The organism is Streptomyces sp. NPDC033180, assembly GCF_055577645.1.
Window position 1 is genome coordinate 1 of the sequence record NZ_JBVIPU010000003.1, and the last position, 57,671, is coordinate 57,671.

The 57,671-nt window shown below is 70.1% G+C and carries 46 protein-coding genes, 6 tRNA genes and 1 riboswitch (1 of these 53 running past the window's edge); of the genes, 25 read left to right on the forward strand and 27 right to left on the reverse strand.

Annotated features, from left to right (window positions below; translation table 11 throughout):
- Positions 1-467: 467 nt before the first annotated feature.
- Entirely contained in the window at positions 468-1,016 is a 549-nt protein-coding gene (locus ACZ5WE_RS10715; protein WP_367043520.1) for a MarR family winged helix-turn-helix transcriptional regulator, read from the reverse strand.
- A gap of 122 nt (positions 1,017-1,138) precedes the next feature.
- Here ACZ5WE_RS10715 and ACZ5WE_RS10720 point away from each other — a divergent pair, with 122 nt between their 5' ends.
- Complete coding sequence (locus ACZ5WE_RS10720) at positions 1,139-2,425, forward strand: MDR family MFS transporter (protein ID WP_467685216.1); 1,287 nt, start codon at positions 1,139-1,141, stop codon at positions 2,423-2,425.
- A gap of 3 nt (positions 2,426-2,428) precedes the next feature.
- On the opposite strand, the gene ACZ5WE_RS10725 is transcribed toward ACZ5WE_RS10720, so the two are convergent.
- Positions 2,429-4,102, reverse strand: coding sequence for an ATP-binding SpoIIE family protein phosphatase (locus ACZ5WE_RS10725; protein WP_467685218.1), 1,674 nt, complete (start codon positions 4,100-4,102; stop codon positions 2,429-2,431).
- 142 nt (positions 4,103-4,244) lie between these two features.
- The gene (locus ACZ5WE_RS10730) at positions 4,245-5,603 is read right to left on the reverse strand and encodes an NAD(P)/FAD-dependent oxidoreductase (protein WP_467685220.1); all 1,359 of its coding nucleotides are present in this window, start codon (positions 5,601-5,603) and stop codon (positions 4,245-4,247) included.
- 373 nt (positions 5,604-5,976) lie between these two features.
- On the opposite strand from ACZ5WE_RS10730, the gene ACZ5WE_RS10735 reads away from it, so the two are divergent.
- Positions 5,977-6,750: a TetR/AcrR family transcriptional regulator gene (locus ACZ5WE_RS10735; protein WP_467685222.1), complete on the forward strand. Its 774-nt coding sequence runs from the start codon at positions 5,977-5,979 to the stop codon at positions 6,748-6,750.
- A gap of 225 nt (positions 6,751-6,975) precedes the next feature.
- Complete coding sequence (locus ACZ5WE_RS10740; RefSeq protein ID WP_467685224.1) at positions 6,976-8,916, forward strand: sigma-70 family RNA polymerase sigma factor; 1,941 nt, start codon at positions 6,976-6,978, stop codon at positions 8,914-8,916.
- 36 nt (positions 8,917-8,952) lie between these two features.
- On the opposite strand, the gene ACZ5WE_RS10745 is transcribed toward ACZ5WE_RS10740, so the two are convergent.
- Positions 8,953-12,228, reverse strand: a complete 3,276-nt coding sequence (locus ACZ5WE_RS10745) for an AfsR/SARP family transcriptional regulator (RefSeq protein WP_467685226.1) — start codon at positions 12,226-12,228, stop codon at positions 8,953-8,955.
- 88 nt (positions 12,229-12,316) lie between these two features.
- Positions 12,317-14,416, reverse strand: a complete 2,100-nt coding sequence (locus tag ACZ5WE_RS10750; protein WP_467685228.1) for an asparagine synthase-related protein — start codon at positions 14,414-14,416, stop codon at positions 12,317-12,319.
- 700 nt (positions 14,417-15,116) lie between these two features.
- Here ACZ5WE_RS10750 and ACZ5WE_RS10755 point away from each other — a divergent pair.
- The 4 genes from ACZ5WE_RS10755 (at position 15,117) to ACZ5WE_RS10770 (ending at position 20,420) form a co-directional block, all read left to right on the forward strand.
- Positions 15,117-16,583: an MFS transporter gene (locus ACZ5WE_RS10755; protein ID WP_467685230.1), complete on the forward strand. Its 1,467-nt coding sequence runs from the start codon at positions 15,117-15,119 to the stop codon at positions 16,581-16,583.
- Positions 16,584-16,724: 141 nt separating this feature from the next.
- A complete protein-coding gene (lhgO, locus tag ACZ5WE_RS10760; RefSeq protein ID WP_467685232.1) occupies positions 16,725-17,927 on the forward strand; it encodes an L-2-hydroxyglutarate oxidase in 1,203 nt (400 codons plus the stop codon).
- Between the two features lie 251 nt (positions 17,928-18,178).
- Positions 18,179-18,991, forward strand: coding sequence for a tRNA (guanosine(46)-N7)-methyltransferase TrmB (gene trmB, locus ACZ5WE_RS10765; RefSeq protein WP_467685234.1), 813 nt, complete (start codon positions 18,179-18,181; stop codon positions 18,989-18,991).
- Between the two features lie 64 nt (positions 18,992-19,055).
- A complete protein-coding gene (locus ACZ5WE_RS10770) occupies positions 19,056-20,420 on the forward strand; it encodes a PrsW family intramembrane metalloprotease (protein WP_467685236.1) in 1,365 nt (454 codons plus the stop codon).
- Here the strand turns inward: ACZ5WE_RS10770 and ACZ5WE_RS10775 are convergent.
- From ACZ5WE_RS10775 to ACZ5WE_RS10800, 6 genes are all read right to left on the reverse strand, one after another.
- Positions 20,417-21,361 (reverse strand): aldo/keto reductase, encoded by a 945-nt coding sequence (locus tag ACZ5WE_RS10775; protein ID WP_467685238.1) that lies wholly within the window; start codon positions 21,359-21,361, stop codon positions 20,417-20,419. The genes ACZ5WE_RS10770 and ACZ5WE_RS10775 overlap by 4 nt on opposite strands.
- A gap of 162 nt (positions 21,362-21,523) precedes the next feature.
- The gene (locus ACZ5WE_RS10780; RefSeq protein ID WP_467685240.1) at positions 21,524-22,612 is read right to left on the reverse strand and encodes a M23 family metallopeptidase; all 1,089 of its coding nucleotides are present in this window, start codon (positions 22,610-22,612) and stop codon (positions 21,524-21,526) included.
- 11 nt (positions 22,613-22,623) lie between these two features.
- A riboswitch (cyclic di-AMP (ydaO/yuaA leader) is annotated at positions 22,624-22,770 on the reverse strand.
- 221 nt (positions 22,771-22,991) lie between these two features.
- Positions 22,992-24,167, reverse strand: a complete 1,176-nt coding sequence (locus ACZ5WE_RS10785; protein WP_467685242.1) for a PP2C family protein-serine/threonine phosphatase — start codon at positions 24,165-24,167, stop codon at positions 22,992-22,994.
- A 126-nt stretch (positions 24,168-24,293) separates the two neighbouring features.
- A tRNA-Met gene (locus ACZ5WE_RS10790) sits at positions 24,294-24,367 on the reverse strand.
- A gap of 103 nt (positions 24,368-24,470) precedes the next feature.
- Positions 24,471-25,682, reverse strand: coding sequence for an alginate lyase family protein (locus ACZ5WE_RS10795; protein WP_467685244.1), 1,212 nt, complete (start codon positions 25,680-25,682; stop codon positions 24,471-24,473).
- 706 nt (positions 25,683-26,388) lie between these two features.
- Positions 26,389-27,129, reverse strand: a complete 741-nt coding sequence (locus ACZ5WE_RS10800) for a GAF and ANTAR domain-containing protein (RefSeq protein WP_467685246.1) — start codon at positions 27,127-27,129, stop codon at positions 26,389-26,391.
- 374 nt (positions 27,130-27,503) lie between these two features.
- On the opposite strand from ACZ5WE_RS10800, the gene ACZ5WE_RS10805 reads away from it, so the two are divergent.
- From ACZ5WE_RS10805 to ACZ5WE_RS10815, 3 genes are all read left to right on the forward strand, one after another.
- Positions 27,504-28,247, forward strand: coding sequence for an ANTAR domain-containing protein (locus ACZ5WE_RS10805; RefSeq protein WP_467685248.1), 744 nt, complete (start codon positions 27,504-27,506; stop codon positions 28,245-28,247).
- Positions 28,244-28,972, forward strand: a complete 729-nt coding sequence (locus ACZ5WE_RS10810) for an ANTAR domain-containing protein (RefSeq protein WP_467685250.1) — start codon at positions 28,244-28,246, stop codon at positions 28,970-28,972. The genes ACZ5WE_RS10805 and ACZ5WE_RS10810 overlap by 4 nt, the downstream gene beginning before the upstream one ends.
- Before the next feature lie 94 nt (positions 28,973-29,066).
- Entirely contained in the window at positions 29,067-29,759 is a 693-nt protein-coding gene (locus ACZ5WE_RS10815) for a GAF and ANTAR domain-containing protein (protein ID WP_467685252.1), read from the forward strand.
- 447 nt (positions 29,760-30,206) lie between these two features.
- On the opposite strand, the gene ACZ5WE_RS10820 is transcribed toward ACZ5WE_RS10815, so the two are convergent.
- The 4 genes from ACZ5WE_RS10820 to ACZ5WE_RS10835 form a co-directional block, all read right to left on the reverse strand.
- Positions 30,207-30,599, reverse strand: coding sequence for a hypothetical protein (locus ACZ5WE_RS10820; protein ID WP_467685254.1), 393 nt, complete (start codon positions 30,597-30,599; stop codon positions 30,207-30,209).
- Between the two features lie 28 nt (positions 30,600-30,627).
- Positions 30,628-31,815: a hypothetical protein gene (locus tag ACZ5WE_RS10825; RefSeq protein WP_467685256.1), complete on the reverse strand. Its 1,188-nt coding sequence runs from the start codon at positions 31,813-31,815 to the stop codon at positions 30,628-30,630.
- 154 nt (positions 31,816-31,969) lie between these two features.
- Complete coding sequence (locus tag ACZ5WE_RS10830) at positions 31,970-32,266, reverse strand: hypothetical protein (RefSeq protein WP_469157289.1); 297 nt, start codon at positions 32,264-32,266, stop codon at positions 31,970-31,972.
- Between the two features lie 100 nt (positions 32,267-32,366).
- On the reverse strand, positions 32,367-33,698 hold the full coding sequence (locus ACZ5WE_RS10835; protein ID WP_467685260.1) for a tetratricopeptide repeat protein: 1,332 nt from the start codon (positions 33,696-33,698) through the stop codon (positions 32,367-32,369).
- A 135-nt stretch (positions 33,699-33,833) separates the two neighbouring features.
- On the opposite strand from ACZ5WE_RS10835, the gene ACZ5WE_RS10840 reads away from it, so the two are divergent.
- The 5 genes from ACZ5WE_RS10840 to ACZ5WE_RS10860 all read left to right on the forward strand — a co-directional run bounded on the left by ACZ5WE_RS10840 (position 33,834) and on the right by ACZ5WE_RS10860 (position 37,381).
- The gene (locus tag ACZ5WE_RS10840; RefSeq protein WP_467685262.1) at positions 33,834-34,004 is read left to right on the forward strand and encodes a hypothetical protein; all 171 of its coding nucleotides are present in this window, start codon (positions 33,834-33,836) and stop codon (positions 34,002-34,004) included.
- The gene (locus ACZ5WE_RS10845; protein ID WP_467685264.1) at positions 34,001-34,255 is read left to right on the forward strand and encodes a DUF7848 domain-containing protein; all 255 of its coding nucleotides are present in this window, start codon (positions 34,001-34,003) and stop codon (positions 34,253-34,255) included. The genes ACZ5WE_RS10840 and ACZ5WE_RS10845 overlap by 4 nt, the downstream gene beginning before the upstream one ends.
- 714 nt (positions 34,256-34,969) lie before the next feature.
- The gene (locus tag ACZ5WE_RS10850) at positions 34,970-35,092 is read left to right on the forward strand and encodes a hypothetical protein (RefSeq protein ID WP_365824858.1); all 123 of its coding nucleotides are present in this window, start codon (positions 34,970-34,972) and stop codon (positions 35,090-35,092) included.
- Positions 35,093-35,104: 12 nt separating this feature from the next.
- On the forward strand, positions 35,105-36,637 hold the full coding sequence (locus tag ACZ5WE_RS10855; protein ID WP_467685266.1) for an asparagine synthase-related protein: 1,533 nt from the start codon (positions 35,105-35,107) through the stop codon (positions 36,635-36,637).
- Positions 36,638-36,664: 27 nt separating this feature from the next.
- A complete protein-coding gene (locus tag ACZ5WE_RS10860; protein WP_467685268.1) occupies positions 36,665-37,381 on the forward strand; it encodes a class I SAM-dependent methyltransferase in 717 nt (238 codons plus the stop codon).
- A 10-nt stretch (positions 37,382-37,391) separates the two neighbouring features.
- Here the strand turns inward: ACZ5WE_RS10860 and ACZ5WE_RS10865 are convergent, their stop codons facing one another.
- Entirely contained in the window at positions 37,392-37,670 is a 279-nt protein-coding gene (locus ACZ5WE_RS10865) for a GntR family transcriptional regulator (RefSeq protein WP_467685270.1), read from the reverse strand.
- A 344-nt stretch (positions 37,671-38,014) separates the two neighbouring features.
- On the opposite strand from ACZ5WE_RS10865, the gene ACZ5WE_RS10870 reads away from it, so the two are divergent.
- A complete protein-coding gene (locus tag ACZ5WE_RS10870; protein ID WP_467685272.1) occupies positions 38,015-38,215 on the forward strand; it encodes a hypothetical protein in 201 nt (66 codons plus the stop codon).
- Positions 38,216-38,313: 98 nt separating this feature from the next.
- Here the strand turns inward: ACZ5WE_RS10870 and ACZ5WE_RS10875 are convergent.
- The 5 genes from ACZ5WE_RS10875 to ACZ5WE_RS10895 form a co-directional block, all read right to left on the reverse strand.
- A tRNA-Lys gene (locus ACZ5WE_RS10875) sits at positions 38,314-38,389 on the reverse strand.
- 110 nt (positions 38,390-38,499) lie between these two features.
- Positions 38,500-40,077, reverse strand: a complete 1,578-nt coding sequence (locus ACZ5WE_RS10880) for an amino acid permease (protein WP_467685274.1) — start codon at positions 40,075-40,077, stop codon at positions 38,500-38,502.
- Positions 40,078-40,340: 263 nt separating this feature from the next.
- Complete coding sequence (locus tag ACZ5WE_RS10885; protein ID WP_467685276.1) at positions 40,341-42,653, reverse strand: DEAD/DEAH box helicase; 2,313 nt, start codon at positions 42,651-42,653, stop codon at positions 40,341-40,343.
- Positions 42,654-42,943: 290 nt separating this feature from the next.
- Positions 42,944-43,513, reverse strand: coding sequence for a hypothetical protein (locus ACZ5WE_RS10890; protein WP_467685278.1), 570 nt, complete (start codon positions 43,511-43,513; stop codon positions 42,944-42,946).
- Positions 43,514-43,613: 100 nt separating this feature from the next.
- Positions 43,614-43,964, reverse strand: a complete 351-nt coding sequence (locus tag ACZ5WE_RS10895) for a metallopeptidase family protein (protein ID WP_344522166.1) — start codon at positions 43,962-43,964, stop codon at positions 43,614-43,616.
- Between the two features lie 59 nt (positions 43,965-44,023).
- On the opposite strand from ACZ5WE_RS10895, the gene ACZ5WE_RS10900 reads away from it, so the two are divergent.
- The 4 genes from ACZ5WE_RS10900 (at position 44,024) to ACZ5WE_RS10915 (ending at position 45,965) form a co-directional block, all read left to right on the forward strand.
- Positions 44,024-45,601: a metallophosphoesterase family protein gene (locus tag ACZ5WE_RS10900; protein WP_467685280.1), complete on the forward strand. Its 1,578-nt coding sequence runs from the start codon at positions 44,024-44,026 to the stop codon at positions 45,599-45,601.
- 79 nt (positions 45,602-45,680) lie between these two features.
- A tRNA-Glu gene (locus tag ACZ5WE_RS10905) sits at positions 45,681-45,753 on the forward strand.
- 39 nt (positions 45,754-45,792) lie between these two features.
- Positions 45,793-45,867, forward strand: a tRNA-Asp gene (locus ACZ5WE_RS10910).
- Positions 45,868-45,891: 24 nt separating this feature from the next.
- Positions 45,892-45,965, forward strand: a tRNA-Phe gene (locus tag ACZ5WE_RS10915).
- Between the two features lie 53 nt (positions 45,966-46,018).
- Here ACZ5WE_RS10915 and ACZ5WE_RS10920 read toward each other — a convergent pair.
- The 4 genes from ACZ5WE_RS10920 to ACZ5WE_RS10935 are packed head-to-tail and all read right to left on the reverse strand — an operon-like array spanning position 46,019 to position 49,201.
- Positions 46,019-47,122: an ABC-2 transporter permease gene (locus tag ACZ5WE_RS10920; protein ID WP_467685282.1), complete on the reverse strand. Its 1,104-nt coding sequence runs from the start codon at positions 47,120-47,122 to the stop codon at positions 46,019-46,021.
- A 30-nt stretch (positions 47,123-47,152) separates the two neighbouring features.
- On the reverse strand, positions 47,153-48,010 hold the full coding sequence (locus ACZ5WE_RS10925; protein WP_467685284.1) for a cytochrome c biogenesis CcdA family protein: 858 nt from the start codon (positions 48,008-48,010) through the stop codon (positions 47,153-47,155).
- Entirely contained in the window at positions 48,007-48,759 is a 753-nt protein-coding gene (locus ACZ5WE_RS10930; protein ID WP_467685286.1) for a DsbA family protein, read from the reverse strand. Before ACZ5WE_RS10930 ends, ACZ5WE_RS10925 begins: the two co-directional genes overlap by 4 nt.
- A 55-nt stretch (positions 48,760-48,814) precedes the next feature.
- Positions 48,815-49,201 carry a hypothetical protein gene (locus tag ACZ5WE_RS10935; RefSeq protein ID WP_467685288.1) on the reverse strand — a complete coding sequence of 129 codons (387 nt, stop codon included), beginning with the start codon at positions 49,199-49,201 and terminating at the stop codon, positions 48,815-48,817.
- A gap of 84 nt (positions 49,202-49,285) precedes the next feature.
- On the opposite strand from ACZ5WE_RS10935, the gene hrpA reads away from it, so the two are divergent.
- The 3 genes from hrpA to ACZ5WE_RS10950 all read left to right on the forward strand — a co-directional run bounded on the left by hrpA (position 49,286) and on the right by ACZ5WE_RS10950 (position 53,800).
- Positions 49,286-53,239 (forward strand): ATP-dependent RNA helicase HrpA, encoded by a 3,954-nt coding sequence (hrpA, locus tag ACZ5WE_RS10940; RefSeq protein ID WP_467685290.1) that lies wholly within the window; start codon positions 49,286-49,288, stop codon positions 53,237-53,239.
- Positions 53,240-53,334: 95 nt separating this feature from the next.
- Positions 53,335-53,409, forward strand: a tRNA-Asp gene (locus ACZ5WE_RS10945).
- 181 nt (positions 53,410-53,590) lie between these two features.
- Positions 53,591-53,800, forward strand: coding sequence for a DUF6274 family protein (locus ACZ5WE_RS10950; protein WP_467685292.1), 210 nt, complete (start codon positions 53,591-53,593; stop codon positions 53,798-53,800).
- Between the two features lie 516 nt (positions 53,801-54,316).
- Here the strand turns inward: ACZ5WE_RS10950 and bldC are convergent.
- Together bldC and ACZ5WE_RS10960 are read right to left on the reverse strand one after the other, a co-directional pair.
- Complete coding sequence (gene bldC, locus ACZ5WE_RS10955; RefSeq protein ID WP_003949541.1) at positions 54,317-54,523, reverse strand: developmental transcriptional regulator BldC; 207 nt, start codon at positions 54,521-54,523, stop codon at positions 54,317-54,319.
- A 511-nt stretch (positions 54,524-55,034) separates the two neighbouring features.
- Complete coding sequence (locus tag ACZ5WE_RS10960) at positions 55,035-55,913, reverse strand: DUF8083 family protein (RefSeq protein WP_467685293.1); 879 nt, start codon at positions 55,911-55,913, stop codon at positions 55,035-55,037.
- 210 nt (positions 55,914-56,123) lie between these two features.
- On the opposite strand from ACZ5WE_RS10960, the gene ACZ5WE_RS10965 reads away from it, so the two are divergent.
- A complete protein-coding gene (locus ACZ5WE_RS10965; RefSeq protein ID WP_467685295.1) occupies positions 56,124-57,206 on the forward strand; it encodes a Leu/Phe/Val dehydrogenase in 1,083 nt (360 codons plus the stop codon).
- 290 nt (positions 57,207-57,496) lie between these two features.
- Positions 57,497-57,671 carry the 5' portion of a DUF3073 domain-containing protein gene (locus ACZ5WE_RS10970; protein WP_344522176.1) on the forward strand. 83 nt of this gene lie beyond the right edge of the window, so 175 of the gene's 258 nt are visible here — the first part of the coding sequence; the start codon lies at positions 57,497-57,499; its stop codon lies beyond the right edge, outside the window.

Below are 57,671 nucleotides of genomic sequence, written 5' to 3' on the forward strand. Positions count from 1 at the left end.
GGCTTTCCTCCGGGCGCTTCCCTTCGGTGTTTCTTCTTGTTCTTCGTTCTTGCGTTTCCGACTCTATCAGACTCTTTCGTGTCCGATTTCCTCGGTGCCTTTCCGGTTCCCGCTCCGGCCTTTCGGCTTTCGCGTTTCCCTTTCCGGCGGTTCCGACTCTACCAGATCCTTTCGGGCCTGATTCCCAGTCAGCGGGGCTTGTCTTCCCGGCTGTTGGGCCGTTCCGACGTCCCAAACTCTAGCGGTTCTTCCCGGTTACTCATAATCGAGTCCTGGAATTGAATTCGGGCATGCCGAAATCGTTCCCGGTGGGATGTCGTGCAGAGTTTGTTTTGCCGCGTCTCAGCGGCGGGAGGTGCTGTCGCAGAACCGTTACGGCTCCGTGGCAACCCGAAGAACCTTACGGATCCAGTGGGTGACTGTCAAACGCCCGAGGTGGAGCGCTCAGCCCCGGCCCAAGAGGCCCTTCAGTCCAGGTCGGTGAGGCGTCCGCCCGCGTCCGGCTGGGCGTGCTCCACCCTGCGTAGGAGACGAGTCAGTACTTCCCCGAGGGCGCCGCGCTCCTCCTGGGACAGGTCCTGGAGGAGGTCCTCCTCGAAGACCGTGGCCAGGCGCATCGCCTCAAGCCACTTCTCGCGGCCCTCCGCGGTGAGCTCGACGATGACGCGGACGCGGTTGGTCTCGTCGCGGTCCCGGGTCACCAGGCCCTCCGCCACCATGCGGTCGATGCGGTGGGTCATGGCGGCCGGCGTGAGGCCGAGGCCCTTCGCGAGTTCGCCGGGGCCCATTTGGTACGGGGCGCCCGAGAGGACGAGGGCCTTGAGGACCTCCCACTCGGCGTTGCTGATGCCGAGGGTCGCGGTCTGTCGGCCGTAGGCGACGCTCATGCGCCTGTTGAGGCGGCCGAGGGCCGAGACGATCTCCTCGACCTGCGGGTCGAGGTCCTGGAACTCCCGCTGGTAGGCGGCGATCTGCTCTTCGAGAGTCGGCTCACTGGGGCCGGGAGTGTCACCCATGGCCGCAGTATGGCACGCCCTCACTTGGCATCGAAGTTCTTCTGTGTGTATTGTTTAGGCTCTAACTTTAGCTTCGAAGTCTTCACATCTAACTCCTAAGGCAGGTGAAAGTGACCAGGGCGATGGGCGCAGCGATGCGTCGTATTCAGGTCGGCAGCGCGCTCAGCGCGTTCGGCGTCGGGTTCACGGTTCCGTTCCTCTACGTCTACGTGGCGCAGGTGCGGGATCTGGGGGCCAGTACGGCGGGCATCGTGCTCGCCGCCTTTGCCATGGCCGCGCTGATCGTCCTGCCTGTCACCGGGCGGATCATCGACCGCCGCGGCCCGCTCCCCGTACTCATGGGAGCCGCGCTGACCGCATCGGTGGGTGCCCTTGCCCTGGGCTTCGCGAACAGTGAGCCGGCCGCGATCGTTTCGGCCGCCCTTCTTGGTGCCGGTACCGCGGTGATGCAGCCGGCGCTCGCCACGATGATCGTCTGGTGCTCGACGCCCACCACGCGCACGCGTGCCTTCGCGATGCAGTTCTTCCTGCAGAACCTGGGCCTCGGCATCGGTGGTCTCATCGGCGGCCAGATCGTCGACGAGCACGACCCGGGCAGCTTCATCACGCTCTTCTCCATCGAAGCCGTGATGTTCCTGGTGCTCGCCGCGATCGTCGTCACCGTGCGGCTTCCGCACGCGCCGTCCATCCAGGACGCCGTGCCCAAGGACGGGTCCGCTCCGCAGAGCGGTCTGCGGGCGCTCCTTCGGCACAAGGCGATGGTTCAGCTGTGCGTGCTGGGCTTCGTGCTCTTCTTCGCCTGCTACGGGCAGTTCGAGTCGGGTCTCTCCGCGTACGGCGTGGAGGCTGCCGGGATCTCGCCCTCCACGCTCGGTATCGCGCTCGCCGCCAACACGGCAGTGATCGTCATCGCGCAGTTCGCCGTCCTGAAGTTCGTCGAGCGGCGCAAGCGGTCCCGGGTGATCGCGGCCGTCGGTCTGATCTGGGCCGTCGCGTGGATCGCGGCCGGGTACGCGGGGATGGGCCACGGCAGCCAGGCCATGGCGACCGCCGCGTTCATCTCCACGTACGCGCTCTTCGGGCTAGGTGAGGCGATGCTGTCGCCGACCGTCGCCCCGCTGGTCGCCGATCTTGCGCCGGCCGGGATGGTCGGTCAGTACAACTCGGCCTTCGCCCTGGTGAAGCAGCTCGCCCTCGCGGTCGGCCCCGCGGTCGGCGGTCCCATGGGGGCCGCGCTGCACGGGCCGTACATCGTGACGTTCCTGCTGTTCTCGCTCGGCATCACGGTGCTCGCCGTCCGTCTGGGGCGGCAGCTCACTCCGCTGCAGAACCAGCCGTACGTGGCCAAGAGCCGCGTCGTCGCTCAGGGTGCCCCGGAGTCCGCGGAGCCCGTTCCCGCCAACTCCTAGGCGTTACCCGCGCGGCAGTGCGAACTCGCACCAGACCGCCTTGCCGCCGCCCGGTGTGCGTCGCGAGCCCCAGTTCGAGGCGATCGTGGCGACGATGGCGATGCCGCGTCCCGCCTCGTCCGCGGGCTCGGCGCGGCGGCGCCTCGGCAGGTGGTCGTCCCCGTCGGTGACCTCGATGATCAGTCGGCGGTCCGTGCGGCGCAGGCGCAGGCGCATCGGCGGGGTGCCGTGCTGGAGGGAGTTGGCGACCAGTTCGCTGGCCGCGAGGACTCCCAGGTCGTGCAGTTCGGGCGGGAAGCGCCAGCTGGCGAGGACGCCGGTCGCGAAGGCACGCGCGCGTGGCGCCGCTTCCACGCCACCGAGCAGCTCCAGGGCGGCGTTCCTGAACAGCTCCGCGTCCAGGCCCTTGCGTGCGGGGTGCTGGAGGACGAGGACCGCCACGTCGTCGTCGTGGTCGGCCGTCACTCCCAGAGCGCGGATCAGGCGGTCGCACACCACCTGGGGTGTGCCGGTGGCGCCCGCGAGGGCGCGTTCCAGGGAGGCGACGCCTTCGTCGATGTCCTCGCTGCGGCGCTCGACCAGGCCATCCGTGTAGAGGACGGCGGTCGAGCCGGGGCCGAGCGGGACCGAGCCCGATGTGTGCAGCCAGCCGCCGGTGCCAAGGGGCGGGCCGGTGGGCTCCTCCGCGCGGTGGATCGTGCCGCCCTCGTCGCGGACGAGGATCGGCAGGTGCCCGGCGGAGGCGTACACGAGGCTGCCTTCGTTCGGGTCGTGCACCGCGTAGACCATGGTGGCGATCTGACTCGCGTCGATCTCCGCGGCGAGGCCGTCCAGGAGCTGCAGGACCTCGTGCGGGGGCAGGTCGAGGCGGGCGTAGGCACGCACGGCCGTGCGGAGCTGGCCCATGACGGCCGCCGCGCGGACTCCGCGGCCCATGACGTCGCCGATGACCAGGGCGGTGCGGCCACCGCCGAGGGTGATCACGTCGTACCAGTCGCCGCCGACCGCGGCCTCCGTGCCGCCCGGTTGGTACGTGGCGGCGATGCGCAGGTCGTCCGGCTGCTCCAACTCCTGGGGGAGGAGCGAGCGCTGCAGGGTGACCGCCGTCTCGCGCTGGGAGCGCTCGCTGGCCCGCAGCCGCTCGGCGGCCTCCGCGTGGTCGGTGACGTCGGCGGCGAAGACGAGGACCCCGTCGTCCTTGAGCCCCGCGGCGGAGCCGCTCACGGTGAGCGTCACGGGGGTGCACGTGAAGGTGTACGACCGGCCGCTCGCCGCCTTGCGGGACTTGACCGTGCGCGGCTTCGAGCTGCGCAGGACCTGGTCCAGAAGCGGCAGCAGACCGAGCTCGTCCAGCTCGGGCAGCGCGTCGCGGGCGGGCTCCCCCACGGGACGGTCGCCAAAGGCGGTGGCGTACGCGCCGTTGACGTACGCGATGCGGTGGTCGGGGCCGTGCACCAGGGCGACGAGGGCCGGAATGCGGTCCAGCACTTCGCGGGTCGGTAGTTCGTCGACGCCTTCGGCGGCCGGGGTGAGGGTGATGTCCTCCTGGCCTCCCTCGACGCGGGCCGCAGGGACGGAGCTTTCGGCTCGCTGTGGCGGGGAGATCCCCAGGTCGGTGCGCGCCGCGGCGCGGCGCTGCGTTCCGGGGAGCCGGGCGCTCCAGCGCGTGAAGTTCACTGCGGTAGGCCTCGTGATGTCGCTTCTGGATCGGGCGGGGATTTCCGGCGGTCCTGGCCCGCCCATGGTCACACGAACAGTCTGGCCGACCGGACTGACATCCGTCAGACGCCGGTGTGGTGCGGGGAGTTCCTGCCTCCGGTCAGGAGGACTCCTTCGGGCGGCCGCCCCCGGCCGCGAGTTCGAACTCCGCACGCGGATGTTCGAGCGACCCCAGGGAGACGATCTCGCGTTTGAACAGGCCGGACAGGGTCCATTCGGCGAGCACCCGGGACTTGCGGTTGACGGTGGGCACGCGGCTGAGGTGGTAGACGCGGTGCATGAACCAGGCAGGGTAGCCCTTCAGTTTCCGTCCGTAGACATGTGCGACACCTTTGTGCAGCCCCAGGGACGCGACCGAGCCCACGTATCTGTGCGTGTACTCCTTGAGGGGCTGTTCACGCAGGGACGCGGCGATGTTGTCGCCGAGTGTCCTGGCCTGGCGCACCGCGTGCTGGGCGTTGGGGGCGCACTCCTTGCCGGGCTCGTCCGCGGTGACGTCGGGGACGGCTGCCGCGTCTCCCGCGCCCCACGCGTGCGCGGCGCCGTTCACCCTCAGCTGTGCGGTGCAGTCGAGGCGGCCGCGTTCGTTCAGCGGCAGGTCGGTCGCGGCGAGCACCGGGTGCGGTTTGACGCCCGCGGTCCACACGACCGTGCGGGTGGGGAAGCGCGAGCCGTCGCTCAGGACGGCGACCCGGTCCTCGCACGAGTCGAGCCGTGTCTCCAGGCGTACGTCGATGTTGCGGCGCCGCAGCTCACTGACCGTGTACTTGCCCATCTCCTCGCCGACCTCGGGAAGGATCCGCCCGGAGGCCTCGACGAGGATCCACTTCATGTCCTCGGCCTTGACGTTGTGGTAGTACCGCGCGGCATAGCGGGCCATGTCCTCCAGCTCGCCGAGCGCCTCGACGCCCGCGTAACCACCACCCACGAAGACGAAGGTGAGGGCCGCGTCGCGGACCGCGGGGTCGCGCGTGGACGAGGCGATGTCCATCTGTTCGATGACGTGGTTGCGCAGGCCGATGGCCTCTTCGACGGTCTTGAAGCCGACGCCGTGGTCGGCCAGGCCCGGGACGGGCAGGGTGCGCGAGATGGAGCCGGGGGCCAGGACGATTTCGTCGTACGCGATCTCGACGGCGTCCGAGCCCTCGTCCGCGGTGGCGAGCGTGGTGAAGGAGGCCGTGCGCTTGGCGTGGTCGACCGCCTTGACCTCGCCGATGACGATCCGGCATCTGTCGAGGACGCGGCGGAGCGGGACCACGACGTGGCGCGGCGAGATGGAGCCGGCCGCGGCTTCGGGCAGGAACGGCTGATAGGTCATATAGGGATCGGGCGTCACCACCACGATCTCCGCTTCGCCCCGCTTCAGCTCCGGCTTCAGCTTCCGCTGGAGGCGCAGCGCGGTGTACATGCCGACGTATCCGCCGCCCACAACGAGAATGCGCACAGGTTCCTTCACCATCCCATGACGCACCCAGCTCTTGAGTTTGTCCACAGGCTCAGCAATTTGTGTGACCGGCCGTGGTGCGCGACGCGCCGTCGGGGACTTGGCGGGGCGTGGGAAGGGTGCGCAGGTCAGCAGGGGGGAGAGAGGGAAAGCGAGGGGGTGCAATCGGGTCGGAATCGGTGCGTACTCCGATCGGGGGGCGGTCCGTGCGGAACCCGCCTCTTCTGAATTGACTCTGGCTCAACTATGTTCGTGTGTCGTCGGGGTGTCGGGGGATGCGCTCGTCGGGTCCAGTACGGGACCCGGTAATCGGGCTCGCTCCTCACACTCCGGGTGTCAATGGCGGGGAGTGTCTCCGGGGGGAGACGCCATTACCGGGGGAACGTGTATGCATATTCAGGAATCTCACTGGACTTCGACCGCGGCGTCGGCATCGGCCGTCGCCACCAGCGGGAACGGACGCGACATGGGGGACGGACCGCGTTCGACGCCGCTGCGTGTGGACGCACAGCGCAATCTCGAGCATGTCCTTCGCGCGGCCCGCGAGGTCTTCGGCGAGCTGGGGTACGGCGCTCCGATGGAGGACGTGGCCCGGCGCGCACGGGTCGGCGTCGGCACGGTCTACCGCCGCTTCCCCAGCAAGGACGTGCTGGTGCGGCGCATTGCCGAGGAGGAGACCTCCCGGCTGACCGACCAGGCGCGTTCGGCGCTCGGACAGGAGGACGAACCGTGGTCGGCGCTCTCGCGCTTCCTGCGCACGTCCGTCGCGTCGGGCGCGGGGCGGCTGCTGCCGCCGCAGGTGCTGCGGGTGGGCGTCGCCGACGAGGTCGCGGGGGTACGGGGCGACGAGGCGCGCGTGCCGCAGCAGCGGCAGGCGGCTGAGGCCGGCCCCGAACTGCGGCTCGTCGAGCAGCGCTCGGCGTCGGCCGAGGAGTCGGCGGCCGACGACCCGGGGGCGGTCGCGCTCCTGGACGTGGTCGGGCGCCTCGTCGAGCGGGCGCGTGCGGCGGGCGAGCTGCGCGCGGACGTGACCGTGTCGGACGTGCTCCTGGTGATAGCCACGGCGGCGCCCTCGCTGCCGGACGCGGCGCAGCAGGCGGCGGCGTCCTCGCGGCTGCTCGACATCCTGCTCGAGGGGCTGCGTTCGCGCCCCGCGGTCTGACACGGCGCAGCGGTACGAGGCCTGCACAAGTTCGCCACGGAGATGGCTCAACTACCGTCGGAAACACGGGGGTTGAGCCTTCCCCGAATGGGTGAACGGTAGTGCTCGAATACGGGAAATCACCCCGGAAGGGTGGTTGACCGTCATCACCGGCCGTCGTCGCAGAACCGTATGGCACTCTTTCCCGGATGGCCGGGTCCGAGTGTGCAAGCGGGGGCTTCCGCGATGAGTGGTGACGGGCGGGACGAGTCGTCCTCCGCCTTGGGCGAGGACGGCGCGGGGCTGTCTCCCCGGCAGGTGCCGAATCAGGGCGGGCCCACGCCCGGTGGCGTCTCCGGAGGCGCGGATCCGAGCGTTCCGCCGCAGCGGGAAGGCGGCAGGGGCGAAGCCGCGGCACCTCTCCTGCCGATCCCGACCGAGGCCGCGTCCCTCGTGCCCGGCGACGGTCCGCCGGCCGACAGCGACCTGATCGCCCGGATGCGGGCGGGCGACGACACCGCGTACGAGGAGCTGTACCGAAGGCACGCCGAAGCCGTCCGCCGGTACGCCCGCACGTGCTGCCGGGACGCGCACACCGCCGACGACCTCACGGCCGAGGTCTTCGCGCGGATGCTGCAGGCGGTCCGCGGCGGCAGCGGGCCCGAGTACGCGGTGCGCGCCTATCTGCTCACGACGGTACGTCGCGTCGCCGCGGGGTGGACGAAGTCGGCGAAGCGGGAGCAACTGGTCGAGGACTTCGCGGTGTTCGCGGCGCAGGCCTCGCGCAGCTCCGAGGTCTCCGACGACGACACTCTGGACCTGGGCGCGGACGTGCGCGCGATGCACGAGGCCGAGCAGTCCATGGCCATGCAGGCGTTCCGCAGCCTTCCGGAGCGCTGGCAGGCCGTGCTGTGGCACACGGAGGTCGAGGACGAGTCCCCGAGCGACGTCGCCACCCTGTTCGGGCTCGACGCCAACGGCACCCGGGTGCTCGCCAAGCGGGCGCGCGAGGGCCTGAAGGAGGCGTATCTCCAGGCCCACGTGAGCAGCACCCTCACCGAGAACGAGGAATGCGCGCGGTACGCCGACCGCCTCGGTGCCTACGCGCGCGGCAGTCTGCGCACCCGGGCCGAGCGCGGCCTGCGCAAGCACTTGGAGGAGTGCGCCAAGTGCCGCCTGGCCGCGGGCCAGATCAAGGAAGTCGCCAGCGGTATTCCCGGGGTCGTGCCGATCGCGGTCATCGGTTGGTTCGGAGCCGCCGGGTACGCGAAGGTGGCCGCTCTCGTCGGTGGTGGCGCCGCGAGTGCCGCGGGCGCCGGTGCGGCAGCGGCGAGCGGAGGCTCCTCCGGTGGCGCGGCGGGCGGTGCCGCCGCGTCCGAGGGGCTCGGTGCTCCCGCGAAGGGCGGTATCGCGGCGGCCGTGGTCGTCGCCGCTGCGGCTGTTGCCATCGCCCTCACCGCGGGCGGCGGGGACAAGCCCAAGGACCTGCCGAGCGCCGAGAAGCCGCCGCCGGCCGCCGAACCCGTCGAGCCGAGCAAGCCCCCGCCGCCCAAGCCGAAGCCGAAGCAGCCGGTCTCCGAGCCGAAGCCGAAGCCTCCGCCGAAGCCGGCACCCGAGCCGAAGCCGACCCCGACGCCCACTCCGAAGCCCGAGCCGCCGGCCCCGAAGCCGGCCCCGAAGCCGACGCCGACGCCGACTCCCACGCCGTCGGAGCCGAAGCCCGAGCCGCCTCCTCCGCCGCCGCCGCCCGCCCCGGCGGTCTACCAGTGGAGCGAGCTGCAGTACGGCATCGTCGGCGACGGCACCAAGCCCGAGATGCGGCTCGGCGAGAGCAGCTGGGTCTGGCAGCGGTCCGGCCTGTCCATCGCGGACAGGCGGTACGGCCACGGCGTGACCGTCCACGGCCAGTCCTCCGTCACCATCGACCTGAACCGCGCGTGCTCGTCGTACGACGCGGTCGTCGGGGTCGACGACATGACGATGGGCCTCGGCAAGGTGCGGTTCTCGATCTTCGGCGACGGTGCGCGGCTGTGGCGTTCCCCGCTGATCAAGGGCGGGGACGCGGCGGTGCCGGTGCAGGTGAACCTGACCGGGCGCAAGACGATCCGCCTGGTCGTCGAACCACACACGCCGTTCCACTCGGCCGCGCTCGCGGACTGGGCGCAGTCACGCTTCCGCTGTACGTAGCCGCGGTTCGGCTCTGTGCACACACGCACGCGCGGTTCAGCCCAGTTCCACGAGCGCATCGGCGGCGGTGAGTTCGGCTCCCGCCGCGAGCTCGGCCTCGTACCGCCTCGAACCGAGGGCGGCCAGCGACGCCGTCTCGACCCGCTCGACGTCGGCCAGCTCCGGCATCGGGCGCGGATTGCCGCTCCGCAGCCGAGTGCTCAGCGCGAGCAGGCGGACCGCGCGTGGGTGGTCGCCGAGCCTGCTCACCAGGGCGGCTCCACCCTCCACCAGCGCCGCGATGACCAACTCCGCACACCGGCTCTCAAGCGCCACCCGCAGGCCGTCGGCAAGCAGCGGCAGTGCTTGCGCCGGGCCCGACTCGGCGGCCACGACCTTGGCCTCCAGGCCGTGCAGCGCCGCGATGAACTGCGGTGGCGGCGTGCCACGCTCGGCGTCGGCGCGGGCCTCCTCGAACAGGGCGCGGGCCTTGGCGGCTTCGCCGTCGTCAAGCGCCATCTGCGACTGCAGCGTCCGGATGAACGCCCAGGAGTCCGACACCCCGTACCGGTCGGCCTCGACGCCCGCCTCATCGAGGGCCTTCGCCGCCAGCTCGCGGTCGCCGTCGCGGTAGGCGATCTCGGCGAGGCGGGCGATCAGGAAAGGCGTCTCGGCGTAGGCGCCCACTTCATAGGCGAGCCGCAGCGCTTCGTCGTACTCGACGCGTGCCTCCGCGTGCAGACAGCGCGCCATCGCGGCCTCGCCCGCCGCGCTGGACACCTGGGCGCGCATCCAGCGGTCGCCCGCGCGCCCGCTCAGCACACGCAGCTCCGCGAGATCCTCGTCGACACCGGACAGATTGCCCGGGGCGTCGACGGCCTGGTGGGTGCGGAACATCAGGCTGACGCCGATCTCCCAGTCACCGCCGTATCTACGGCAGTTGGCGACCACGTCGTCCAGGCCGGTCCTTGCCGTGTCGGGGCCGTCCAGGAAGTAGGCGGTGAACGGCCAGATGAGCCCGGGGAAGCGGGCCGCCGCCGGCACCGGTTGTGCGAAGGCGTCCCGCAGCCGCCTGACGCACGCGCGGTCGTCCTCACTCGTCAGAGCCTCCGTCGGCCTCGACTCCGCGATCAGGAAGAAGTGCAGCAGCCGCAGGCTCATCCAGGACCAGTGGAGGGGGTCGCCCGTGTCCTCGGGGATGCCATCGGGCCCGTCGGGCGGCATCGGCGGTGCGAGGCGCAGGATGCCGGCGACCCAGTCCGCGCCCTCTCTGCGGTAGTTCCGCATGGACCAGAACCAGCCCACACCCAGGGCGATGGCCAGGGCCTCCTCCCCCTGCCGGGACTCGGTGGCGCGCTGCAGGGCCGCGCGGATGTTGTCCAGCTCGGTCTCCAGGCGCTGGATCCACGGGAGTTGGTCGGCCGAGCGGAGCAAGGGTTCGGCCTCTTCGACCAGCGCGCGGACGTACGCGGTGTGGCGGTCGCCCGCGGCCGTGCGGAGCTCCGGCGTCTCGGCGGCTCGCTCGGACGCGTACTCGTGGATGGTCTCCAGCATGCGGTAGCGCATGTCGCCGCCGGGCGCGGGCTCGGCGATGAGCAGGGACTTGTCCACCAGGGCGCCGATGAGGTCGGCGGCAGGGCCGGTGCAGACCGCCTCCGCCGCCTCGATGTCCCAGCCGCCCGCGAAGACGGACACCTCGCGCAGCACCGTCCGCTCGGGCTCGTCGAGCAGCTCCCAGGACCAGTCGACCACGGCCCGCAGGGTCTGCTGGCGGGGCAGGACCGTGCGGCTGCCGCCGGTGAGGAGGCGGAAGCGGTCGTCGAGACGGTCGGCGATCTGCCGGGGGGAGAGCAGGCGCAGGCGGGCCGCGGCCAGCTCGATGGCGAGCGGGAGGCCGTCGAGACGGCGGCAGATCTCGGCGACGGCCTCGGCGTCCTGCGCCGGGTCGAAGTCCGGGCGCACGGCCGTGGCGCGCTCGGTGAAGAGGCGGTACGCAGGGTCGGGCGGCAGGGGCTCCACGGGGCGGACGAACTCGCCGGGCACGCCGAGGGGTTCGCGGCTGGTGGCGACGACGGTGAGGTCGGGGCAGTGCGTGAGGAGGGTCTGGGCGAGCTCGGCCGCGGCGCCGATGACATGTTCGCAGTTGTCAAGGAGCAGGAGCAGGCTGCGCGGGGCGCAGTACTCGACGAGCAGGGCGGCCGGGTCGTCCTGCGGCACTGTCATCTCACTGGTCATCAGCGCTGTCTCGCGCAGACCGAGCGCACTGACGACGGCTCCCGGGACCGCGTCGGGACGGTCGAGCGGGGCGAGCTCGGCAAGCCAGGCCTGCGGATGCCCGGCGGCGGCTTCCTCGGCGAGGCGGGTCTTGCCGGAGCCGCCCGGCCCGGTGAGGGTGACCAGGCGGGCTCGTCTCATGTCTGAACGGATGGCGGCGAGTTCGGGTTCCCGGCCGACGAAGGAAGTCAGGCGGGGTCGGAGGTTGCCTCTGCGCTCCGGACGGTTCGACCGCTCACCCGGACGGTTCGACCGCTCGCCCGGACGGTTCGACCGCTCACCCGGGCGCTCCGGCCGCTCCGATCGCACCGGCCCGTCGGTGGTGGGCCCCCCGGCCCCGGCCGGGTCGAGCAACTCCGCGTGCAGCGAGCGCAGTTCCGGGCCCGGGTCGGCGCCGAGTGCGTCGGCGAGCGTGCGGCGCGCGTTCTCGTACGCGGCGAGGGCGTCGGCGCCGCGGCCCGCGTCGCGCAGGGCACGGATCAGCAGGGCGTGCAGCGCCTCGTCGTACGGCTGGGCGGTGGTGAGCTCCCTCAGTTCCGGTACGACATCGGAGGCGTGGCCCAGGAGCAGTCGTGCCTGGAGCCGCGCGCGAGTCGCCTCGGCGCGCAGCGCTTCGGGGCGGGCGGCCGCGCTGCGGTCGGGCAGGTCGGCGAGGGCGGGGCCGCGCCACAGGGTGAGTGCCTCACCGAGGCTTCGTTCGGCTGACGCCGGGTCGTGCCGGTCGAGGGCCGCCCTGCCCTCGCGTACGAGGCGTTCGAAGCGGTGCAGGTCGATGTCCTCGGGGGCGGCGGCGAGGCGGTAGCCGCCGGGGTCCGAGGCGATGGCGGTCTTGCCGAGAGCGCGTCGGAGGCGGCCGACGAGGGCCTGGAGGGCGGCGGGGGCGTCGGTGGGGGGCTCGTCCTCGGCCCATACCTCGGCGATGAGGGATTCCACGGGGACGGTGCGGTTGGTGCGGAGCGCGAGGGCCGCGAGGAGGGCGCGGAGCCTTCGGCCCCCTACGGGCAGGGGCGCTCCTTGTTCGTCGTACGCCTCGGTGGCGCCCAGGATTCTGTACCGCACGGGGTCATTCTCCCTGGTGGGGTTGGCTGAGGCGCGAGGGTTTTCCTTCCCTGGGCGAGCCGCTCCAGGTACTCCGGTGGTTCTCGCGCTACCGCCCCGCCCCCAGGGCGCCCCTCTGCGGCACAACGCTCCCCGTAGGGACAGCCCTCTGCCGCGCGGGCGTGCCCGTCCAGCACGTCCCCCGGCGGGACAGCAGGCGGCGCAGCCACAGCTCCGTGGAGACCAGGTCCGCCAGGCCGTCGAGCGGCAGTGGTTCTCCCTCTGCAGCAGCGCGCAGCGCCTTGCGGACCACGCGGGCCTCCACCAGGCCGGCCTGTGCGAGCAGGGGCGTGTCGAAGAGGGACAGGAGGTCGTCCACCGCCACCCGTAGCCCGGTCCGGGCCGCCGCCTGGGACGAAGCGTGGGACGGAGCGCCCCAGCCGGACGGCAGTTCGGCCACCCCGGCGCCTTCGAGGACCGTACGCAGGATCGCCGCGCGCGCCCCAGGCTGGACGCGCAGGGCGACGGGGAGGGCGCGGCAGGCCCGGACCACCTGGTTGTCCAGGAAGGGCGCGTGCAGGCGCTGGAAGCGGACCTCGGCGGCCTGTTCCAGGATGCGCAGGTCGGCCGCGTGCCGGGCGAGCGCCGCGCGGGCGCGGAACTCGCCGGGGCGCTGGCCGGGCCCTGCGCCGGGACGCCCGGTCATGTCCTGGAGGCGAACCGATACTTCAGCGAGGGCCTCACCCGTCAGCCAACGCGCCGCGGGCCCGGGTCTCGCCCACGCGAGAGCGGCGAGTGACGCCCCCACCGCCCCGCCCGGCTCGTCGAAGCGGCGCTGCAGGAGACGGTCGGCGAGCGCATCGACGCCCGCGCGGTAGGACATCCGGGAGAGCTTGCGCGCGGCGCCGTACACGCGCGCGGGGACCATGACGGAGCCAGCGGAACCGTCCGCCTTCGCCAACGCCGCGACGGGGCGCACCAGATGGCGCCTCCTGCGGTCCATCAGGAGGTCGGCGAGGCGGGCCGGATGCGCGTCGAGCACCTGCCGGGCTCCGTGCCCCGTGAAGTGGTCCGCGCTGCCCGAGGAGAGCCGCGTGCGGTGGCGCTGGGCCGTGACGAGGGTGGCGCTCGGCTCGTCCGTCAGAGGGCCGTCCAAGTCCGCGTACGGGAGGGCCTCTTCGCCGGCGGCGACCACCACGTGGTGCAGGCGGGGATTGGCCGCGATGGCACCCGCCCGCTCCAGCTCGGCCTCACGGCCGTTGATCGCGAGGTCGTTGAAGGTGACGGCCAGGAGCCGCTCCCCCGCGCCCGTGCCATGGCCGAGGACCGTGCCGGGCATCCCCGGGAGGCCCGCGGCGAGCAGGGCGAGCGTGCCGGACGCGGGCCCTCCGGAGAGGTCGGCGCCGATGCCGGGCACCGGCATCCCGCGCGCCGCGCGCCGCTCGGCGGGACCCATGCCGGGCACGGGGCCCGGGTCGACCTCCGACGCTCCGGGGACGTGCCGCGGGGCGCCGAGGCGGGCGCGTACCGCCTCCACGAGGGCGTCACGGACGCCGTCCACCGCGGTGGTGGCGTCGGCGGCGGGCGCGGCGACCGCGAGGGACGCCACGTGTTCGTACCCGGCGATCTCCCTGGCGCCCGCGCGCAGGATCAGCGCGTGCCCCGGTGGCACACGGCGCACGCCCTGGTAGGGCGTCGAGTCCTGCAGCGCCTCCGGCACGTCGGGCGCCGCGAGGAGCGCCGCGAGGTGGCCGATGTCCAGGTGGGCCTCGATGAGGTCGGCCAGGGGCAGCGCGGCCGTCGCGAAGGCGGTGCCCGCGGCCCAGGGGGTGTAGAAGACGGGGCGGGCGCCCGCGAGGTCGCCGGCGACCATGACGCGCCGCCCGATCCGGACGACCGCGGTGTAGCTCCCGGACCACGCGGTCAGGTGCCGCAGGGCGCCGCCGCGGGCCGCGAAGAGGCCGACTTTGAGTTCCTCGTCGCTCGCCCCGCAGGTGCCGAGCACCGCGATGCGCGTCTGTTCGTCGGCTTTCACCGTGCGCACCTCGTCGGCACGCCAGTCACCCACCGCCCACAGCGGATCCGGGTCGCCCCACAGGAGTTGGGAGCCCACGGGATGAACGGTCTCGCCGTTCTCACCGGTGGCCCCGGCCGAGCCCACCACCGAAGGCTTCGCGGCAGTGCTGCTCCACCCCACCAACCACCGCATCGTTGCCTCCACAGGCTGTGGACAACCAGTGCATCGAAGAACTGGGGTCCCATGCTGCCACGAAGGAGGCGCGCGGGAGTGGCTACGGGGGTGCTCACGCTCCCGTTGATCTGCCCCCGGGGAGCGGTACTTGAAGGGCACGACCATGCCCTTTTCGTTGCACGGGGGCGCACTGCCCCGGCCTCGGGAGAGGCGATTTTCGGCCAAATCGGCGGATGGCGCTCGCGCGATGGAACCGCAAAAGGCAACACACAGTCCGGGAGGCGGCGTTCGCCCCCCGGACTGGTCCGCCGCCCGCGGGGATGGAGGCGGCGGTGTCCCCCAGCCCACTGACTCCAGCGCAGCGGGCCGACCCACGCACCGTCAATGGAAGCGCTCCCCTTATGGCCGGTGAAGAGCGCACACGCAGGCGCACGGCCACACACCCGGAGCACACCCCGCCACTCCCCCGCTCCCCTACCGACAACAATCTCGCCATACGGAACTGCGCCTCTTAACGCTTGGGATTCGGCGAACTACGCTGTGTGTGCTGATGTTTTCGCGGAGGCATATACCTGGGGGCTCGGCCAAATGCTCTTGCGGCCGAGGGCCCGGGCCACGGTGGTCGTAGTCGCGGACGCCGCTGCCCCTGGGGGAACGCAGCACGAATGCCGCGCGGTCAAGCCATCGCACGGCAGCCGTCTGTGTCGAGGGGTGGCGCATGTCCAGGGAGCAACGCGGGCCGAACGAAAAACTCGGCACCGTTCTCGCCCTCGCGGGAATCAGCAATGCGGGACTCGCCCGCCGGGTCAACGACCTCGGCGCCCAACGCGGGTTGACGCTTCGATACGACAAGACATCGGTGGCCCGGTGGGTGTCCAAGGGCATGGTGCCGCAGGGCGCCGCCCCGCACCTCATCGCCGCGGCCATCGGGCAGAAGCTCGGCCGCCCCGTTCCGCTGCACGAGATCGGGCTCGCGGACGCCGATCCCGCGCCTGAGGTGGGCCTGGCCTTCCCGCGCGACGTGGGCGCCGCGGTGAAGTCGGCGACCGAGCTCTACCGCCTCGATCTGGCGGGCAGGCGCGCGGGCAGCGGCGGCATCTGGCAGTCCCTGGCCGGCTCCTTCGCGGTGAGCGCGTACGCGACGCCGGCCTCGCGCTGGCTGATAACCCCGGCCGACAGCTCGGTCGCCCGCGACGTCATCCTGGATGAGCCCCGCGAGTTGGGGCACCCCGCTGACGGCGCCGACAGCGCGAACAGCGGGCATCCGATGAAGGTCGGCCACAGCGACGTGGTGAAGCTGCGGGAGGCCGCCGAGGACGCCCGACGCTGGGACTCCAAGTACGGGGGCGGCGACTGGCGTTCGTCGATGGTCCCGGAGTGCCTCCGGGTCGAGGCCGCTCCCCTGCTGCTCGGTTCGTACTCGGACGAGGTGGGCCGCTCGCTCTTCGGTGCGTCGGCCGAACTGACCCGCCTGGCCGGGTGGATGGCCTTCGACACCGGCCAGCAGGAGGCCGCCCAGCGCTACTACATCCAGGCCCTGCGCCTGGCCCGCGCGGCGGCCGACGTCCCCTTAGGGGGCTACGTCCTTGCCTCCATGTCCCTCCAGGCGACCTACCGCGGCTTCGGCGACGAGGGCGTCGACCTCGCGCAGGCGGCCCTGGAGCGCAACCGCGGGCTCGCCACCGCGCGCACGATGAGCTTCTTCCGCCTCGTCGAGGCACGCGCACACGCGCGCGCCAATGACGCGCCGGCGGCGGGAGCGGCACTCCGGGCGGCCGAGGGCTGGCTGGAGCGGGCCAGGGACGGCGACAACGACCCCTCATGGCTCGGTTTCTACGGATACGACCGCTTCGCGGCGGACGCCGCCGAGTGCTACCGCGACCTGAAGGCGCCCCGCCAGGTGCGGCGCTTCACGGAGCAGGCGCTCAAGCGGCCTACGGAGGAGTTCGTCCGCTCGCACGGCCTGCGGCTCGTGGTGTCGGCGGTCGCCGAGCTGGAGTCGGGGAACCTGGACGCGGCCTGCGAGCAGGGCACGCGCGCCCTGGAGGTCGCCGGACGCATCTCGTCCGCGCGGACCACGGAGTACGTGAAGGACCTGCTGCACCGCCTGGAGCCGTACGGGGACGAGCCACGGGTGGTGGAGCTGCGGGAGCGGGCCAGGCCACTGCTCGTGGCCCCCGCGTAGTCCGCCCCCCATGCACCGCGGGAACCCGTGCACCGCCGGATCGGCAACAGCATTTACGCCCCCTGTAACCCTGTGGTCCTCACCGGGTTTGAGGGCGTTGTCAGTGGCGCAGTGCACTATCGGGGTGGGAGGTGATGCGGGATGGTCCGGGCGGTGGCGTACGACTGCGATGTGCTGGTGATCGGCGGCGGGATCGTCGGTCTGTCGACGGCGTATGCGATCACGCGTGCCGCGCCGGGGACGCGGGTCACCGTCCTGGAGAAGGAGTCCGGCCCCGCCAGGCACCAGACGGGACGCAACAGCGGGGTGATCCACAGCGGGATCTACTACCGCCCCGGCTCCCTGAAGGCGCGGTACGCGGTGCGAGGCGCCGCCGAGATGGTCAAGTTCTGCGCGGAGTACGGCATCTCGCACGAGGTCACGGGCAAGCTGATCGTCGCCACGGAGCGCTCCGAGCTGACCCGCCTGCACGCACTCGTCCAGCGCGGCAGGGAGAACGGCATTCCGGTGCGGGAGCTCGGCCCCGCCCAGATCGCGGAGTACGAACCGGAGGTGCGGGGGCTCGCCGCGATCCAGGTCGGCACGACGGGGATCTGTGACTACGGCTCGGTGGCGGAGCGCCTCGCGGACGCCTCCGGGGCCGATGTCCGGTACGGGGCGCAGGTCGCCCGCATCGACCGGCGCGAGTCGCTCGGGGTGGCCGTCCGCACGGCCGACGGCTCGGTGGTGCGGGGAAAGGTCCTGGTCAACTGCGCGGGGCTGCAGTGCGACCGGGTGGCGATGCTGGCCGGTGACGACCCCGGGATGCGGATCGTGCCCTTCCGGGGGGAGTACTTCGACCTGGCGCGGCCCGAGCTTGTGCGGGGCCTGGTGTATCCGGTGCCGGACCCGGCCTTCCCCTTCCTGGGGGTGCATCTGACGCGGGGCATCGGCGGCGGGGTCCACGTGGGTCCGAACGCGGTGCCGGCGCTGGCCCGCGAGGGGTATGGCTGGGGTGTGGTGCGGCCACTGGAGGTGGCGGGGACGCTGGGCTGGCCGGGGGCCTGGCGGATGGCCTCGCGGCACTGGCGGTATGGGGCGGGGGAGCTGCGGCGCTCCTTCTCCAAGGAGGCGTTCACCTCGGCGGTGCGGAGGCTGCTGCCCGCCGTGACCTCGGATGATCTTGTGCCGGTGGCGGCGGGGGTGCGGGCGCAGGCCGTCTTGCGTGACGGGACGCTGGTGGACGACTTCCTCATCCGGGAGGGGGCACGGGCGGTGCACGTCCTGAACGCGCCCTCGCCTGCGGCGACGGCTTCTCTCCCTATCGGGCGGGCCGTGGCCCGGCGGGTGCTGGCGCTGCTGTAAGGCGGTCCCTGCGGGGCTTTCCCCGATCCCACCCCTTCCCGAACCATGGGGCTCCGCCCCCTGGGCCCCCGACAAGATGGCCTCAAACGCCGGCCGGGCTGACTGGGTTCAGCCCGCCCGGCGTTTGAGGACGGACTCGGCGGAGCCGGTGATGACGGCAACCAAGGCTCTCGCGCCAGAGCGACCCGCGGCGGAGCCGCAAACGTCACAGTCGGGAAGGGGTGGGGCTGGGGACTAAAATCACCCCCACTGTGCCTGAGTCGAACACCTCCCCCGAGCGCCCCCAAGCCCCCCGCCCGAAGGGCGAGCCCCGCTTCCCCGACGGCCCCGCCCCGGACCCCGCGGGCTCACACTTCGAGCGGCGGATCCGCAGCTTCCAGCCCCGCAGGAGCCGGGTGACCACAGGGCAGGCGGACGCCCTCCAGCGGCTGTGGCCCAAGTGGGGCCTGGACATCGACGGGCAGCGCACGCTCGACCTCGCCGAGCTCTTCGGCGCCGAACTCCCCGTCGTACTGGAGATCGGCTTCGGCATGGGCGAGGCCACCGCCCAGATGGCAGCGGACGACCCGGACACCGGCATCCTCGCCGTGGACGTGCACACCCCGGGCCAGGGAAACCTCCTCGGCCTCGCCGAGCGGAACGACCTCACCAACATCCGCGTCGCGAACGGCGACGCCGTCATCCTGCTCCGCGAAATGCTCACGCCCGCCTCCCTCGACGGCCTCCGCGTCTACTTCCCCGACCCCTGGCCCAAGGCCCGCCACCACAAGCGCCGCATCATCCAGCCCGACTTCCTCGACCTCGCCGCGCCCCGCCTCAGGCCCGGCGCCGTGCTGCACTGCGCGACCGACTGGGAGCCGTACGCCGAGCAGATGCTGGAGGTGCTCACCGCGCATCCCGCGTTCGAGAACACCCAGGCCGACGGCGGGTACGCGCCCCGCCCCTCGTTCCGGCCCCTCACCCGGTTCGAGGGCCAGGGTCTGGACAAGGGGCACATCGTCCACGACCTGCTGTTCCGCCGGACATCCGGCCAGAAGGAACCCGATACCAGCCACGAGGTCTGAGACAACGGCCACGCGGCCCGAGACACCGTCGCGGCCCACCCCCGTCCCTCGTTAGGGTCAACGGGTGGCCACCCCTTCTCCGCACCCGCACCCGATGCCCCCCGCAGGGCCCGCCGGGCTGCGGCACGCGCGCTGGTGGCAGCGGCGGGCGATACGCGCGGCCGCCCTGGTCACGCTGCTCGCCCTGTCGGGCCTGGTGATCCTGGCCCTGGTCAGGGAACAGACCGGCACCGAGGGCTTCCTGGTCGGGCTCGGCCTCGCGACGCTGCCCGTGCCGCTCCTGGTGGCCGCCTTCCGCTGGCTGCAGCGGGTCCAGCCGGGCCCCTGGCGGAATCTGCTGTTCGCCTTCGCCTGGGGAGCTTGTGCCGCCGCCCTCATAGCCATCGTCGCGAACAGCTTCGCGACCCGCTGGATAGCCACCGCCACGGCCGACCCCACCAGCGCCGACAACCTCGGCGCGACGGTCATAGCCCCGATCGTCGAGGAGAGCGCGAAAGCCGTGGCCGTACTGCTCGTCTTCCTCTTCCGCAGACGCGAGTTCACCGGCATCGTCGACGGCGTCGTGATCGCCGGGGTGACCGCCACCGGCTTCGCCTTCACCGAGAACATCCTCTACCTCGGCAGCGCCTTCGGCACCGACCAGCTCAACGGCGGCACCGGCCTCGCGTCCGTGACGGCGGCGACCTTCTTCGTGCGCGTCGTGATGTCCCCCTTCGCCCACCCGCTCTTCACCGTCCTCACCGGCATCGGCTTCGGCATCGCCGCCCTCAGCGCCGACCGGCAGAACTGGCGGCGCGTCCTGCTCCCGCTCGGCGGACTGCTCCTCGCGATGGGCCTGCACGCCCTGTGGAACGGCTCGGCCGGCTTCGGGGACTACGGCTTCTTCGCCGTGTACGCGACGTTCATGCTGCCCGCGTTCGGACTGCTCACCTGGCTGGTGATCTGGATCAGGCAGCGCGGCCTGCGCATCGTGCGCGCCGAACTGCCTGCGTACGCGATCGCGGGCTGGCTCACCGCGCCCGAGCCGTTCGCGCTCTCCACGATGCGCGCCCGCACGCTGGCCCGCGACTACGCCTCGTACACCCAGGGCAAGGCCGCGGCGCGCACGGTCGCCCAGTACGAGACGTACGCGACGTCTCTCGCACTCCTGCGCCACCGGGGGCGCCGGGGCCGCGCGGGCGCCGACTTCGTCGTACGGGAGCGGGAGTTGCTGCACGCGCTGTGGGAGCGCCGCGAGGCCGCGCGGCCCGCCCTGGCCTACGCGGCGCAGGCGGCGGCACCGGTGCTCGTACCGATGCCGCCGCCCTACGGGTACCGGCAGCCGTACCCGCACCCCCAGCCGCAGCCCTATCCGCAGCAGCACCCTTACGGGTATCCCTACGCCCAGCCGGCGATGCCCTACCCGGCGTACAACCCCTACCGCGGTTAGGCGGAAGCCGCCGTCAGGGCCGACACCTCGGCCTCCGTCAGTTCGAGCTCCCCCACCGCGAGCAGCGCGGGCAGCTGCTCGACCGTACGGGCCGACGCGATCGGCGCCGCCACCGTCGGCTGCGCCGCGAGCCACGCGAGGGCCACGGTCGCGAGCTCGGCGCCGCGTGCCTGGGCGACCTCGTCAAGGGCGGCGAGCACACGCAGGCCACGGTCGGTGTCCAGGTGCTTGCCCGCGCCCTCGGCCCGCGCGCTTTCGACCTGCGCACCCGGGCGGTACTTGCCGGTCAGGAAGCCCGAGGCGAGCGCGTAGTACGGGACGGCGGCCAGGCCGGAGCGCGAGGCGACCTGCTCCAGCGGGCCCTCGTAGGTGGCGCGCGAGACGAGGTTGTAGTGCGGCTGAAGGACCGAGTAGCGCGCGAGGCCCTCGCGGTCGGAGAAGTCGAGGAACTCCTGGAGCCGCTCGGGGGTGACGTTCGAGGCGGCGATGGCACGCACCTTGCCGGATGTCACCAGCTCGTCGAGGGCGCCGATGATCTCCTCGACGGAGACGGTCGGGTCGTCGTAGTGCGTGTAGAAGAGGTCGATGTAGTCGGTGCGCAGGCGGCGCAGCGACTCCTCGACACCGGACTTGATGGTGTTCGCGGACAGGCCGCTGAAGTCGGCGTGTGCGCCGACCTTGGTGGCGAGCACGACGTCGGAGCGGTTGCCGCGCGCGGCGAGCCAGTTGCCGATGACCGTCTCGGACTCGCCGCCCTTGTTGCCGGGCACCCAGGCCGAGTAGACGTCGGCGGTGTCGATGAAGTTGCCGCCCGCGGCGGTGTAGGCGTCGAGCACGGAGAAGGACTGCGCCTCGTCGGCCGTCCAGCCGAAGACGTTGCCGCCCAGGGCGAGCGGGAAGACCTCGAGGTCGGACGAACCAAGCTTGCGGAGAGAAGTCATACGGGGCTCAACGCCCTTACGGACCGCAGCATTCCGTAGAGCGGGATGCTGATTCCATCCGCGTACGGACATCGGCCATCGGGCAGCGGACAGCGGGCATGCCCAACCGGCAGCCCTGGCGTCGGGGGGTTGTCGCCAGGACCGCCGGGGTTCTGGGTCACCTCAGAGGGACTGGCCCTTGCCGCGCAGCCACGCCGCAGGGTCGACCCCGGTGGAGTCGCCGCCCGGGTGGACCTCCAGGTGGAGGTGGGCCCCGGTGACGTTGCCGGTCGCGCCGACACGGCCGATGGTCTCGCCGGTGGTGACCTTCTGGCCCGCGCTGACGTTCATCGAGGACTGGTGGCAGAACCACAGCTCGGTGCCGTCGTCGAGTTCGAGGATCGTGCGGTAGCCGTACGCCCCCGCCCAGCCGGCCTCCTTGATGGTGCCGGAGTGGATGGCCTTGATGGGCGTGCCCGTCGGGGCCGCGAAGTCCAGGCCCGTGTGGTAGCCGGAGGACCACATGGAGCCGGGCTGACCGAAGGTACCGGTGAGCGTGTACGACGCGACGGGAAGGGTGTAGCTCTTCGCGAGCTTGGCCAGGCGCTCCGCCTCGGCCTTGCGCTTGGCCTCCGCCTCGGCCTTCTTCTTCGCGGCGGCCTTCTCGGCGGCGATCTTCTTCTCGGCCGCGGACTGCTTGGCGGCGGCCTGTTCGGCGGCCTGCTTGACGGCCGCTTCTTCGGCCGCCTTCTGGACCGCGTCGTCCGCCTGGTCCTGCTGGTTCTCGGCCTGCTCCATGATGCGGGCGCGCAGTGCCTCGCCCGCGTCCGTGGTGCCCTGCTCGGCGTCGGTGGTGCTGACACCGGCGGCGCTCAGGGGCGCGGCGGCCACCGTCACGCCGTTGTCCGCGGCGGCGGAGTCGTTCGAGTCGTCGGATATCAAGGACCCCACGCCCGGAAGCGACTTGGCCTCCGGCAGCTGGTCCGTGACGGCCGACAGGTCCGGCATCTCGATGGCCACCGGGGGCTTGCCGCCCTGCGCGGTGGCGATGCCGCCCGCGCCGACGGCGGCGATGACGCCTACGCCCAGAACCGTGGAGCTGCGGGCGAGCCCGCCGCCACCCCGCTTGTGCACGCGGTGCCTGCCGCGGACGGGACGGATGGACTCCTCGGTGGGATTCCATTCCTCCCAGGAAGATTCATCGTCGTACCCACCGAAATCGTCGTCGTTCGGTACGTACACGCCTTGGGGGGCAGGGCGGTTGGACGCCACTGGGGCGCACTCCTTTCCTTCCTTCTCGCCTACCGGGTTAGCTGACGGGTTCGGAGCAGGAAGGTCTCCTACGAACATCTGGCACGGATGCACAGATGCCCGATTCACCCCAATTAGTGGTTCCCCGGCTCCCTTTCGGGATTAGGCGCGTGCGCGCGGAGCCGACTCGAGTGACGGCTGGGACGACCGCGCTGCGTTATCGAACGTTAATAGACAGCGGGGTCGTATTCCAAGCTGTTCCGACTGATCGTTAACGACTTTGGCCCGTACTTATCGGGACACCGGGGTCTGGAACGGGGCGAGTTGACCCCACTTCTTCACACACCGGAGCTTCACATCGCCTTGACAGTACGTCAGTTGTTATGCGGAGTGGGGTCTTTCAGTCACGGCCGGTGACATCGGCCGCCGCACCGACGCCGGCATCGCCCGTCACCGACGGCCGCCGCACCGCGAGCAGCGCCATGTCGTCGGTCCCCCGGCCCCCGGTGTGCCGCCGCACTTCCTCGACGAGCGTCGCCAGGAGCGCGTCGGGGCCGTGGGGCCCTGGGAAGATCCGGCCGCCGAGCCGGGCGGCCGGGTTGTAGAACTCGCCCCGGATGTCACGCGCCTCGGAGAGCCCGTCGGTGTAGAGCAGCAGCATCGCCCCCGGCGGGAACTCCGCCTCGTCCGCGCGGTCCGGCCAGGCGCCCAGTTCACCCATCCCGAGCGGCAGCGCGGGCTCGGTGGCGGACAGGACGCACAGCCGACCGTCGCCGCGCAGGAGCAGCGGCCCCGGGTGCCCACGGTTGATCAGACGCACCGGACCGTCACCGTGCGGGATCTCCGCGAGGACAGCGGTGGTGAACCCCTCGAAGGCGTCGAGCCCGTCGCGCCGCGTGCCCTCGCGCGCAAGGGCACGCTCCAGGCGCTGCGCCACGGCCTCCAGCGTGACCTCCTGCTCAGCGGCCTCCCGGAACGCCCCGATCACGACGGCGACGGCCGCCACCGCGCCCATCCCCTTCCCCCGGACGTCGCCGACGATGACGCGTACGCCGTGCGGAGTGTCCTGCACGGCGTACAGGTCACCGCCGATGAACGCGTCGGCCTCCGCGGCCTCGTACCGCGCCGCGACATCGAGACCCCCGATCCGGGGGTCCGGCTGCGGCAGTACGGCGCGCTGGGCGGCCTCGGCGATGGAGCGGGCGGAGGCGAGCTGTTCGTCGCTGCGGCGTACGACGCGGTTGATGAGGACGGCGAGGACGACGACGGTCACCACCGTGATCAGTTCGGTGACGGCTTCCACGTCGGTGGTGGTGGCGTTCTTGAAATGCAGGGCGAGCACGGCGGCGCAGGAACCGACACCGATGAGAGCGGTGCTGATCAGCGAGTAGAAGGGCGCGGCGACGAGCGGGGCGGCGGTGAAGAGGGGCACGGCGGTGAACCGGGGAGGGGTCGACGCGTCGTAGACGATCCCGACGACGATGAGCAGCAGGGGGAGAGCCCGCACGAGCGCCCGCTCGTGCCGCACATCGGGCCCCTTGCCGCCGCCCCCGCCGCTTCCTCCTCGCTGCCCCACTCACTCAGGGTTCCCGCAGCGGCGGCGCGGGGCGACCGGTGTGGGCCGACCGGGTTACCGGCCCGGTGAAGGCGGAAAACACCGAAGGCCCGGATCCATTTCTGGATCCGGGCCTTCGGTCTTTAGTAGCGGGGACAGGATTTGAACCTGCGACCTCTGGGTTATGAGCCCAGCGAGCTACCGAGCTGCTCCACCCCGCGCCGTTGAATGCAACTCTACGCCATCAGGGGGAGTGAAAGCGAACCGGTTGAGAACCACCGGCGAACGGAGACCCCCGAAGCCCCGAAAGGCCTCCGCCCCCGCTCAGGCGTTCTCCGCGTGCGTCAGCGTCTCCCAGGCCACGAACAGGTCGTCCGTCCCCTCGGACCGCTGCCGGAGCGTGAGCCTCTCCGTTTCCGGCAGGTCCAGCTGCAGCCGCTCCCGCAGGTGGTTGAGGCCGACCTCGGTGTCGGGCCCCATGTCACGCCGCACCTTCCCGCCGCACAGCCAGTCCGGCGCCTTGGCGCCCAGCTGGTACCTGGAGTGGAATTCCAGCGCGGCCCGCAGCCGCTCCTTGACCTCGCCGTACAGATCGACGCCCTGATGCCAGGCGGTCTCGGCGATGTGCGCGGTGGCGGCGAGCGAATAACTGGCGTGCTTGAAGTTCCGGCAGGTCTCCTGGGAGAGCCCGTCGGCGAAGGTCTTCTGCCCGAACCAGTATTTCCGGAGCTTCTCCGGGGTGTTGATGGCGCTGCCCTCGGGCGAGACGGGAAGCGGGCCGTCCGACTCCAGGTAGAAGTAGGCGGGAACGCGCGACCTGAAGTGCGTCACCGCCTTCTCGAAGGACTCGTGGTCGTCGAGGAAGACCGCCATGCTGATGGTCGCGTCGGCCATCAGAAGGTCCCAGTTGCCGTTGAAGTCGGCCGCGCCCTCGCGCACTTGGGGCAGATAGGCGTTGCGCAGCATCCGCTCGAAGCGCAGCAGCTCGCCGTCGGTCCAGCCGTCGTAGGTGTAGCGCACGGCTTCGGCGGCGCGTGCCCACGAGGAGGCGGCCCAGGCCGTCTGGAGGCCCGCGTTGGCCTCCGTGTGCCGGGTGATCACCCGCGCCCAGGCGTCCATGATCTGCACGGCCTTCTCGGCGTGCACACGGTCGCCGGTGACGTTGAAGAGCAGGGCCTGGGTGTACGCGGCGATGGCGTCCTCGCGCTCTTCGACGCAGCCCCGGCCCGCGCGGGTGCCGGCAGGGCACTCGACGACGGCGTACGGCTTGGCCGTGTAGTCATCGGCGCCGTACCTGCTGTCCCGCATCCGCTCGAACGCCGTCAGCCAGGGCTGCTCGCGCGCCGCGACATGGGCGCGCACGCGGTCCAGCTGTGCCTTGCTGACGAGGACTCCAGGGTGCGCGAAGGCCAATTCGGCGGGGCGTGCCCGCTCGGTGGCCGTGCCTGTCCCGCTCCCGGCCCCACCGCAGGCCGCCGTGACGCCGAGAAGCATCGGCACGAGCACCATCGCGAGAGCCCGCCGTACGGAACCCATGCTGTACCTCCGGATCGGCCACCTGGCAGGCTCAGCGTCGCTCGGGGCTCACCGGGGCGCAAACCGAAAGCCCAGCCGGAAACCTCTCCGAGCTGGGCTTTCTCTGGAGACCGCGTGGGACTCGAACCCACAACCAATGGATTCACAGTCCTGAACGCACCGGGCCGATCGGCCTCAGCGAAAGACGAGGCGGGCCCGGCGTCTCATACGCCGCAGGCTCACTCTGCTGCGGGAAGATGCCCACGGAACCGGTCCAGTGGCGGCCTGCGGTGGGAGAATTGAGACAGACCGGCCGGTGAGGCCGGGCTTGGGAATCGCCGCCGGTGTGCGCCGGCGATCCCCAAGCGTGAGGATGTGCGGGGCTCCCTGCCGCCGCATCCTCGCAGGCCCACCCCGGAGTTGAGGGTGCGGGATCACCCCCACAGGCCGGGAGGGCGGAGGCTGGAGCCGTGTTGTCGGCGATGCGGCTCCAGCCGGGCCTCGGTGTTGTTCCGGCTCGGGGGCTGGGAGCCTGATGGGATCACGCGGTCGGTGACTGCACGTGAATCCTGCGTCCGGGATCAGGATAAGGCTCCGTGGGCAGCCGCGATAGGGGCCGTTTCAGGCAGCCCGCCCAACGCCTGTCGGTGGACGGACCAGTTGCCCTTCTGCCTTGAGGCGCGCTCTTCGACGACCGCGCGCTCGTTCTCGCGATCAGGAAACCCCGTCAGCTCTCTCCAGTGCCGGAGGCGGGCGGATCGAAACGTGTGACGTGGTCGTCGACGATGGCACGGGCCAGGCCGGTCAAGGGCGTCGCCTGGGTGTGGGCATGGGCGCGCAGCAGGGCGAGGGCCTGGCCGGTCGTGAGGGAGTGGCGGTAGCTGATCATGCCGATGGCCTGGTGGACCACGGCGTTTGCGGGCAGGAGCCAGGCGTGGACGAGCTCGTCCTCAGTCGGCACGGGTGTAGCGAGGAGCAGGAGGTCTGCGGCGTCGGCGTGGTCCTGGGCGACTTGCAGGTCGGCGTCGGAGATCGGGCCGGGCCGGTGGCGGTAGAGGGTGAGGACGAGGCCGGCCTGCCGGGACGGGTCGGCGCCGTTGAGGATCGGCAGAGCGTAGGCGGCGCGGATGTAGTGCGCCTTCGCCTGCTGGGCAAGAACAGGCCAGTGCCGGGTTGCGGCCGGGTCGTCGAGATCGTCGACCAGGACCTGAGCGCGCTGGCTCAGGGCCTGTACACACGGGCCTTCTCCGAGACTGATCTGCAGCTCCTCGCCCTTGCGGGCCAGCGGCCCGACCGCGCAGAGCGAAACCCGCTGCGCCAGGGCGGCATCGACAGCCAGTGTGAGCCCCACGGAGTACGCGCTGTGCAGGGCCCTCCGGCACGCCTCGCCGATGCGCAATCCGGGTTCGGCGTCATCACCGGTGTAGCGGGCGGCGAGGGCCACGGCCTCCCGCCGGGCGGCCGTCATCGAAGACTCGGTGCGCGAGCAGGCAGGCAGGCGATGTTGAAGTGCGCGGTCATGGTGGCGTCCGAACTCCGGCATTCACCGCCGACGCTGCCCGGATCGGAAGCCAATGTCAGGGTGAGGTGGGCGAGCGGTGTCGCCTGCGGGCAGCCTGTGTCTCCACCGTACGCCTCGCCTCGCGTTCAACGGCGTCCACACGGTCGCTTGCGCGCTCCCTCCAGAAGCTTGTGGAGGCACTCGGCCGGCTCGCCGACCTCGGCACCAATACGTCGAGAAGACCCTCCGCAGCCAAAAAGCTCCCTAGACTGGAGGCGTCGTCAGTGCGTCCTCCGCGCCGCGGAGGCCCCCTCCTGAGGCAGTCACGGGAGGTGAGAGCAGTGGGCACCGAAAGTGACCTGCCACACGTGTTGCGGGCCCTGCGCCCCTCCCACGGAGAGCCGGGCCTGATCGGCGCCGACCCGAAACTGTGTGCCCAGGCCCTGCTCGTGGACGGCATCGCCGTCTCCGCGACGATCGACGGCGGCCTGAGTGAACTGCTGTGGTCCACGCCAGGCGCCAGCGTCCGGCTGGAAGACCTGCAGTTCACGGTGGGACAGGGACCGGCACTCGAAGTGGCCGCCATGTGCAGGCCCGTCCTGGTGGCAGACGTGGCATGCCTGCCGATGGACCGGTGGCCCGCTCTGCTGCCCGAGGTCACGGAGCTGGGTGTCGGCGCGATCTTCTGCTTTCCGCTGGCCATCGGGTCTGCCTGTCTGGGCACGATGACCCTGCAGCGCTCGGCACCTGGCCCGCTGCCGGACGCCACGTCGACCGACGTCTGGCTCGTGGCCAACGCTTTGATCGCCGTCCTGCTGGACAGCGATCCGCAACAAGAGGCCCTTGCCAGCGCTGCTGACTCCTCGGACTTCTACCGGGCCGCCGTCCACCAGGCCAGCGGAATGATCAGCGTCCAGGCCGGGGTCTCGCTCGCCCAAGCTCTCCTGCGGCTGCGCGCCCACGCCTACCGGCACGGGCAGCCCTTGCTGGAGGTAGCCGAGGACGTAGTAGCCAGGCGGCTGGCCTTCCACAATGATGAAAACGGGCCGGACAATCCTGCCGGTGAAGGGACTGAAGGGCCATGACCCGCGAAGAACAACTACTGGCAGCCATGGTCGATGCCGTGGACACCCTCGTCGACGACTTCGACCTGATCGACTTCCTGCACAAGCTGTGCGACCGCTGCAACGAGCTGCTCGACGTCTCCGCCGTCGGAGTCATGCTCGCCGACCCCAACGGCGGTCTGCAACTGATCGCCGCATCGGACGAGCACACCCGGCTGCTGGAACTCTTCGCCCTCCAGGCCGACCAGGGGCCCTGCGTGGAGTGCCACCGCGATGGCACCGCCCGCTTCAACATCTCCCTGAAGTCCCCTGCGGAGACTGCCTCCTTCCCGCTCTTCGCCGAGCGTGCCCGCCAGGCGGGATTCGCCACCAGCCACGCCCTGCCGATGCGCCTGCGCCGGAAGGCCGTGGGCGCGATGAACCTCTTCGACTCCCGTGACCAGAAACTCAGCGACGGTGACGCGCGGGTGGCGCAAGCACTGGCGGACGTGGCCACCATCGCCATCCTGCAACACCGCACCGTCGTCCACGCCAACATCGAGCGCGCCCAGCTACGGGCCGCGCTCTCCAGCCGCATCGTCATCGAGCAGGCCAAGGGCATCCTGGCCGAACGCTGGCAGGCCACCCTCGACGAGGCATTCGATGCCCTGCGCCACCACGCCCGCGCCCACCAGCAGAGCCTGGCCGAGCTCTGCAGGCAACTCATCGACGGCTCCATCGACTCCTCTGCCGTGCAACGCCCCTGACCAACCCTGACCGCGCACCCGGCCAGGTACCCGCCCCAGCCCCCGGCGGAAGGACGTGTCTCTCCCGCCGCCTGCCTCGCCATAGGGACACCTCGTGAACCAGGACCACCACGCCGCGGCCTGGCAGCGCATCAGCACCGCTGCCCACACCGGTGGCGTCACGCTCACTGTCGCCTGCACGGCCTGCGCCGACGACGTGGAAGCCGACTTCGCCGGAGCCACCCTCGTCGTCGCCGGAGAACTACGCCTGCTGGCCACCGCCACCGACGAGCGCGCCCGTAGCGTGGAAGACGCCCAGCTGATCACCGGCGAAGGACCATGCACCGACGCCTACACCCGCCGCGCCCCCGTCGACACCGCGGACATGCACCAAGCGGCCGACCGCTGGCCCGCCTATGCCCCCGTGGCCGGCGAACACGGCGTCCGCAGCGTTCTGGCGCTCCCCCTGACGATCGGCGCCCTCGCCATCGGCGCCATGGATCTCTACCGCCTCGAGCCCATCCCGTTCAGCCCCGCCCAGAAGGAGCGGGCCAGTGCCTACGCCCGCATTCTGGCCCTGCTCGCCCTCGAAGAGCACCCCCACCTGCTCGCCAGCCATTCCCGGCCCACCCAGCGCGGACCACAGGGCTACCCCCCTACCGTCCACATGGCCGCCGGTGTCCTCGCAGCCAAGGACGGGCTCACCCCCGAAGACGCCCTGGCCCGCCTGCGCGCCCACGCCTTCAGCCACAACCAGCCCCTGCTGCACACGGCGGAACAGGTCATCAACACCCACCAACTCGACTAGGGATGCGTGCGCAGATGACTACCGATGCTGTCGTACGGTCCACGACACAGCGCCCGAGCCGGCCGAAGCCGACTCGGGCGCTGCGTAGCAGGTCAGAGGGGGTTTCCCCTCCCCCGCTCTCGGTAGACCGTGTGGGACTCGAACCCACAACCAATGGATTAAAAGTCTCCGGAGAGCCCGAAACGATCACTGTCAGGCCATCCCGGATCATGCCGCCGAGTGCCGCATTACAGAGAAAACACCAGGTCAGAATCTGTTCTAGCGTGCTGGCCCATGCCGTCTGATCCGCGCTCGCACGGCCCGTTCCGAAGCATCCGGGCCAGCAGCGGGCCAGCAAAAAGGCCCCGCCACCTGCGATGACGGAACCTGTTCGCCGACCACGCTACGCCGCTGGCTCCTCCGGGGCACGCCTCCGGCACGCGGCACGGCCGCCGCCGCACGCTCGGTCTAGCCCTGCTCGTACTCCTCGAACAGCTCCATGTACGTGTCTGACGTCAGCGCGATGGTGGAGTGACGCAGCTTCTTCTTGGCGTCGTGCAAGTCGCCGCCGCCTGCCTTCACGAGCCCCGCCGCGCTGTGACGGGTGTCCCGGAGGTTGACCGGCGGGAGATCCGCCGTTCTCACGATCCTGTCGAACTCCCGGCTCACGACGTCCGGGTGAAGCCAACTACCGTCCTCGGCGGTGAACACCTTCCCCGTGTCCACCCAGTCGGGCACCTTCTTACCCGCTTCCCGCTCCTCACCACGACGCAAGCCGTGGTGAGTGATCAGGTGGTAGAGGGCGTACAGCCGGTGCCCCTCGGCCGCATCCAGGAACTGGCAGGTACGCGAACTAGACATATCCAGGTTCAGATGATTCCACCCTGAGTTACACACTGGGGCCATCCGCGTCTGGGTCGCCATCAGGAAGTTGGCGATATTCAGGGTCCGCCCCTAGAGCCAAAGCAGAATTTGGCCCCGCATCGTCTGGCAAACCCTGAACCACAGCAATCAGGTTCGTGATGGAATCAGGTAATCTTTTTGGATTGAACATCAGCGCACCTTGAATCCCCTGCAAAGCCGTCTTCAGGCGACTGTCATTAGCATTCCCCGCCGTTTCGATCAGATGGCTCAAATGGGCGTGGATTGTTTCGTTTTGAGGCAGCTCATAGACGTGCGCCTTTCGGGATGCCATGGCCACCAAGACATAAATTAGCTCATCAACTCCAGAATCTATCCGCCTCCTCAGACGGTCGTCCCCCCAAACCACGTAACGAGCCATCCAGTCAGACAACGTTACGAGCCAGTCACGCGCCTGCCGCCGAGCCTCGATCATTTCTTCCGATACCGCGGCAACGAAGTCACGAGACCCGTCGGCCACAGCAGTGATTCCGGCCCCCACGACCCCCAGCGTCAGGGAGTCGAGCACGTTGTTGTGAAATCCCACATATGAAACCAAAGAGGAAGCGGCGCCACCGGAAATGCTGCGGATCACGAGTTGCAGTACTCGGTGGTGCTGGCGCATTCGAGGCTCTGATTGGTCATGATGGATTTCATTGACCATTTCATCACGGAGACTGTTCTGCTCTTCCACTAGAGCAGAATCCAGTAGCAGCCCATGCGTGGCTGCAGCAACACGTATCGCGAACTCGTGCGACGGGTATTCGCCACCCTCGAACTCGGCATACTGCAGCGCCTCGCGCCCCTCAGGGGTATCCGCGACTTTCCTCGACCAGTCATACAGCCGACGATAAAAGCTGCTCCGCCATCTACCCCGATGTTCGGGATACCTCACTCCGTGAGTAACACTTTCGCGAAACCAACGACGGAATCGGCTAACACGCCCCCCGAGCGGCTCCATTGGAAGCGGCGTACGAGACATCACGTCGCACAGCGTCAGGGCAGCTTCATTAAGTCGAGTTGAGACGATGTCTATATTTGGCCACATCAAGGCCCGCACTACCGCTTGGTACCGCAGGTACGCAAACCAGCGCCGCTGGCTGATGATCCGCTTGCCGCGCTTAGCGCCTTGGTAGGTGCCCGCAGCGCCTCGCAATGCCCCGCCTACCTCTGCCACGGCTTCGATGCTACCCATCCGCTCACACCGACAAGCTCATTTGCAGAACAGTGGGGCCCTACTTCAGCAAGGAAGAGATATCGCCTTTATTGTGCCAATTACCATTTAAGTAGCATAAAGCTCCTGCCCAGATTAACCGAACTCTCTGATTCGATCACAGAAAGAGCGTGCCTTGCCCATTGATCCGGGCATGGTCGACCCCTTCGCCGAGCGCACGCGCGACCCGCACGCCGAGGCCGAGGGGCGGCTGCTGCGCATGATCGCCCGGCAACTCGCTGAGGGTCGACGCTCCAGGGTGGGCCGAGGGAAAGCGCGCCACCGTCCAGTCGTTGCGCCGCCCCTCACGGGGCGTGGTCGACGAGTTGGGCCGCACCGGCCGCAAGCAGGAGGTGGCGGGGATGGCGGGGAGCATTGCGCCGACCGCGTCCACACCGGAGATCCCGCCCTGCACGACCGACTCACCGAGCTCTAGAACGCCCCACGCTCAGCCGCGTAAGCGATTACTCGGGCCGATGGCCCCGTCACCCCACCGGGGCCTGCGGTGCATGACATCAGGCGAGCAGCCGCTCAGGGGTCACCAGGCGTGCCCGCTCGTACAGGGCGCGGGCGTGATGGTTCTTGAGGTACGGGCGAATGCGCCGGTACATCGTGTTCATGCGGGTGTCGCACTGCCCGGATTCCACGTGCGGGTAAATCTCCACGACCTTGCCCCACGTGTCGCATGCCGCTTCGAGGTGTCCGAGTTCGAGTTGGCGCTCAGCCTGGATGGACAGGAAGCGGACGCGGTTGCGGCGGAAGGTGTGATGCCGGAGGTTGTCCGACTCCTGTAGCGACTCGATCGACCCCTTCACGTCGCCGAGTTCGTACCGGATCTGCCCGACGTGGTACAGGAGCGACGACGGGTTGTACGAGGCGAAAGTCGTAGCGCGGGACTCGGCTTTCTCCATGGCTGTCTCGGCTTCCCGCAGGTACAGCAGCGCGTTGTTCCGGTCACCAATCTGCGCGGACGCGTGGGCCTGTTGCCCGGCGAGGAAGGCGCGCATCCGGGGGCCCGCTTGTGGTGATGCTGCTGCGGCGGAGTCGGCGAGGCGCATGGCTGTCTGTCCGTGGCCGAGGTCGACCGCCTGAACGCTCATGCCCCGCAACGTGGTGCAGTAGGTGAGGTGGTCCTTTGCGGCTCCGGCCAGTTCCAACGCCTTGAGGTAGTAGCCCTGTGCGAGGCCGTGCAAGCCCTCATCCACGGCCATGTAGCCCGTGAGGTAGCAGAGATCGGAAGCGGCGGATTTCATCGCGTCCCGCACGTGCTCGGGCCCGTCGGCCAGGAGCGCGGGCGCGACCGTGTTGACGAGAAATGCGGCGGCCATGGGGCGCGCGTAGCGACCGCCGAACTCGTCGTCCAAGTCAGAAACGCGCTCGGTCATGGCGATGACCATGTCGACGTCGCTCATGCCGATGCGTTGAGTTCGGCCCATCGTGACCGCTTCGGCACGTCCGATCACGTCCGGCCATCCGGGGATGGTGAGCGCGACAGAGAAGAGACTGGCCCCGAGAACGCTCCGTCGGGACGGGTCCATGTCCTGCCTCCCAAGCTCGATCAGCCCTTCCACCGTAAGCGGCGGTCGTTGCTCTTGATCGGCTGGAGTTGGGAAACCCGCCTCTGCATGGGTCACGGGGCGTCGCAGGCGGCGCGCGAACGCCTCGACGACGAATCGGCGCACGGCCGCGCTGCGGGGCGTCGTTCCGCCTAACCAGTGGTGGACCGCCGAGCCGTTGTACTTGAGCGGTGTCCCATCTTCTGCCCCAACCCGGTTCACGGCACGGGCGCACTGACTCAGGGTCCAGCCGCTTTCTGCGAACAGGCGTTGCAGGGGCTCATTCGGCATAGCTGATCAACTCCCCGCGCCCGTAGGCGCTTTAAACGCTCTAAAGCCGCCGCTCTGCGCCAACGGTACCGCCGCGCGTAGCCGTGCGGTTGCTTAGAGCCAGGAGAGATCGCCGCCAAGGTACAAGGAATCCGCATGGTCACGGAGGACGAAGCGACACGGCTCGAATCCGGGGTCGGCGACGAGAGACACCCGGATGCGGAACGACAGCCGGCCAAGGCAGATCAGCCGATGAGCGAGGCTCACCCGGACCTGTGGGCCAAGGTCGAGTCGGCCAACGCGCGAAGCTGCGGAGTGCTGTCATGACGCGCCGAACCCTGGGGCGCTGGACCATCAGGCCGCACCGTGACGTTGATGCGCCGCCCACGACGTATGCCTTCCGGTGTCTCACACGGGACGAGGACGGCAAGCCTTGCGGGGCGGAGTCGCAGGAGTCCGAGAACTTCGCTGTGGCGTGCGACTGGACGTTCGACCACATGCGAGAACGCCCCAACCACATCAGGTACGCGGAGGTCCTCCAACGGCCGTGGGTGATGTGGAGAGGTGGCGCAGCGTGATCGCGCTCCCGTCGGGCGTCTTGCACCCCGACGTAACCGGCACACCTGCCCCGGCCAGGACCGACGACGGCAACCACTGGATCACCGGGTCTTGCTGGGGCTGGTGCGGGAGGAGCGAGGCCCGAGTCTTGTGGTTGGGCCCCGCGCAGACGACTGGGCACGTCATCGCTGATCTCTATTTCTGCGGGCCGTGCGTCGATCGGCTGCACCACCGCATCGTGCTGAACGCGCGCGGAGCGGTGCCGCCGTCACGGCCGCTTCCCGCCGATCGCCTGCCGCAGCGCACCGGACCACGCCACCGAGCCCCTCGGCGCCGTTGGGTGTAACCCCCATAGCCCCGTCCTGGTCGTGTTGTCCCCACGGGCGACCAGGGCGGGCCCAGCAAGACCCGTGATCTCCCCGCTACCGATCGGGCTGGCGAGGGCAACTGACCCCCCGACCGGTGGCGGGCTACCACGCCCGATGCCAGACCGACGGAGGACGAGCCATGTGCGGTGACCGGCACACGGACACCCAAAGCAAGACCGATGCGCGCGAGCCCGCCCCCGCGGTGGAGCCGTGGGGCGTGCCTCGCCAAGGGGCAGTGCTGCCCCCGCGGCAGCACTGCCACCGATAAGCCCCCGTCCGGCTGCCTGCTGTGACGGTCGACAGCCGGACGGGCCACCTCCGCGGCAACCGCCGCGGGGTCTGCTTCAACCCTAGGAGAGCAACGCCATGAACGTTGACGACCTGTTCACCGGAGACCTGATCACCGGGGTTCCCGCGATGGACGCCGCGCTGATGGACAAGATGCCCGGCGGCGGCGACAACAACGGCGATCACTGCTCCACCAAGTGATCCGTCCCTGATGTGCGGCGGGGCGAGGATGATCCGGCCTCGCCCGGCCGTGCCCGTGAGAGAGGCAACCACGTGCTTTCGCTACGTCTCCGCCTGGCGGACCTTGAGACACCGAACTGGCAATGGGAAGACGGCCGCTGGGCCTGCGGGGAAAGCTGGATCGCGCCTGCGAACGTGTCGGCTCTCGTCGCCGTACTCAACAACGACGATCCGCAGCGAGTGACCCTCACGGTGCGGGAGTTCAAGGGTGACGAGGCAGAATTCGCGGCGGTCGTGATGAAGCCTGGCGAGGTCCGGCTTTCAGCGGGCCTGTTCGGCACTGCTCCGCTGTATCTCGTGGTGGTCGGCGACGTGCTGCACGCGTCGTGGGACATCGCAGACTTGCACGAGCACCTACGGCCCGACCGGCTCGTACCGCGCGCCGTAGCCCGAGCGCTGACCAGGCGGCACCGGTACACCGCCGACACCCTGTTTGAAGGGGTGCACCGACTCACTGAGCGCGCATCGGCCGTGTTCACCTCGTCGGGGCTCACCGTGATCTATCCGGAGCCTGCCGAGCATGTCTTGGAGCCCAGGCCCCTGCGCCGCGGAGTGGACCCGTTGGTTGTGTTCGACGCACTGCTGAACGAGGCCGTAGAGGAAGCCCCGGTGGCGACCGGATGCGTAGGCGTCGAACTCTCAGGCGGAGCGGACTCGGGCAACGTCGCCCTGTCCGTAGGTTCTGCCGGGTACGGCCATACCTACTGCTTCGGACTGCTCATGGGCGGAGCCATTGGCGCCCAGCAGCGCGAGCGGCGGCGGGCGCTGGTCGACCATCTCGGCTTCCGGGACACGGCTGTTCCTGCCATGCAGCATCCGCCGTTCGTGCCCGGTGGGGTGCGTGCCCTCGGCACACCCCATGACCCCGCGGGGGCGTTCTACCAAGAGGCGTTCGATGTGGTGCGTCGACAGGTGGCGGCGCGGGGCTGCGAGGTCATCTTTACCGGGACCGGTGGGGACGAGATCAACGCCTGTCACTCCCGGAGAGCAGCCGAACTCCCCGCACCCGAGCCGGTTCCCTGGCTCACGAGCCAGGGAAGGGAAGCGGTCGCCGACGTGGACGGCAACCTAGCCCCGATCCCGGTTCTGCCCCTGCCGGCCCTTATGGCGAGCGGGTTGCACAACCCTGGATATTTGCGCATTGGTGTCTGGCCCGTGAACCCGCTGGTGCACCCCCGCATCGTGCGGTTCATGGAACAGCTCCCCACAGAGCACAAGCGGGGTAAGGCCCTGTTCCGCGAGCGGCTACGGCGGGCGGGCCTACCCGAGGCCGTCGCCTCGCCCGCGGAGCCCGAGAACTTCCTGGCAGTCATGGAAGCCGGGTTGCGCACGTACGGACTCCCCATCCTGGATGGAATGTTGCGGGAATCCCTACTCGTCGACCTCGGCTACGTTGACCCCAAGGCGCTCGCTCTGGCCCGAGAGCAGGCCGAACGCGCGCCTAGAGTGCCCGATCTGCTCTGCGACACACTCGCCCTGGAAATCGGGCTGCGGGCCCTCGCATGACCAGCCCCGACGCGGAAGCCGAGCGCCATGGAAGCTACGAACGTCTTCTACCGGGACCCCGCGCTCTACGACGCCGTGCAGGCGGACAGCGGTACCGCCGAGACATGCCAAGCGCTGATCGACCAGCACCGGCCGGACGCTGCCACGTTGGTGGACTTCGGATGCGGCACCGGGCGAGACCTGGAGATCCTTGCGAAACGGTTCGAGTGCATCGGCGTGGACCTACAGGAACGCATGGTCGCTCATGCGCGCCGAGCCCGCCCCGGCCTCGACATCCGGACCGGCGACATGCGCGCGTACCGGCTCGGGCGCCGTGTGGACGCTGTGACGTGCCTCGGCAACTCACTGGCGTACGAGCACGACAACAGCGCGGTGCAGGAGGTGTTCGCCACGTTCGCGGCGCACGCGCGCCCCGACGCGGTCCTCGTGCTCTGCTCTCCCGTGTCGCCGATCATCCAGGCCGAGCCCACAACCGCCACCGTCGAGACCCCAGACACACGAGCCACGGTCACCGTTCGGTACGAGTGGGATCTACGGACGCAGATCAACACCATGCACAGGCTGTGGACATTCGAGTCCGGCGATGAAGCTCGGGACGTGATCCGGCGCCGGGTCCTGTTTCCACGCGAGTTGGAGCACTACGCGACAGGAGCAGGGTTCGAGGTGGTCGACATGGCGGACGAGTCCGGGCCAGGAACGCTCACCGGACCGACCGCGTACACCGTGGCGCGCTACCGGCCATGACCACAGGGCGCTATTCGCTCCTGTCGCCCTCGGCCTCGCCTGGCACCTGAACGTACGTGCCGCGCTGCGGGACAACGAAGAGCAGATCTTCGGTGACCAGGGCAGCAATCGCACGGCGCACGGTCGGGCGGGACAACTCGAACTCCTCACACAACCTTGCTTCGGACGCGATGGGCCGCCGCGGTTTCCAGTCGCCCCGAGCGATACGCGCGCGCAGGATGCCCGCGAGCTGCTCGAACGGGGGCTCGGGGGCGTCGCGCTCGATCACGTCATCAGGGCCGTACTCCATGGCTAGGACGCAAGCGGCACTCTGACGACACCACCTTATCGTTCGCGCCCTTTGTTGGGCGCTCTCGGTCCTCTTCCCGTGGACCGACCGAACCGCGCCCGGCCGCCACACCGCCGCCTATCTCGCCACCCTGCCCACCGCCACACCCCCCCCGTAAGTCCGTGGGCGAATCCGTGGAGCGGCCCGAGCGCCGAGGAAGTCCGCGCGATCTTCCGCGCCGAAGAGACATTGCGGCTCACGCCTGTGCGCCGGGAACGGTTCTTCGCAACCGCGTTCGCCGAGTGCGGCATCGAGTACCCGTACCGCTATCCCGGCGACCAGTTCGCCGCCCTGGGGGTGCAGGCATGACCCCCGAGCGCTTCTTCCCGCCCCTGCCCGCCGTACAGGTGGCGCTCTGTATCCGCTGCCACCGCAACACCGCCGCCCCGATCCCTGTCCGATGGATCGAGAGCACCAGCGGCCCCGGAACGACGCTCTACGCCTGCCCGGACTGTGCGCCCAGTCTGGGCGCTGGGCCGACTCCGGACGACGCGCAGACCGCTTGACCGCAATCACTCGGGCCAGCAGCGGGCCAGCAAACGATCACTAGGAACACCTCAGCCCCTGACTTCCGGCTTTCGCCGCAGGTCAGGGGCTGATTGTTTGGTAGACCGTGTGGGACTCGAACCCACAACCAATGGATTAAAAGTCCACTGCTCTGCCAATTGAGCTAACGGTCCGTGCGGACGCACCCCCCGAGCATAGCCGCAGAGGGCAAGGCATCCGATCGGGTATCGCCTCCTTGGCCCGTCGCGCGTTCCGCGGCGGGCCGGGGACGGCCGTCGCGCGCTCAGGGATCGGCCGGTTTCGGCGCCCCGCTCCGGGCCGCCTCGCGTGCCGCCGTGCGCTCGTGGTCCGGGTTGAGGAACCAGTGCCTGGCCGAGGCGAACCACCAGGTCGCGGCGAATCCGAGCACGACAAGGACCGCGATCGGGGCGTAGTTGAAGGTCTCCCAGCTGACCGGCGAGACCTGCGGCAGCATGAAAAGCACCGTGATCACACCGACCCAGGCCACCGCGACGATGCCGATCGGGCGTGACCAGCGGCCCAAGTGCCAGGGCCCGCGCTCGAATTGCTCGCCCTTGCGCAGCCGCAGGAGGGTCGGGATGACGTAGGCGATGTAGAGGCCGATGACGGCGATGGACGTCACCGCCGCGTACGCCGTGACGTTGATCAGGTAGGGCAGGCCGAGGACGAGCGCGCCCAGGGCCGCGAGCCAGACCGCGGCGACGGGCGTGCGCGTACGCGGGTTGACCGAGTGCCAGATGTGCGACAACGGCAGCGCTCCGTCCCGCGAGAAGGCGTAGATCATGCGGGAGTTGGCGGTCACGGACGCCATACCGCAGAAGAGCTGCGCACCGATGACGACCAGCAGGAGCAGCTTGCCCGCACTCACCCCGAGCGCGTCGAGCAGAATCTGGGCGGGCGGCGCCCCGGTCGCCGACTCGCGGGCCCCGTCGTACGACTGGATGGCGAACGTGAAGCCGAGGAGCAGTACGAAGCCGGCGATCCAGGACGTCCAGATGGACCGCACGATGCCCTTCGGACCGGCGGTCGACGCGTCATGGGTCTCCTCGGTCATGTGGGCGGAGGCGTCGTACCCGGTGAAGGTGTACTGGGCCATCAGCAGCCCGATGAGCGCCACGTACAGCCCGCTCCCCCACCCGGTGTTGTTGACGAACTCGGTGAAGACGAAGGACGCCGACTGATGCGAGTCCGGCGAGAAGGCGAGCGCCCCGACGATCACCGCCACCCCGACCACATGCCACCAGACACTGACGCTGTTCAGCAGCCCGACGATGCGCACGCCGAAGGTGTTGAGCAGGCCGTGCAGCACGAGGATCGCGGCGAAGAGCAGGATCGTGCGCCCTTCGGTCACCTGGAAGTCGAACTGCAGATTGAGATACGCGCCGAGGAACGAGGCCGCGCCGAAGTCGATCCCCGCGGTGACGGCGACCTGCCCGAGCACGTTGAACCACCCCGTGAACCACGCCCACGCGGCCGCGGTCCGCGGGGGAGCGAGCCGGTGCGCCCAGAAATAGAGCCCGGCGGAGGTCGGATAGGCGGAACAGATCTCCGCCATGGCCAGCCCCACGAACAACGTCATGAGCCCGACCGCGACCCACCCCCAGGTGATCAGGGCCGGCCCGCCGGTGTTCATGCCGAACAGATACATGGTGAGGCAGCCGGACAGAACCGAGATGATCGTGAAGGAGACCGCGTAGTTGGAGAACGCGGACATACGACGCGCCAGAACCTGCGTGTACCCGAGCTGGGCGAGGCGCTCCTCGTCCGACCCGGAGCCGGCCGTGGACCCGGCTGATGGTGGCTGCTTCCGCTCGCTGGGGTCTCTGGGGTCACTTGTCATGCCCCCAGCGATTCCCTCGCCGGGGGCACGGCATGCGTCGCCGTTGGCCAAAAAGCGCTCAACTCACTGGCCTCAACTCACCGGCCAGGAGAGGGCCTTGTAGCTGCTCCAACCGGTCGCGATCTTCGTCCGCGTGGTGAACGAGCCCGTTCCCTTGCCGTCGTTCCGGTAGAGGTAGCAGCGCCCACCGACACGGAACGCCGAAGGGCCCGCACGACGGATACGTCGTGCGGGCCCTTCGTTCAGGCAGGAGCGGCTAAAGATCAGCCGTTGCGCTTCCAGCGCGGCTTGTCGTCGCGGCGACCGAAGGAGCCGGTGCCCGTGCCGGTGCCCGACGTGCCCGAGTTGCGGTTGTACGACGGGCGGTCGTGGCCACCGGAGCGGAAGCCACCGGAGCCGCCCGAGGGGCGGTCGCCCTGGCGGTCGCGGTTGAACGGACGGTCGCTGCCGCGGTGGCCGCCGGAGGGGCGGTCGTCGCGGCGGAAGCCGGAGCCACCGCGGTCGTTGCGGTCGCGGTTGAAGCCGCCGCCGCCCTCGCGACGCTCGCCGCCACGGAAGCCGCCCGAGGGACGGTCGTTGCCGCGGTCGCGGTTGAAGCCGCCGCCACCCTCACGACGCTCGCCACCACGGAACCCACCGCGGTCGCCGCCCGAGGGACGGTCGTCACGGCGGAAGCCGGAGCCACCGCCACGGCTGTCGTTGCCGCGGTCGCGGTTGAAGCCGCCACCCTCACGACGGTCGCCGCCACGGAAGCCGCCCGACGAACGGTCGTCACGACGCTCGAAGGAACGGCCGCCACGGTCGTTGCCACGGTCGCGGTTGAAGCCGCCGCCACCCTCACGACGCTCACCACCACGGAAGCCGCCCGACGAACGGTCGTCACGACGCTCGAAGGAACGGCCGCCACGGTCGTCACGGCGCTCACGCTCGTAGTTGCCGCGCTCGTCACGCTGCGGACGGCCCTCGCGGGCGGCGGGGGCAGCGGACTGCTCCGGCACGGAGACAGCGGCCTCGACCTCGGCCTCGGCGGCGGCGGTGGCCTCGGCGACCGCGGTCTCCGGGTCGTCGCCACGCTCGCGGGCGGCACGCGCGGTGAGACGCGAGGCCTCCTCGCGCAGCTCCGTCGCGCGACGGGTCGCGCGCTCCAGCTCCTTGGTGAGGTCCTTGACCTCACGCTCGGCCTGGGTCGCCGCGTTGCCCGCGGAGTCGGCCTGCACCTCGGTCATCGAACGGGCGCCGGTGATCTCGGCGACCTCCGGGTCGAAGGTGCCGCCGCCGTTGATGATGTGGCGCGTGGCGTCGACGCCGGCGTCCTCCATCAGGCGGAAGATCTGGCGGCGCTGGTGCGGCAGCGAGAGGGACACGACCGTGCCGGAGCGGCCCGCGCGAGCGGTACGGCCGGAGCGGTGCAGGTAGTCCTTGTGGTCGCCGGCCGGGTCCACGTTCAGGACCAGGTCGATGCCGTCGACGTGGATGCCGCGGGCGGCGACGTCGGTCGCGACGAGCGCGTTGACGTAGCCCTTCTTGAAGTCCTCAAGAACGCGCGTACGAGCACCCTGCGTCATGCCGCCGTGCAGCGCGTCGGCCTTCACACCGGACTCGCAGAGCTGCTCGGCGATGCGGTCCGCGCCCAGCTGGGTGCGGACGAAGATGATCGTGCGGCCCTTGCGCGAGGCGATGGCGGCCGTGACGGGCGCCTTGTCGCGGGGCTTCACGATCAGGATGTGGTGGGTCATGGTCGTGACGTTGCCCTGGGCGCTGTCGACCTCGTGCGTGACCGGGTTGTTCAGGTAGCGCTTGACCAGCGTGGAGATCTCGTTCTCCATCGTGGCCGAGAAGAGCATCCGCTGGCCGCCGGACGGAACCTGGTCGAGCAGCTCGGTGACCTCGGGCAGGAAGCCCAGGTCCGACATCTGGTCGGCCTCGTCGAGCACCGCGATCTGGGTGTTCTCAAGGGAGCAGGCGCCGCGGCTGATGATGTCGCGCAGACGGCCCGGCGTGGCGACGAGGATGTCGACGCCGCGCTCGAGAGCGTAGATCTGGTTGCCCATGGACGTACCGCCGCAGACGACCTTCATCTTCAGGCCGAGCACGTCGCCGTACGGCTGGAGCGCGTCCGCGACCTGCATCGCGAGCTCACGCGTCGGGGTCAGGATGACGCCGCGGGGCTTCTTCTTCTCGGTGCGGCCCTCGGAGGCCAGCGTCGCCAGCATCGGCAGGCCGAAGGAGAGGGTCTTGCCGGAGCCGGTGCGGCCACGGCCGAGGATGTCCTTGCCGGCCAGGGCGTCCGGGATGGTCGCGGCCTGGATCGGGAAGGGGGCGGTCACGCCGTTCTGGGCGAGCTTGCGGACGATGCCCTCGGGCAGACCGAGGTCACCGAAGGTGGGGCCGGCCGGAGCTTCTTCGGCGGCTGCGTCGGCTTCGTCGGCCGCCTCGGTCTCGACGACCTGCTCGGCGGCTTCCACGACGTCGGCGGCCTGGACGGTCTCGACGACCTCGGCGACGGCCTCAGCCGTCAGCTCGTCGGTCGTCTCGTTCTCGGGCAGGACGGCGTGGTCAGAATGAGAAATGGACATGCGAAATGCGAAACCTTCCGGAGTCTCGGCACGCGCCCGTCAACTCCGTGATTTCGCAATGGACCGCCTCTATGCGGTCAGCCACGGCAAGGGAGAGTACGCGCCACGCGGCGCTCTTCTTTTTCGGCGCCGGGCAAATGGGATCAAACGATCTACCACCATACGCACCCACCCCCCCAGAAGGCAAACCGCACCCTCCGGGGTGCCTTGGATTCCACCCCTCACAGCTCGTCTCACCTGCGACGAAGTGGGTTTTCGGACAGGGGAGTCGATCCCTGCCCAACCCCGCCCTAAGCGGGCCCCGCCTCCGGTGAAGGCTCCCGCGACCTGAGCCCCTCCGACCGCTCCCCCAGCTGAGCGTCCTGCTTCGGCGGCTCGTGCGCCGACGACGAGGGCTCCGGAGTGGGCTCGGGCGTCGGCGTGGGGGTCGGCTTCGGAGGGTCGGGCGTCGGCGTGGGGCGCGGCGGGTCCGGCTTCGTACGCGTGGGCGTGGGCCGCCCGTCCTTCGTCGGCGGGGCGGGGTCGCCGCCACCGCCGGACGCGGAGGCGGAAGCCCGGGCGGCGCCGGAGCCGGACTCGCCCTGCTGGTCCGCGCCCCCCTTGCCCTTGCTCTTCCCCTTGCCCTTCTTGCCGCGCTTGCCGCCCTTCGCGTCGTCACGGTCGCCACCGCTGCCACCGGCCGAACCGGCACCCGGCGTGTCACTCCCGCCCTCCGGGGCGGCCGCCGCGCTGCGGTCGCCGGCGGACCGCGCGGGCCCCGGCTCACCGCCCCCGTCGTCGCCGATGCTCATGCAGCCCGCGGTCGCCACGACGGCCACTGCCGCCGCGGCCCACCGGACAGGAACGTACAACTGGCGCACGGCCGAGCACCTCCGAGGCGCTGAGAAGCGGGGACGCCCTACCCAACTCCCTTGCCCCGCAAGAGGACACGGACCGGCACATGGACCGTGGCGCCGGCCGTCAGCCGTACCCCAGGGCGTGCAGGCGCTCGTCGTCGATCCCGAAGTGATGTGCGACTTCGTGCACCACGGTGATCTCGGTCTCCGCGACCACGTCCTCACGTGACTCGCACATGCGCAGCGTCGGCCCCCGGTAGATGGTGATCCGGTCGGGCAGCACACCCGCGTACCACTCCCCCCGGTCCGTGAGGGGAGTGCCCTCGTAGAGCCCGAGCAGCTCCGGGTCCGCGGCCGGCGGTTCGTCCTCCACGAACACCGCCACGTTGTCCATCAATCGCGTCAACTCGGGAGGAATCCGGTCAAGCGCCTCGGCGACCAGTTCCTCGAACTCTTCCCGCGTCATCTCCAGCACACCCCCATTGTCAGCCACCGCCCCGCATAACGGCCCCTCCCCATGGGCATACGGCCCCAATGGTCCGGCTTCGCGACTTCCGTGCGCCCGCCGCCCTCGTACGTGCGCCCGCCGCCCTCGTACGCCACTACCGATCCCGCCACCCCCGTCCGGTCGGCGAGCTCATCCACCCTCCGCACCCCTACGGCCGCGCACTGGGCCTGGTCGCGGTCGTGCTGTTCGGCGCCTGGCTCGGCCTGCTGATCGTCGGCAGCGTGCACGCGCCGGTGGGTCCGATGGACACCCGGATGACGCTGCGCCCCTCGCTCACCGGCGGCACGAAGATCGACGTCTCCCCGCTGGGCGCCCTCGAACTGCGCTCGCACATCGCACCCATCCGCCTGGACGTGGACGTGGACCGCCTCGACCCGGTGCGCTCCCAGGCCCTGGTCGACCACCCGGAGCGGATCTCCGGCCTCCAGGACGAGGTGGCGAAGGACGTCGGGCACGGCACGCTCGACCTGGCCGTACGCTCCTGCGCCGCCGTCGTCGCGGGCGCCACGGCGCTGGGCCTCGCGGTCTACCGGCGCCCGCGCCGGGCCCTCGCGGCGGGCGGCCTTGCCCTCGCGCTCCTCGCGGCGTCGGGCGCGGCGGCGTACGCGACGTGGAACCCGAAGTCCGTCCTGGAGCCGAAATTCTCCGGCCTCCTCAGCAGCGCGCCCTCGGTGGTCGGCAACGCCCGCAGCATCGTGAGCGAGTTCGACGTCTACCAACAGGAGTTGGCACGTCTGGTCACCAACGTGACGAAGCTGTACGACGTGACGTCGACGCTCCCCGCGTACCAGCCGGACCCGTCCACGATCCGCGTCCTGCACGTCTCGGACATCCACCTGAATCCGGCGAGCTGGAAGATCATCTCCTCGCTGGTCGAGCAGTACGACATCAACGTCATCGTCGACTCCGGCGACACGATGGACCACGGAAGCGCCGCCGAGAACGCCTTCCTGGACCCGATCGAGGACCTGGGCGCCCCGTACGTCTGGGTCAGGGGCAACCACGACTCCCACACGACCCAGCGCTACCTCCAGCGCATGAAGAACGTCCACGTCCTGGACGAGGGCAGGGCCGTGTCGGTCGCGGGCCTGCGGTTCGCCGGCACGGGCGATCCGCAGTACACCCCGGACCGCTCGGTCGCGGCGGAGGGCGAGCCCGTCGAGGAGATGGCGGGCATCCGCCTCGCCTCGGCCCTGCGCGACCAGCAGAGCGCGGGCACTCCCGTGGACATCGCCGTCGCGCACAACCCCGATGCGGCGCGCGAGACGGACGGCGAGGTGCCGCTCGTCCTCGCGGGCCACGTCCACCGTTCGGAGATGGAGGTCATGGACCGCGGGACCCGGCTGCGCGTCGAGGGCTCGACGGGCGGCAGCGGGCTGCGGGCGGTGGAGGGCAAGTACCCCGACCCGGTCGAGACGTCGGTCCTCTACCTGGACCGCGACACCCGGCGCCTCCAGGCCTGGGACGAGATCGAACTGGGCGGCCTCGGCCTGACGAAGGCGGAGGTCAGCCGCCATCTGCCGAAGGAGAACCAGCCCGGGGCGACCCCCTCGCCGCTCCCGCCGAACCGCTCCCCGGGGAGCGGTTCCCCGGCCCCCCGATAACCGTTTTGGCGATAGCTCCCCGCATCCCATATGCTTCTCACGTCCCCGACGCGCTGCAAAGCGCCCAGGTGGGCCCTTAGCCCTCATCGTCTAGTGGCCCAGGACGCCGCCCTTTCAAGGCGGTAGCACGGGTTCGAATCCCGTTGGGGGCACGCAACACCTTGTGCGAGACTGGTGCTCGCACAATGCTTGGTCCTGTGGAGCAGTTTGGAGTGCTCGCCACCCTGTCAAGGTGGAGGCCGCGGGTTCAAATCCCGTCAGGACCGCTTGCGATTCCACGCGGATCGCGTGGCTGGGTAGCTCAGTTGGTACGAGCGATCGCCTGAAAAGCGATAGGTCGCCGGTTCGATCCCGGCCCCAGCCACCTCTTCGAAAGCCCCGTCCGGTGGACGGGGCTTTCGCCGTTCCCCAAGGGGCTCACCCCGCCGGGGCCGCCGCATGGGCCGCGGGCTTCTCGCGGCCTCCCGGGTGCCGGTGGCGCCACACCCAGAACACCGCGGACGCCAGCACCGCCCAGCCCGCGAGGACCAGGAACGGGAACGCGTGCTGGTGGGCGCCGAAGTACACCGCCGTGTGCTGCGCGTTCACCGACGCCCCCGGTGGCAGCCACCGCCCGATGTGGCCGAGGACCGACGGAAGCAGGGGCCAGGACACCGCGCCGCCCGACGACGGGTTGCCGAGCAGGACCATCAGGCCCCACGTCGGGATCATCGCCCAGCGTCCGAACAGGGTGTTGAACATCGTGAAGACCATGCCCGACGCGAACATCGTCAGCGCCAGGATCAGCCACGACTCGACGAACGGCAGATCCACCGCCCCCAGCCACCAGTCCACCACCGCCGCGATGACGAACCCGCCGAGCAGCGCGTAGAGGACGGTGAAAGCGATCCGCTCCGCCGGATTCAGCCCCCGCGCGTGCACGCTCAGCTGGATCGCCCCGACGAAGCCGATGATCACCGCGGCCAGCGAGATGTAGAAGATCGCGAGGCCCCGCGGGTCGCCCTCCTGGAGGGGCTTGATGTCCTTCACGGTCACCGGCACCCCCACCTTCTTGCCCACCTTCGGCGCCGTCTCCGCCAGGACCTGCGCGACCGACGCCCCTGACGCGCCCGAGACGTCGAACGTCACCTTGTCCCCGGACCTGGCGGCGAGGATCGCGAAGACCTTCTGCTCCTCCACGCCGTTGCGCGCCGCGGCCACGCTGTCGTACTCGTGCAGCTCCAGCGACGCGTTCAGCGCCTTCTCCATGCCGTCGAGGAACGCCTTGCCCCGCGTGGCCTCCTGGGCGCCGACCACCGCGGTGGGGATGCGGTGCGGGGTCGGGTTCGCCATGGAGAAGGTGTACGAGCCCGCGAAGAGCCCCGCGGCCGCCGCCAGGATGAACACCAGGACGACCGCGGGCAGGAAGGGCGAGTCCTTGAACGCCACCCACCGCTCACGCCCGCTGGGCGCCCTTCCGTGGGCCCCATGGGCGCCGTGAGCGCCGTGCCGGTGTTCTTCGCGGTCAGCCGGTTCAGACATACGAACCAGGCTAAAACACCTAAAACGGACTCACCCCTGCTCGGCCTCGACCGGCCCACTCTCCCCACCGGACCTCTTCCGCCACGCCCGCACCGCGAACCCGACGCCCACCAGCACCACCACACCGACCAGCAGCACCGAATCCGGCACGGCCCGGCCCACGCCCCCGGCCCACCGCTCCACCGCGAACGAATCGTCCACGTCGAGCAGACCGGGCAGCGCGGTGGTCCCGTCGTACGCCAGGAAGAGGGCGCCCAGGGCCACGAAGAAGAGGCCCGACAGGAGCGAGGTCGTGTGCAGCTCGAAGCGGCCGACGCGGAAGGCACGTCCCCGAAGCCACTTCCGCCGCCCCAGATCGAACCGCTCCCAGAGCAGCGCGAGGACGAACAGCGGGACGGCCATCCCCAGCGCGTAGACGGCGAGCAGCAGGCCCCCGTAGACGGGACTTCCGCTCACCGCCGCCACGGTCAGGACGCTGCCGAGGATCGGACCCGCGCAGAAACCCGCGAGTCCGTAGACCGCTCCCAGCGCGTAGACGGACACCGCCGTCGTCGGCCGGATGCGGCCCGACAGCTCGGCCATCTTGCGCGAGGCGAATCCCATGCCCACGACCTGCAGCACGCCGAGCGCGATGATCAGCCACCCGGCCACGAGCACCAGCTGGTCCCGGTGCCCGAAGAAGAAGCGGCCGGCGACCGAACCCGCCGCGCCCAGCGGCACGAGGGTCGTCGCGAGACCGGCGTAGAAGATGCCGGTGCGCGCGAGCAGCCGTGAGGTCGAGTCGATCGAGTACGCGAAGAAGGCGGGAAGGAGCAGCGCGCTGCAGGGGCTGATCAGGGCGAGGAGACCGCCGAGGAACGCCGCGAAGTACCCGACATCGGCGGTCACTTCTTCCCCGCCTTGCTGTCGGCGGCGGCCGCCTGCTCGATCGCCTGGTCGAAGACCTCGTCCGGCTGCGCCCCGGAGATGGGCCGCCCGTTGACCAGGAAGGACGGGGTCGACGTGGCGCCCAGGCCGTACGCCTCCTCCTGGTCCTTCTTCACCGCTGCCTTGGCCGCGGCGCTGCCCGCGTCGTCCGAGAAGCGGCCGATGTCCTTGACACCGGCCTGCTTCGCGAGCTCCTTCAGGCGGTCGCCGCCGAAGCCCTTCTCCTTGGCGCCGTCGGCGTACGCCGCCGCGTGGAACTCCCAGAAGCGTCCCTGCTGCCCGGCGGCCCAGGCGCCGCGCGCGGCGGACTCGGAGTCCGCGCCGAAGATGGGGAAGTTGCGCCACTCGATGCGCAGGGTGCCGTCCTCGACGTACTTCTTCACGAGGCCCGGCTCGGTGTCGCGGGCGAACTTCCCGCAGTAGCCGCACTTGAAGTCGGCGTACTCGATGAGCACGACCGGCGCGTCCTTGCGCCCCTGGGCAAGGGGGTCCTTGGCGTCGCGCCGGGCGAGCTTGGCCAGCTCGGGATAGACCCCGGCCTGCGGGTCGGCGGAGACGTCCGCGGCCGACTCCTCCTTCGCTGTGACGGAGGAGGGCTCGTCCGGCTTGGTGGCGCTGTAGGAGGCGGCACCCAGCAGCAGGGCCGCGACGGCCACGCCCGCTCCGATGGCGATGTTCTTCTTCTTTTTGCTGTTGTCGCTCTTGGGCATCAGGGAGTTCTCTCTCGTTCCTGTACGTCGTTGAAGGGGCCCCGGGCGGGGGCCTCTACACGCGCAGGATCGAGAGATCTACCGGAGATGGCGGCGCGAGTGGCGGCGGCCCGCGCTCCGGTGTCAGGGCGGGCACCGTCTGGCCGATCCCCCAGGCGCCGGACGCCGCGTGGGCCTGATGCAGGGCGGGCAGCAACTCGTACGCCGAACTGGAGCGCGGCGGGGCCGCGGGGACCTGACCGGCGTCCTGCTGACCGCCCTTGCCGCAGCCGGGCGCCCCGGCGGACGCATCGGCGGACGCATCGGCGGACGCATCGACCTGCAGCGACACGGTGGGCTTCGCGGCGGGTTCGGCTGCCATCGCGGGCGCGCAGAACGCCCCGAGCACGACGAGCAGCACCCCGAGGAGAGGGCACCACGACAGACGCGCACGGGACAACATGCCCGGAATCGTACGTGCCCGGGCGCCCCGCCAGAGAAATCGGTTCGCCACCTCCGAGCGGCGGGTGAGATCCTGGACGCCGTTATGTCTACGCAGCCTGCCCTCACCCTCGACACCCTCGCCCCGCGCCTGTCCGAGCTGTCGCTGCGCGACGAGCACCGGATCGGCCGCCGCCTCGAGGGTGCACGCCGGATCCGCAAGCCCGATGCCCGAGCCGCCGTCCTCGCCGAGATCGCGTCGGACGTCGACAAGGCCGCGGCGCGGATGGCCGAGCGGGGCAGCCGTCTGCCCAAGATCACGTATCCGCAGGAACTCCCGGTCAGCCAGAAGAAGGACGACATCGCCGCGGCGATCCGCGATCACCAGGTCGTGATCGTCGCGGGCGAGACGGGCTCCGGCAAGACGACGCAGATCCCCAAGATCTGTATGGAGCTCGGCCGTGGCGTCCGCGGCATGATCGGGCACACCCAGCCCCGCCGTATCGCGGCCCGCACGGTCGCCGAGCGCGTGGCCGACGAGCTGAACACCCCGCTCGGCGAGGCCGTCGGCTGGAAGGTCCGCTTCACCGACCAGGTCAACCCGGACGCCACGTTCGTGAAGCTGATGACGGACGGCATCCTGCTGGCCGAGATCCAGACGGACCGCGAGCTGCGCGCGTACGACACGATCATCATCGACGAGGCCCACGAGCGGTCACTCAACATCGACTTCCTGCTCGGCTATCTCGCCCGGCTGCTGCCCGAGCGCCCGGACCTGAAGGTCGTCATCACCTCGGCGACCATCGACCCGGAGCGGTTCTCCAGACACTTCGGGGATGCCCCGATCGTCGAGGTCAGCGGCCGTACGTATCCCGTCGAGGTCCGCTATCGCCCGCTCCTCGAGGAGGACTCCGAGGACAGCGACCGCGACCAGATCACCGCGATCACGGACGCCGTCGAGGAACTCCAGGGCGAGGGCAAGGGCGACATCCTCGTCTTCCTCTCCGGGGAGCGCGAGATCCGGGACACGGCGGACGCGCTGAACAAGAAGAACTACCGCTTCACCGAGGTCCTCCCCCTCTACGCGCGCCTCTCGCACGCCGAGCAGCACCGTGTCTTCCAGCAGCACACGGGCCGCAGGATCGTTCTCGCCACGAACGTCGCCGAGACCTCCCTGACCGTCCCGGGCATCAAGTACGTGATCGACCCGGGCACGGCCCGCATCTCCCGCTACAGCCACCGTACGAAGGTGCAGCGGCTGCCCATCGAGGCGATCAGCCAGGCAAGCGCCAACCAGCGCAAGGGCCGCTGCGGGCGTACGTCGGACGGCATCTGCATCCGCCTGTACTCGGAGGACGACTTCGTCGCACGCCCCGAGTTCACCGACGCGGAGATCCTCCGTACGAACCTGGCGAGCGTCATCCTGCAGATGACCGCGGCCGGCCTCGGCGACATCGAGAAGTTCCCCTTCATCGACCCGCCGGACCACCGCAACATCCGCGACGGCGTCCAGCTCCTCCAGGAACTGGGCGCGCTCGACCCGACGCAGAAGGACCCCAAGAAGCGTCTCACCCAGGAGGGCCGCAAACTGGCCCAGCTGCCGGTGGACCCGCGCCTGGCCCGCATGGTCCTTGAGGCCGACAAGAACGGCTGCGTACGCGAGGTCATGGTGATCGCCGCGGCGCTCTCCATCCAGGACCCGCGCGAGCGCCCCGCCGAGAAGCAGACGCAGGCCGACCAGCAGCACGCCCGCTTCAAGGACGAGACGTCCGACTTCCTGGCCTTCCTCAACATGTGGCGGTACGTCCGCGAGCAGCAGAAGGAGCGCGGCTCGTCCTCGTTCCGCCGGATGTGCAAGGCGGAGTACCTCAACTTCCTGCGCATCCGCGAGTGGCAGGACATCTACACGCAGCTGCGCACGGTCGCCAAGCAGATGGGCATCCACCTCAACGAGGACGACGCCCCCGAGCAGCAGGTGCACATCTCCCTGCTCGCCGGGCTGCTCTCCCACATCGGGATGAAGGACGTGAAGGAGGGCGCGAAGAACGAGTATCTGGGCGCCCGTTCGGCGAAGTTCGCCGTCTTCCCCGGGTCGGCCCTCTTCAAGAAGCCCCCGCGTTTCATCATGTCCGCGGAGCTGGTGGAGACCTCGCGCCTGTGGGCCCGGGTCAACGCGAGGATCGAGCCCGAGTGGGTCGAGCCGCTCGCCCAGCATCTGCTCAAGCGCACGTACAGCGAGCCGCACTGGGAGAAGGACGCGGCGGCCGTGATGGCGTACGAGAAGGTGACGCTGTACGGCGTCCCGATCATCGCCCAGCGCAAGGTGAACTACGGCCGCATCGACGCCGAGGTCTCCCGCGACCTGTTCATCCGCAACGCGCTCGTCGAGGGCGACTGGCGCACGCACCACAAGTTCTTCGCCGCCAACCGCAGGCTCCTCACCGAGGTGGAGGAGCTGGAGCACCGCGCGAGGCGCCGCGACATCCTCGTCGACGACGAGACGCTCTTCGACTTCTACGACCAGCGGGTGCCCGAGGACGTGGTCTCCGGGGCGCACTTCGACTCCTGGTGGAAGAAGAAGCAGCGCGAGGAGCCCGAACTGCTCGACTTCGAGCGCTCGATGCTCATCAACGAGCGCGCGGGCGACGTCTCGAAGGACGACTACCCCGACACGTGGCGCCAGGGGCCGCTCAAGTTCAAGGTGACGTACCAGTTCGAGCCGGGCGCGGACGCGGACGGCGTCACGGTCCACGTGCCGCTCCAGGTCCTGAACCAGGTCACCGCTGACGGCTTCGACTGGCAGATCCCCGGACTGCGCGAGGAGGTCGTGATCGAGCTGATCCGCTCCCTGCCCAAGCCGATCCGCCGGCACTACGTCCCCGCGCCGAACTACGCGAAGGCGTTCCTGGAGCGGGCGGTGCCCCTTCAGGAGCCGCTGCACGTGACGCTCGCGCGCGAGCTCCAGCGGATGGTCGGCGTACCCGTATCGCCGGACGACTTCGATCTCACGCGCGTACCGGACCACCTGAAGATCACCTTCCGGATCACCGACGAGCGGCGCAAGAAGCTCTCCGAGGACAAGGACCTGGAGGCCCTGAAGCTCCAGCTCCGCCCCAGGGCCCGCAAGGCCCTCTCCCAGGCCGCCGCCGCGACCGCCGAGCGGACGGGCGGCTCCGCCGTCGAGCGCGCGGGCCTCACGGACTGGTCCATCGGCTCCCTCAGCCGCGTCTTCGAGACGCGTCGCGCGGGCCAACCGGTGAAGGCGTACCCGGCGCTTGTGGACGACGGCCCCGAGGCGAACACCGTCTCCGTACGCCTCTTCGACACCGAGGCCGAGCAGCAGGAGGCGATGTGGAAGGGAACGCGCCGCCTGATCCTGCGCAACATCCCGGTGAATCCGGCCAAGTTCGCCTCGGACAAGCTGACCAACGCCCAGAAGATCGCCCTGTCCGCGAATCCGCACGGCTCCATCCAGGCGCTCTTCGCGGACTGCGCGATGGCGGCGGCCGACAAACTGATCGGCGACTTCGGCGGTCCCGCCTGGGACGAGGAGTCCTACCGCAAGCTGTACGAGAAGGTGCGCGCCGAGATCGTCGACACGACGGTCCGCACGGTGAGCCAGGTCCAGCAGGTCCTCGCCGCCTGGCAGGCCTGCGAGCGCCGCCTGAAGTCGACGAAGAGCCCGACGCTCCTGGCCAACCTCACGGACGTACGCGCGCAGTTGGACGCCCTCATCGGCCCCGGCTTCGTCACGGCCACCGGGATCCGCCGCCTTGCGGACCTGATGCGCTACATGGTGGCCGCCGACCGCCGGCTCCAGCAGATGCCGACGAACGTGCAGCGGGACACCTCGCGCATGGAGAAGGTCCACGAGATGCGGGACGAGTACGCCTGGCTCCTGGAACAGCTCCCGCGGGGCCGCCCCGTCCCCCAGGAGGTCCTGGACATCCGATGGATGCTGGAGGAGCTGCGGGTCAGCTACTTCGCGCACGCGCTCGGCACGGCGTACCCCGTCTCGGACAAGCGGATCGTGAAGGCGATCGACGCGGCCGCACCGTGATCGCCTATACACCCTGGGTGAGTTCGACCGCCGGGCCTGCGCTGCTGTAGAGTCCTGTCTCGCAGCGCAACGCAGTACTGAGCGCCGCAACGCAAGGTCCTGTGGAGCAGTTTGGAGTGCTCGCCACCCTGTCAAGGTGGAGGCCGCGGGTTCAAATCCCGTCAGGACCGCAGCAGAAGAAGGGCCGCACTCGTCGAACGAGTGCGGCCCTTCTCGCGTACGCCGGCCACGGGCCGCATCCCTCTGGGACGCGGCCCGTTGTCGTTCCCCGCATCTTGACTGCGTCACATTCCGCCGGTACCCAGACAACTAGGGAACGGGGCGGCACCGCTCCCCAGCGGGAGGTGGCGTATGACGGCTTCGGCGGCGTCCGCACGGCACGAGATACGCGCTCTGCTGCGTGCCCACCTCTCCGCGGCGACCAGCTATCGCCACGCGACCCGGCACTGCCCGATCTGCCACCGCCTTGAGCGGCTCGCCCTGGAGGCCTCGTCCGCCACCCAGGGCGGCTGTGAGGGCGGCTGCGAGACGGCCGAGGACGAAAGTCCCCCCAACGCGTGACCAAAGCCGCCCCGCGACCCACCTCCGTGGTGGGAGGCTGAACTCCTGGGCGGGGAACGCGATTCCGGCGGCTCCTCTAGCCCAGAAGCCGCAAGCGCAACAAGAGTCACGGCGTGTGATGGGTGTCACCGAAGGAGTTTTGGAAACCTCGGAACTTACACCCGTCCTACAACAGGTCAATTTAATATGTGCAATTGCACCACCCGGAGGGGGCTCCCCCCAGCACCCGAGCGGCCTCCCCCCAGTCGGCCCAGCGGCAGCGCAACGGCACTCCTCAGAGACCAACAAGCCCGCCCACAGCGGCGCTCACCAGCGCCTCCAGGGCGCACAAAAAAGATCGCGCTGGACCCGGCGGAGTCCAGCGCGATCGAAACGACTCACCCATGAGGCTCAGGCATGGGACCCGTTGGGGCGGGACCCGCGTCGCGTGTAGCTATGAGGTCGGACGTTGCGGACGGGTTGGGGGACCCGGCAGCGGTCGTACTCTTCGTCCGAGTACTGCGGTTTTGCGGTAGATCAGGCCTCGCTGCGCTGCTGCGGGATACCCGCGAGCAGTGCGCGGACCTCGGCCTCGCGGTAACGGCGATGCCCGCCGAGCGTGCGAATCGACGTGAGCTTGCCAGCCTTGGCCCAGCGCGTCACCGTCTTCGGGTCGACGCGGAACATCGTGGCAACCTCAGCCGGGGTCAGCAGCGGCTCGGCATCAGGGGTGCGAGCGGTCATGAGCGGCCTCCTCGGAGAACCGAACCTTCTCGGTTCATTCCTCTAAATTCTGCACCTTGACCCGCGTTGCCCGAAATGGCGGACGCGAGTCGAGTCGGTTATAGGACGAACGGCTTGTCCTCGGCACTACAACTACACCATCCGTCCAGCCACGTCGGCCAAACCGATGGAATTGCCCTCCCAGGTGTCTATCAGCGACGGAAGCCGATGGACCATGCCATAGCGGACAGTCACGCCACAGTGACGATCAGTCACAGAGCGATCAGGAGTCAACAGACCCCCCATAGCGTGCAATGCCGAGCATTCCGCCCACACATGGACGGAAGGAGCCCTCCCCGGGCTCCTTGTCCTATTTTGGCACGAGGGGGGGCGATGGGCGCAAGGGCCCCGTAAGTGCGGTCCGTCACGCTTGACACAAAAGCCCGGATCGGGACCTACGTCCCGTGTAGGTGCCACGTAGGGGTGGCCCACGAACGCCTGGCTGACACCGAGTTCGAGAACGGGCCGAGGCTCAGTTCGAGAACTGGCGGTCCCGGACCGCCCTCCATCGCTCCATGAGCCTCGCATACGCCTCGCCGGCACCCTCGCCGTCGCCGTTGCGCAGCGCCTCGATTCCTTCCGCCACGTCAGCCGCCGAGTGGTCCTCGTCGAGCTGCTCCTCGGACAGGGCGTGCACGAGCCCGCCGTAGTCGAGCTCGACCAGGGAGCGCGGATGGAACTCCTCCAGCCACCGGCCCACGTCCATGAGCCCCTCGACGAGCGGTCCGTCGTCGAGGGTGTCCCGCAGCGTCCTGAGCCCGCGGGCCACCCGGCGCCGCGCCTGCACCATCGGCGTGCGGTAGCGCAGGACGGGCGCGCAGGCCGCCGTCCCGACTTCCTCGGCGCCCTCGCCCCGCTTCTCGTACCCCTTCTCGAACTGCCGCTCCTCGTCCGAGACGAGCACGAACCAGTTCAGCGGCACCTGCCACGTCGACGTACGGATCCAGGGACGCGCGTCGGGATTCCGGGCGAGCCACTGTTCGTAGTCCGCGGCCGTCTGGCGGCGCACCACCGGCGGCAGGACCGCGTCGAGGACGGGCGTCGGCAGCCGCCCCGGCAGCTCCCCCAGGGCCTGCCAGCCGCGCAGCCGGGTGCGCCAGGGGCAGACGCACACCACTCCGTCGGCCTCCACCACGAACGCGTCGCTGCTCTCGTGCACCGGCACCGGGACAGGCGGCGTGGGCAGCAAGTCGGCCAGGGACCGCCTCAGTTCGTCCTGGTACGAGGGGCGGTCGGTGCGCCGCGCGTAACGCGCCCAGTGGCCGCGCTCAGGCTCCGGGAAGGCGGCGAGAGGCTCATAAACGCGCAAGTAGGACGCGTACGGGACGACCAACGAAGACACCTTGGGCACGGCTGCTCCCTCCCCCGCGTACCGGCTGGAAAACACTGCAAATCGTGCCATGGCCGAACTCCGCCGTACCGCTCGCTGCGCCGGGAGAGGGTGATCCTCGGCACTGCGCGGCCACCGGGTTCTCACAGGCTTTAGTCTCATGCCCATCGGGCCCCCGCCACCCGCACGGGAGCTCACCCAACCGCCGCCACTTGACCGGGAGTCACCACAGTGACCGAAGCAGACAACGGCGTCCTGCACACCCTGTTCCACTCGGACCAGGGGGGCCATGAGCAAGTAGTGCTCTGCCAGGACCGTGCCAGCGGCCTCAAGGCCGTCATCGCCATCCACTCCACCGCCCTGGGCCCGGCCCTCGGCGGCACCCGCTTCTATCCGTACGCGAGCGAGGAAGCGGCCGTCGCCGACGCGCTGAACCTCGCGCGCGGGATGTCGTACAAGAACGCCATGGCCGGTCTCGACCACGGCGGCGGCAAGGCCGTGATCATCGGCGACCCGGAGCAGATCAAGAGCGAGGAGCTCCTGCTCGCCTACGGCCGCTTCGTGGCCTCGCTCGGTGGCCGCTACGTGACGGCGTGCGACGTCGGTACGTACGTCAAGGACATGGACGTCGTCGCACGTGAGTGCCGCTGGACGACCGGCCGCTCCCCGGAGAACGGCGGCGCGGGCGACTCCTCCGTACTCACCGCCTACGGCGTCTTCCAGGGCATGCGTGCCTCTGCCATGCACCTGTGGGACGTCTCGACGCTGCGCGGCCGCAAGGTCGGCGTCGCGGGAGTGGGCAAGGTCGGCCACCACCTGGTGGAGCACCTCCTGGAGGACGGCGCCGAGGTCGTGATCACCGATGTGCGCGAGGAGTCCGTGAACCGGATCATCCACAGGCACCCGTCCGTGACCGCCGTCGCCGACACCGAGGCGCTGATCCGGGTCGAGGGCCTCGATGTGTACGCCCCCTGCGCGCTGGGTGGGGCCCTGAACGACGACTCCGTGCCGGTGCTCACCGCGAAGGTGGTCTGCGGCGCCGCCAACAACCAGCTCGAGCACCCCGGTGTGGAGAAGGACCTCGCCGACCGCGGGATCCTCTACGCGCCCGACTACGTGGTGAACGCGGGTGGCGTGATCCAGGTCGCCGACGAGCTGCACGGCTTCGACTTCGACCGGTGCAAGGCGAAGGCGTCGAAGATCTTCGACACCACTCTTGCCATATTCGCTCGTGCGAAGGAAGACGGTATTCCGCCGGCCGCGGCGGCCGACAGGATCGCCGAGCAGCGGATGGCGGAGGCCCGGGTCCGCTGACCCCGCAGGTGCCGTGGAAGGGCCCCGCCGACGTGCGCGAGAGACAAGACTCACCCCCGTCGGCGGGTCGCCCGGCAAGAAGAGGTTAAAATCGCAGTTGACCAGCGAGGACAGGGCTCCTCGCGGGTTCTGCGCCGAGGCGCGTCCTGCGGGCGACGTACCGTATGGCCGCAGGAGCAGGTACCGTGGAAGCCCTACGGACCGGCCTCTCCACGGAGAGCCCGTTCCTGATCATGAACGCGTGTCAAGACTCTGGGGTCACCAAGCCCCATATCCGAGGGGGTCGAGCCATGGGGCGCGGCCGGGCAAAGGCCAAGCAGACGAAGGTCGCCCGCCAGCTGAAGTACAGCAGCGGCGGGACTGACCTCTCGCGTCTGGCCAATGAGCTGGGCGCTTCGACTTCGCAACAGCCGCCGAATGGCGAGCCGTTCGAGGACGACGACGAGGAAGACGACCCGTACGCCC

What these genes read in the sequence shown, in the direction of transcription:
- ACZ5WE_RS10715 (WP_367043520.1), bottom strand. Translation starts at nt 1,016, where the DNA reads ATGGGTGACACTCCCGGCCCCAGTGAGCCGACTCTCGAAGAGCAGATC.
- ACZ5WE_RS10720 (WP_467685216.1), top strand. Translation starts at nt 1,139, where the DNA reads ATGGGCGCAGCGATGCGTCGTATTCAGGTCGGCAGCGCGCTCAGCGCG.
- ACZ5WE_RS10730 (WP_467685220.1), bottom strand. Translation starts at nt 5,603, where the DNA reads ATGGTGAAGGAACCTGTGCGCATTCTCGTTGTGGGCGGCGGATACGTC.
- ACZ5WE_RS10735 (WP_467685222.1), top strand. Translation starts at nt 5,977, where the DNA reads ATGCATATTCAGGAATCTCACTGGACTTCGACCGCGGCGTCGGCATCG.
- ACZ5WE_RS10740 (WP_467685224.1), top strand. Translation starts at nt 6,976, where the DNA reads ATGAGTGGTGACGGGCGGGACGAGTCGTCCTCCGCCTTGGGCGAGGAC.
- ACZ5WE_RS10750 (WP_467685228.1), bottom strand. Translation starts at nt 14,416, where the DNA reads ATGCGGTGGTTGGTGGGGTGGAGCAGCACTGCCGCGAAGCCTTCGGTG.
- ACZ5WE_RS10755 (WP_467685230.1), top strand. Translation starts at nt 15,117, where the DNA reads ATGTCCAGGGAGCAACGCGGGCCGAACGAAAAACTCGGCACCGTTCTC.
- lhgO (WP_467685232.1), top strand. Translation starts at nt 16,725, where the DNA reads ATGGTCCGGGCGGTGGCGTACGACTGCGATGTGCTGGTGATCGGCGGC.
- ACZ5WE_RS10775 (WP_467685238.1), bottom strand. Translation starts at nt 21,361, where the DNA reads ATGACTTCTCTCCGCAAGCTTGGTTCGTCCGACCTCGAGGTCTTCCCG.
- ACZ5WE_RS10795 (WP_467685244.1), bottom strand. Translation starts at nt 25,682, where the DNA reads ATGGGTTCCGTACGGCGGGCTCTCGCGATGGTGCTCGTGCCGATGCTT.
- ACZ5WE_RS10800 (WP_467685246.1), bottom strand. Translation starts at nt 27,129, where the DNA reads ATGACGGCCGCCCGGCGGGAGGCCGTGGCCCTCGCCGCCCGCTACACC.
- ACZ5WE_RS10810 (WP_467685250.1), top strand. Translation starts at nt 28,244, where the DNA reads ATGACCCGCGAAGAACAACTACTGGCAGCCATGGTCGATGCCGTGGAC.
- ACZ5WE_RS10820 (WP_467685254.1), bottom strand. Translation starts at nt 30,599, where the DNA reads ATGTCTAGTTCGCGTACCTGCCAGTTCCTGGATGCGGCCGAGGGGCAC.
- ACZ5WE_RS10835 (WP_467685260.1), bottom strand. Translation starts at nt 33,698, where the DNA reads ATGCCGAATGAGCCCCTGCAACGCCTGTTCGCAGAAAGCGGCTGGACC.
- ACZ5WE_RS10840 (WP_467685262.1), top strand. Translation starts at nt 33,834, where the DNA reads ATGGTCACGGAGGACGAAGCGACACGGCTCGAATCCGGGGTCGGCGAC.
- ACZ5WE_RS10845 (WP_467685264.1), top strand. Translation starts at nt 34,001, where the DNA reads ATGACGCGCCGAACCCTGGGGCGCTGGACCATCAGGCCGCACCGTGAC.
- ACZ5WE_RS10850 (WP_365824858.1), top strand. Translation starts at nt 34,970, where the DNA reads ATGAACGTTGACGACCTGTTCACCGGAGACCTGATCACCGGGGTTCCC.
- ACZ5WE_RS10860 (WP_467685268.1), top strand. Translation starts at nt 36,665, where the DNA reads ATGGAAGCTACGAACGTCTTCTACCGGGACCCCGCGCTCTACGACGCC.
- ACZ5WE_RS10865 (WP_467685270.1), bottom strand. Translation starts at nt 37,670, where the DNA reads ATGGAGTACGGCCCTGATGACGTGATCGAGCGCGACGCCCCCGAGCCC.
- ACZ5WE_RS10870 (WP_467685272.1), top strand. Translation starts at nt 38,015, where the DNA reads ATGACCCCCGAGCGCTTCTTCCCGCCCCTGCCCGCCGTACAGGTGGCG.
- ACZ5WE_RS10880 (WP_467685274.1), bottom strand. Translation starts at nt 40,077, where the DNA reads ATGACAAGTGACCCCAGAGACCCCAGCGAGCGGAAGCAGCCACCATCA.
- ACZ5WE_RS10885 (WP_467685276.1), bottom strand. Translation starts at nt 42,653, where the DNA reads ATGTCCATTTCTCATTCTGACCACGCCGTCCTGCCCGAGAACGAGACG.
- ACZ5WE_RS10900 (WP_467685280.1), top strand. Translation starts at nt 44,024, where the DNA reads ATGGTCCGGCTTCGCGACTTCCGTGCGCCCGCCGCCCTCGTACGTGCG.
- ACZ5WE_RS10920 (WP_467685282.1), bottom strand. Translation starts at nt 47,122, where the DNA reads ATGTCTGAACCGGCTGACCGCGAAGAACACCGGCACGGCGCTCACGGC.
- ACZ5WE_RS10930 (WP_467685286.1), bottom strand. Translation starts at nt 48,759, where the DNA reads ATGCCCAAGAGCGACAACAGCAAAAAGAAGAAGAACATCGCCATCGGA.
- ACZ5WE_RS10935 (WP_467685288.1), bottom strand. Translation starts at nt 49,201, where the DNA reads ATGTTGTCCCGTGCGCGTCTGTCGTGGTGCCCTCTCCTCGGGGTGCTG.
- hrpA (WP_467685290.1), top strand. Translation starts at nt 49,286, where the DNA reads ATGTCTACGCAGCCTGCCCTCACCCTCGACACCCTCGCCCCGCGCCTG.
- ACZ5WE_RS10950 (WP_467685292.1), top strand. Translation starts at nt 53,591, where the DNA reads ATGACGGCTTCGGCGGCGTCCGCACGGCACGAGATACGCGCTCTGCTG.
- bldC (WP_003949541.1), bottom strand. Translation starts at nt 54,523, where the DNA reads ATGACCGCTCGCACCCCTGATGCCGAGCCGCTGCTGACCCCGGCTGAG.